This is a genomic window from Sphingopyxis sp. JAI128, from assembly GCF_014207235.1.
Lineage (GTDB): Bacteria > Pseudomonadota > Alphaproteobacteria > Sphingomonadales > Sphingomonadaceae > Sphingopyxis.
On record NZ_JACHDA010000001.1, the window covers coordinates 567,342 to 622,701 of the forward strand.

Here is a 55,360-nt window from a genome sequence, read left to right on the forward strand (position 1 = left end):
TGGTTCGGTAACGACCCCCGACAGGATTACCCCATGCTGCAGAAATTCGGTCTTATCGCTGGTGCGGCGACGTGCGCGCTGGCGCTTTCCGCGTGCCAGGATCAGGCGTCTTCGGGCGGCGGCGCGCGCGATTATATCAGCGCGGTCGGCTCCTCCACCGTCTATCCCTTTGCCACCGCGGTCGGCGAAAAGTTTGCCGAAGCGACGGGCAACAAGACGCCGAAGATCGACAGCACGGGAACCGGCGGCGGCTTCGAACGCTTTTGCGCCGGCGTCGGCGGCGACACCCCCGACATCGCGAACGCATCGCGCCGCATCAAGAAAAAGGAATTCGACACCTGCGCCGCGAACGGCGTCAAGGACATCGTCGAAATCCAGGTCGGCATCGACGGCATCGCACTCGGCGAAGCGCAGCGCGGCCCGGGCTTCAAGCTTAGCGAAGAAGATGTCTATAAGGCTCTGGCTGCCAATCCCTATGGCAAGCCCAACACCGCCAAAACGTGGAAGGACGTGAACCCCGCCCTCCCCGCGGTCGCGATCTCGGTCTTTGGCCCGCCATCGACCAGCGGCACGTACGATGCGTTCAAGGAACTGATCCTCGGCCGCGGCTGCGACGCCAATCCCGAGATGAAGGCGCTGAAGGACAGCGACAAGGACAAGCATGAGGCGGTGTGCACGACGCTGCGCGGTTCGCCCTATTATGTCGAGCAGGGCGAGAATGATAACCTCATCATCTCGAAGCTCGACAAGAACCCGACCAGCCTCGGCATCTTCGGCTTCAGCTATCTCGACGCCAACAAGGACAAGATCAAGGCGGTGCCGGTGCAGGGCGTCGCGCCGACCTATGCGGCGATCGCCGACGGCAGCTACCCCGGCTCGCGCCCGCTGTTCATCTATGTGAAGAAGGCGCATGTCGGCGTCGTCCCCGGGCTCGCCGAATATGTCGCCGAGTTCCTGAAGGGCGCGGCCGACGGCGGTTATCTGAACACCAAGGGTCTGATCGTTTCGCCGAAGGCGATCGCCGACACCGCGGCGGCGAACGGCAAGAATATGACCGCGCTGAACGGCGCCGAGCTGAAATAGGTTTCCTCCCGCTAGCGGCCGGGGCGGGTTCGCCCGGTCCGGCCGCGGCTTATTGCTCTTTCTTTCCCTCCTCCCCGTTCGGGACCATCCAATCCCGCTCGATGCGAGCGGAGATGAGAGGGAAGAATATGACGCCGAGTCATAAATTTGCCACGCCGGTCGGCTTTGGACCGGACGCGACGATCGCGATGCGACGAACGGGGACAAAGTGACTTTCAACGCCGCCGCCCTTTTGCTTTTGATCGCCGGCCTGGCGCTGATCGGCTGGCTCGCCGGCCGTGCGCGGTCGAACCTGCTCGCCGGGCGTGCGGGGACAAAGCTCCATTCGCGCCCGCAATATCACGGCTGGTACGTCGCGCTGTGGCTGTTCGCGCCCGCGGCGATCTTTCTCGCCGTCTGGTCGTCGGTCTCGCCCGCGCTGATCACCAACCAGGTGCTGACGAGCGAGGCGGCGCAATCGCTCCCCGCCTTCGGCTTCGAACGCGGGGCGATATTGTCCGACGCGCGGAGCGTCGCGCAGGGCGATCAGGCCGCAGTGCGGCTGCCCGCCGCGGCGCCGCTGGTGAAGCCCTATGCCGACGCGAGCCACAAATATGCGTGGATCGGCATCGCGGCGATGCTCGCGCTGGCGCTCGCGGGCGGGCTCTATGCCTTCACGCGCATTCGCCCCGATTTCCGCGCACGCAGCCGCGTCGAGAAGATCGTGATGCTGGTGCTGTTGCTCGCGTCGCTCGTCGCGATCCTGACGACCTTCGGCATCGTGCTGTCGCTGCTGTTCGAATCGATCCGCTTCTTCCGCCTCGTCTCGCCTGCCGAGCTGCTGTTCGGCACGACATGGGCGCCGACGAGCGGCGCGCCGCAGCCCGATACCTTCGGCGGTATCCCGCTGTTCTGGGGCACGGTGCTGATCGGCGCGATCATCGCGATGATCGTCGCGATCCCCACGGGCATGATGACCGCGGTCTACCTCACCCAATATGCCGCGCCCGCGGTGCGCAAATGGGTGAAACCGATCCTTGAGATCCTCGCGGGCGTGCCGACGGTCGTCTACGGCTATTTCGCCGCGCTGACGGTGGCGCCGGCGCTGCGCGAATTCGCGGTAATGATCGGCATTCCCAACGCATCGACCGAGAGCGCGCTCGCCGCGGGCATCGTGATGGGGGTGATGATCATCCCCTTCGTCTCCTCGATGGCCGACGACAGCATCAATGCGGTGCCGCAGGCGATGCGCGACGGATCGCTGGCTTTGGGCGCGACGCCGAACGAGACGATCCGCCAGGTGCTGATCCCCGCCGCGCTGCCCGGCGTGATGGGCGGCATCCTGCTCGCGGTCAGCCGCGCGATCGGCGAGACGATGATCGTCGTCATGGCGGCGGGCCTCTCGGCCAACATGACCGCCAACCCCTTTGCCAGCGTCACCACGGTGACCGCGCAGATCGTGAAACTGCTCACCGGCGACCAGGAGTTCGACAGCGCCAAGACGCTCGCCGCCTTCGCGCTCGGCCTCGTCCTCTTCGTCGTCACGCTGCTGCTCAACATCGTCGCGCTGCGCATCGTCAAAAAATATCGGGAAGCATATGAATAGGGACACCGCCCCGACCGACTGGAAGGGCGCGACGATGCAAAAGCGCATCGCGGGCCGCTACGCCGCCGAGCGCCGGTTCAAGCTGATGGGGCTGGGCGCGGTGTTGCTGTCGGGCGCCTTCCTCGCCTTCCTGCTGTTCGTGATGGTCGGCAACGGCGCGCGCGGCTTCACCTATACGCATGTCGCGGTTCCGGTCGATTTCAAGGCGACGCCGCTGACCGTCGATAGGGCGCGGCTGGGCGATGCCGACGCCGACCAGGTGATTGCGAATGCGGGGCTCGCCGACATCGTCGCCTTTGCCGCCGACGAGGCGCTGGGCGACGGCGGATCGGCGCTGATCAGCGAAAATGCGTGGAAGGAAGTGCGCAGCGCGATCAAGGCCGACCCCGAATTGCTGGACGGCAAGACCGTGTTCGAACTGCCCGCCGCGTCCGCAGTCGACATCATGGCAAAGGAAGGCGCGCGCGGCGAACTGGGCGCGCGGGTCGATGCGCTGGAGCGTGACGGCAGGCTGTCGACCGGCATCCACTGGCCTTTCTTCAAGAACGCCGACGCCACCGACCCTGCGGTCGCCGGCATCTGGGGTGCGCTCAAGGGGTCGGTGCTGACGATCTTCATCGCCTTCCTGATCGCATTTCCGACCGGCGTGCTCGCGGCGCTCTATCTTGAAGAATATGCGCCGAAAAATCGCTGGACCGACCTCATCGAAGTGTCGATCAACAATCTCGCCGCGGTGCCCTCGATCATCTTCGGCCTGCTCGCGCTCGCGGTATTCATCAACTGGTTCGGCCTGTGCCAGGCGAGCCCCCTCGTCGGCGGCTTGACCCTCGCACTGATGACGATGCCGGTGATCGTGATCGCCAGCCGCAACGCGATCAAGTCAGTCCCGCCGTCGATCCGCGACGCCGCGCTGGGCGTTGGCGCGAGCCCGGTGCAGGTGGTTTTCCACCATGTCCTGCCGCTCGCGCTGCCCGGCATCCTCACCGGCACGATCATCGGCATGGCGCGTGCGCTGGGCGAGACCGCGCCTCTGCTCCTCGTCGGGATGCGCGCCTTTATCGGCGACGTACCGGGCGGCATCTGTTCGCCCTCGACCGTGCTGCCGATGCAGATCTTCCTCTGGTCCGACGAAGTCGACCGGGGCTTTGTCGAGAAAACCTCCGCCGCGATCATCGTGCTGCTTATCGTGCTGCTGTCGATGAACGCCTTTGCGATCTATCTTCGCAACAAATTCGAAAAACGCTGGTGATCATGACCCAAGAAGACCTGACCATTACCGACCCGAAGATGAAGGCGCACGGCGTCAACGTCTTCTATGGCGAGAAACAGGCGATCAAGGATGTGTCGATCGACGTCGGCACCGACCTTGTCACCGCCTTCATCGGCCCGTCGGGCTGCGGCAAATCGACCTTCCTGCGTTCACTCAATCGCATGAACGACACGGTCGCGAGCGCGCGCGTCACCGGCCAGATCGAACTCGACGGAGAGGATATCTATGCGCCGTCGATGGACGTCGTGCAGCTGCGCGCGCGCGTCGGCATGGTGTTCCAGAAACCGAACCCCTTCCCCAAGTCGATCTATGACAATGTCGGTTACGGCCCGCGCATCCACGGGCTTGCGCCGTCGAAAGCCGACCTCGACGTCATCGTGGAGCGTGCGCTGGTGCGCGCCGGACTGTGGGACGAGGTCAAGGACCGGCTGGGCGAGAGCGGCACCGCCTTGTCGGGCGGCCAGCAACAGCGCCTGTGCATCGCGCGCGCGATCGCGGTCGACCCCGAAGTCATTCTGATGGACGAGCCTTGCTCGGCGCTCGACCCGATCGCGACGGCGAAGATCGAGGAACTGATCCACGAGCTGCGCGGCAAATATGCGATCGTGATCGTCACGCACAATATGCAGCAGGCGGCCCGCGTGTCGCAGCGCACCGCCTTTTTCCACCTCGGGACGCTGGTCGAATATGGCAAGACCACCGACATCTTCACCAACCCGAAGCAGGAACGCACCAAGGATTATATCACCGGCCGCTATGGGTGATCCGTAGCCGCGAAAGGACAGGATGATGGCATTAACGAACGACCATACGGTCAAGGCCTTCGATGAGGACCTCAACCGCCTGCGCGGGCTGATCAGCGAGATGGGCGGCCGCGCCGAACAGGCGCTGCTCCAGGCGATGACCGCACTTAAGCAGGGCGACCTCGACCTCGCGGCGCAGGTCGTGCGCGACGACAAGAAGATCGACGCGCTGGAGGCCGAGGTCGAACAACTCACGGTGCAGACCATCGCGCTGCGTGCGCCGATGGCCGACGATCTGCGCGAAATGATCGCGGCGCTGAAAATCGTCTCGGTGGTCGAGCGCATCGGCGATTATGCGAAGAATATCGCCAAACGCGTCGCGCTGATGGACCAGACGCGTTCGATCGAAGCGATCCCCGTGCTGATGTCGATGTCGAACATCGTCGTCGAGCTGGTCCATGACGCGCTCGACAGCTTTGCCGCGCGCGACGCCGAACTCGCGGTGCGGGTCACGGTGCGCGACAAGAATGTCGACGATTTCTACAACAGCATCTTTCGCACGCTCGTCACCTTCATGATGGAAAACCCGAAATATATCTCGGAAAGCGCGCACTTGCTGTTCGTCGCCAAGAACCTCGAGCGCATGGGCGACCATGCGACGAACATCGCCGAGATGGTCTATTATGTCGTCACCGGCGAGCGGATGGAGGAGCGCGAGCGCGGCGAGACACCCGAAGAAAGCGCCGCGGCGGAGAAGGAGCAAGGCTGATGCCCCAGCCCGATCTGCTGCTGATCGAAGATGACGAGGCAATCGCCGAACTCATCGTCTGGCACTTCGCGCGCGAAGGTTTCTCGGTCCGCCAGACCCCCGACGGCGAACAGGCGCTCGTCCTGGTCGAGGAACGCGTGCCCGATATCGTCCTGCTCGACTGGATGATCGAGAGCTTGCCGGGCATCGAGGTCTGCCGGCGCCTCCGCCGCAATCCCAAGTCGGCGAACGTCCCGATCATCATGCTCACCGCGCGCGGCGAGGAAGAGGACCGCATCCGCGGGCTCGAGACCGGCGCCGATGATTATGTCACCAAGCCGTTCAGTCCGCGCGAACTGGTTGCGCGCGTGTCGGCGGTGCTCCGCCGCCTGCGCCCCGCGCTCGCCGGCGAGATGCTGACCTATGCCGACATCGAACTCGATTCGGTGGCGCACAAGGTCGTTCGGAACGGCCAGATCGTTGCGATGGGTCCGACCGAGTTCCGCCTGCTGCGCCATTTCATGGAACATCCCGGCCGCGTCTTTTCGCGCGGGCAATTGCTCGACAGCGTGTGGGGCCAGGACAGCGACATCGAGCTGAGGACGGTCGATGTCCATATCCGCCGCCTGCGCAAGGCGATCAACCTGCCGGGCACCGCAGACATCATCCGCACCGTACGCTCGGCCGGCTATGCGCTCGACGCGGGGAAGAGCATCTGACGGCGGGCGGGGTCGGGACCCCCAGCTAAAAAGGCGGGGCGGGCCACCGGCCCTCCCCGCCATTCCTTGTCCGGCGTGTCCGGATTAGATGCCGTCGACGGCCTTGCTGACCAGAATATTCACCGCAACGCGGCGATTCATCGCCTTGCCTTCGGGGGTGCTGTTGTCCGCCGCCGGGTCGGCTTCGGCCATGCCGGTCGGCGTCAGCATGCGATAGGGTTTCCACCCGCATGCCTGCTGAAGGTGGTTGACCACCCGGCTGGCGCGCTTTTCGCTGAGCGTCTGGTTGAATTCCTGGCTGCCGGTCGAATCGGTGTAGCCGACGACAAGAAGCAGAGCATTCTCGGTGCTGTTGGCCTGGTTTGCCGCTGCGCACAGATCGGCCTTGGCCTGTTCGGACAGCACGGCCTTGCCCGTGTCGAAATTGACGTTGGTCGTCGCCTTGACATTATATTGGTCGATGTCGCCGACGCGACCGCGCAGCGCCTCGGTGGCGGCGGTCTGTTCGGCAAAGCGCTGGTCGGTGCCGGTGCGGATCATCGACGCGGTGCGAAGATCCTTGGTCTTCAGCGCGACCTCGTTGGCGACCAATCCGCCGTCCCACTGCAGGGTTTCGACCGTCACCGGCAGACCGTTGAGCAGCGCGTCAGCCGCAAGCTTGTTCTTGCTGAGCCCGAGGAAGCCGCCGCTTCCCTTGATCTTGGTGTAATCGGCGATCGCGATGGTCTGATTGCTTCCGTCGGCCGTCGTGACCTGCATCCGGCCGTCGCGGCGCGCCGAGATGATGCCTTCGACCTTGGGGCCCTCTGTCATCTGGTCGGGCGTCGGAAGCGTGCCATAGACCGTCGTCATGACATCATCCGACGCCTGTTCCGGCTGCGCGTCCTGCTGCGCGGCGAAGCTACCCGTCGCCGGCGCGGCCATCATGGCCATCAGCAACAAGGCTCCCGAAGTCTTGGAAACGGCACCCATAAACATCTCCTTCATTTTGAACCCGGCGGGCCCGTGCATTCGCGTGACCCTTTCTGGCACATGAATACTCGCGGAACGGGCCAAAGTTGCGCGGCTCATCGGGCGCAATGCACGGCCAGCCGCCTCGGTCAGATGGCAAAAATGCGCGGATTTTTGAGGGTCAGGATCAAAATCGACAGTCATTGCATCGACTTGGGCCGGACGTGTCCAGCCGATCGCCACGGGCCTCCCATATCGGACAAAAACACCCGTCGAGGCCGCACCGATGAGGCTCGCCATCGCGCTAGCAATAATCGTTCGCTATAATTTCCAGCCATGCGCTCGACCTCGAGATCGTGCCGCTGGCCGCGGGCGGAGCCAATTTTGCCGTCCTGTCGCAAGGCACGCCGGTTCCCGGCGCCAAGCTGACGATCATCGACCCCGATCGCTGGGCCAAAATCTGCGCCGACGCGGAGGGCAGGATCACGGTGCCGGCCCGCGGCGAGGAGCGCCATCTGTTATCGACGTCGCACGAGGTCAAGGGCGACCGCATGCTGGCGGGCAAGAGCGTCGCGAGCACCATCCATGTCTGGACCCCGACCTAACGTCGCACCCTAAGGCGCGCCGGCGGCCGTCAGAAAACGATCTGCGCGCGCGCGCCGACGCTATCGACGCCATAGTCGCGGTCGCCGTCCGCGGGGATGACCGCGTCGCGATATTGCAGCCGCGCATAATTGACCATGAATCGCACATAATCGATCGGCGTCCAGATCAGCGACGCCATATAGCCGTCCTGCTTGCCGCCGACGATGCCCGCATCGTTGAGGTCTAGATGGTCGTAGCGCAGGTTGATCTGCCAGGCGCCGATGCCGCCGCTGCCGACCGGGTTCTTGACGTGGATTTCCTTGAAGATGCCGTCCTTATACGCGCGGCTGTCGTCGGTCAGGAACAGGCCCATCTCCACCGAACCACCAAAGAATTGGGGATCGGCGAACCCCGGCCGATCGACCGATTGCCAAAAGGCCTCCGCCGCGCCGTGCAGGCGGCCGCGGATGAAGGCGGCCTCGGCGCCGAAACCAGTCTCCGCCTCGGCCTCGATGGTCGGGGTCGCAACGAAGCGAATATCGGCGCTGTGAACGAGCGGACGCTGGCGGTAACGCACGGTGGGGACGGTATCGCCAAGCTTGCGCCAGTGCGCCGAGCCGCCGAAGTGCAACTGGGTATTGCCTGCCTTGGGCGCATAGACGACCCGGCCGTCGAAACTGTAACCGTCGTTCCCGCTGTCGAGCGCGGCAAAATTGTCGGTGAACACCCCGCCCTGCAACAGGAGCGCCCCGGTCGAATATTCGGCCGAGATGCCCGCGCGACGGATGAAGTTGAAGGCATCGGTGAAGGCGGCACGCTCGATGAAGCTGGTGTCGTTGCTGCTCGACAATTCCTCGAGCCCCTGGAAGGTGTTGTGCTGGCCGACGGTCAGTTTCAGCGGCCCGTCGTGATAGGTCATGAACGCATCGAGCAGCACGACGTCGCTTTCAGCGAAATCGGCCTCCACCTTATATCCGAAACCCCCGGGCATCGTCCCGCCGAAGCCCATGCGGACGCGGCGCAGTTCGTTGGAAAAGCCGAGCGCGGAGTCGGTGATCGCGCCCGGCGCGCCGACATGGGCGGCGTCGACCTGGATTCGGCCGCGCGGCTTGAAACTCCAGCCGTCGGCAGTCTTGATCTCGGGCGCACCCTTCCATTTGATCTGCGTCGCCGGGGCTTCCGGCGCGCGCGCCGGAACGGGAGCGGGAGTCGCAACGACAGGCGGCGGCACCTGATCGAGGCGGGCTTCCAATGTTTCGACCTTGGCGCGAAGCGCCGCGAGTTCGGCGCGCAGCGCGGCCGCCTCTTCGGCGCTCATCGCCTGGGCATGCGCCGTTGCGGGCAGGCTGAACATCGACGTCGCCAAAAGGGCGGCTGCCAGGGAGTGGCGCATGAACGAAAGCTCCGGTGCGAAAGGGTGACTGTCCGATGGCGCTATTATTGCTGTTTTGTGACAATCTGGCGTCACAGAAATGACAATTTGGTTGCAATGATGTTTTTTCATCTCCCCTTGCCTGCCCGCGATGAACGGCTAAGGACGGTCGCGTTTTCATTGGCAACTTTTCAGCCTTTTGCGGGAGACCATCATGACGATCAAATTTGACGGCCGCGTTGCTATTGTCACCGGCGCCGGCGGCGGTCTGGGCCGCGCCTATGCGCTGGAACTCGCGCGGCGCGGCGCGAAGGTCGTCGTCAACGACCTCGGCGGCGCGCGCGACGGCACCGGCCATTCGGACGCGGCGTTGCAGGTCGTCGAGGAAATTCGCGCCGCGGGCGGCACCGCCATGTCCAACGGCGGCAGCGTTACCGAATATGACCAAATGGTCGAAATGGTCGCCAAGGCAAAGGAAGAATGGGGCGGCGTCCACGTCCTGATCAACAATGCCGGCATCCTGCGCGACAAGAGCTTCGCCAAGATGGAACCCGCCGATTTCGACCTCGTGCTGAAGGTCCATGTGTCGGGCAGCGCCAACGTCACCAAGGCCTGCTGGGAAACGATGCGCGAACAGGCCTATGGCCGCATCCTGATGACCGCCTCGTCGACCGGGCTCTACGGCAATTTCGGCCAGGCCAATTATGGCGCGGCGAAGCTCGGTCTCGCGGGGCTGACCAAGACGCTGCACCTCGAGGGCGCGAAATATAATATCCGCTGCAACACGATCGCGCCGGTCGCGGGCACGCGCATGACCGAGGATATCTTCCCTGCCGAACTGTTCGAGAAGTTCACGCCCGAAAATGTCGCCCCGGCCGCGCTCTACCTTGTCAGCGAAGACGCACCGACGAACATGATCGTCGGCGCTGGCGCGGGCGCGTTCCACGCCGCCTATGTCACGATGACCCCCGGCGTCGCGCTGCCCGAAGGCGAACGCACCCCAGAAGGTGTGGCCGCCGCGTGGGAAAAGATCATCGACCGCAATGGCGAGACCGTCCCGCAATCGGGCAGCGAACAGTCGATGAACGTCATGAAAGCATTGATGGCGCTGGGCTGAGCTTGACGATCCTCCCTGTCGCACAGCGATGGGGGAGGTGGGAGCGCCAAGCGCTAACGGAGGGGCTAAGATGCTGCCGCCGCGGCCCCTCCACCACAGCTTCGCCGCAGCGCGGGTTCGGGTCAGAGCTTACCCGCTTCACTGTATTGACACAGCAATACACGAATGCGATAAGGACTGCGGGGCAAGGGGATCGGACAGAAGGACGACCCCGATGTATAGTGAAAGCGACCTGCAAGCTGCGGTCGATGCAAAGATATTGACGCCGGAGGCCGCATTGGCTTTCCGCTCGCATATCGCATCGGTACGCGCCGCGCCCGGAGCGGACGAGGAATCATTCCGCCTTATCACGGGTTTCAACGATATTTTCGTCAGCATCGCGGCGGTGATCCTGCTCGTCGCGGTCGGCTGGATCGGCGCGTCGATCCATCCCGCGCTCGGCGGCGCGTTTGTTGCGGCCTCGGCATGGTTCCTTGCCGAATATTTCACCCGCAAACGACGCATGGCGCTGCCCAGCATCGTCCTGGTCCTTGCCTTCTCGGGCGGCGTTTTCGCGACGATGGTCGGCTTCCTCGTCAAGCATGGCGAAGATATCTTCGGGCGCGATCTGGGTGAAACCACCGGCGCGATCCTGATCGGGTCGATGGCGCTGGTCACCGCCGCCGCGACCTGGTTCCACTGGAAACGCTTCATGGTGCCGATTACCGTCGCCGCCGGAACGGCCGCGCTGGCCGCCACCGCCGTTGCGCTCGTGCTCGCGATCACCGGAATGCCGAGCCCCGACGGCACGCTGCCGATGGCGCTCGTACTGATCGCCGGGCTGGGCGTCTTCACCCTCGCGATGTGGTGGGACCGCAGCGACCGCGTGCGCCAGACGCGTCGCAGCGACGTCGCCTTCTGGCTCCACCTGCTCGCCGCGCCGATGATCGCGCACCCGGTCTTCCACCTGCTCGGCGTGACCGACGGCGGCGACATCGGCAGCGGCGCCGCCGTCATGGTCGTCGGCATCTATGTCGTCTTCGGGTTGATCGCGCTGGCCATCGACCGCCGCGCGCTGCTCGTCTCAGCCCTTGCCTATGTGCTCTTCGCGCTGACCCAGTTGTTCCGCGAATTCGGCGCGGTCGAACTCAATGTCGCGATGACTGCGTTCGTGATCGGCTCGGCGCTGCTGCTGCTGTCCGCCTTCTGGCAGAATGCCCGCGCGGTGGTGGTCGGCTTTCTGCCCGACAATCTCGCGAACCAGCTGCCGGCGACGACCCGTACGGTCAGTCTCCAACCAGCTTCATAAGCTTGCGTTCGACGGGGGCGAGTATATTCGAAAGCTCGTCCCCGCGTTTCAAAATCGCCCCGGCTTCGGAGACAAGGGCCCACATGCCCTGCCGGCTCCGCAAGGCGGGGCGTTTTTCTATCCGATATTCGGGGCGCTCGGCGGCGCGGCGAAACGCCGAGAAGATCGCGGCGTCGCGGTGGAAATCCATCGCATAGTCGCGCCAATGACCCGCTGCGACCATGCGGCCGTAAAGGTCGAGGATCCGGGTCAGTTCAGCGCGGTCGAAACCCGTCTGGAGCGGCTTTGCCCTGTTCGCGAACGGCAGCGGCGTGACGGTTCCCATCAGGCGCTTTTCCGGCTCCCTTTGCGCCGCGGCGCTTCGCTATCCGCCGCCGCATCGCGTTCGGCGATCAGCGCGGCGAGTTGTTTCTGCATCAGTTCCAGCTGGCATTGCAGCAATTCGACCTTTTGCGTCGCCGGGTCGAAGGTTTCGTTGCAGGTGCCGTAAGGCACGAACTCGCGCGCATATTCGGCGGCATCGACCAGCGTCGAGCGTGCCGGAATGCCGACCATCACCGCACCTTCGGGCACATCCTTGGTCACCACGGCATTGGCGCCGACGCGCGCGCGCGCGTTGACCGTGATCGGCCCCAAAATCTGCGCACCCGACCCGACGATGACATCGTCGGCCAGCGTCGGGTGGCGCTTACCCGCGATGCCGTTGGCGGGATCGGTCCCGCCCAGCGTCACGCATTGATAGATAGTGACATTGTCGCCGATCTCGGCGGTTTCCCCGATGACGGTAAAGCCATGGTCGATAAACAGGTGCCGGCCGATCTTCGCGCCGGGATGGATATCGATCGCGGTCATCCAGCGCGACAGATGATTGACGAAGCGCGCGAGGAAGAACAATCGCGCCTCGAACAGCCAGTGCGCGACGCGGTGCATACCGACCGCGACAAGCCCGGGATAAAGAAGGATCTCCCAACGCGACCGCGGCGCAGGGTCGCGCGCCTTGATCGAATCGAGATAGGCGATCAGCCCGTTGAACATAAACGTCCCCTGCGACCCTATTTCTGTACCGGGCAAGATAGATGTTCGCCGGCGGCATTTCCACCCCCGGCGCGATTTTATCGTCAGCGACCGAAAAGCCCGATACGAAGCAGCAGCAATCCCTCGCTTCCGAGGTGCCGTTCGCCATCGCGTGCGGCAATCGCCGCCGCCCAGCGATCGAGCATCAGCAGCGCGCGGTTTCCGCCGAAATCGCCGCGCGCGGGCGCGGCGGCGTTTTTGGTATCGGCCAGAAGGCGGCGCGCCGTATCCTCCGCCTCGACGACCCCAACGCCCCACAGCAGACCCCAGCGTTTCCCGGCCGCGGCTCCGCCGCCCGACAGCGCGAAAAGGCGCGAGCCAAAGCTTTCAGCCGCGGCCTGCCGCTCGACATCGCTCTCGGCCAGCAGCATGGCTTCGGCACCGTCGACCAGCACGTCGAGCCCGCTCTGCCCGGCCCAGCTTGCGGCAAGGTCGGCGAGCAGCGGTTCACCCTTGGGGAGCGCAGCAGGATCGCTCGCAAGCATCGCCATCATGTCGCGCCACCAGGCAAGCTTGATCTGCCCGATCAGCGGCTCGCGCGCGTCGACCAGCAGCTTGGTCAAGCGCGCCGACAATCCCCACAGCGCCGCCATAGCCGCGCGCCGCGATCGCGGCACGGCGACCATGACGCGCGGATCGCGCATGTCGGGATAGAAAACCGCCTCCGGATCGTCAGGCGCGATTGAGAACCGCCTTCACCGCCTTCACCACCCGCGGCGTGTCGACGAGCGCCGCCTTTTCGAGATTGTTGGCATAGGGCAGCGGCACATCCTCGTTGCACACGCGCATGACGGGCGCGTCGAGATCGTCGAAGCCCTGCTCCATCGCGACCATCGCGAGTTCGCTGGCGATCGAGCAGACCGGCCAGCCTTCCTCGACGACGACGAGATGGTTCGTCTTCTTGAGGCTGGCGAGCACGGTCTCGGTATCGAGCGGGCGCAGCGTGCGCAGGTCGATCACCTCGGCGTCGATCCCCTCGCCCGCCAGCTGGTCGGCGGCTTCGAGAGCGAGCCCGACCCCGATCGAATAGCTGACGATGGTGACGTCGCTGCCCGACCGCATGATCCGCGCCTTGCCGATCGGCAGGACAAAATCCTCGACGTCGGGAACCTCGAAACTGCGGCCGTAGAGCAGCTCGTTTTCGAGGAATACGACCGGGTCCTCGGTGCGGATCGCCGCCTTCATCAGCCCCTTGGCATCGGCGGCGTCATAGGGCGCGATGACGATCAGGCCGGGAACGCTGGCATACCAGGGCCCGTAATTCTGGCTGTGCTGCGCGCCGACGCGCGCCGCGGCGCCGTTGGGACCGCGGAAGACGATCGGGCAGCGCATCTGGCCGCCCGACATATAGTTGGTCTTCGCCGCCGAGTTGATGATGTGGTCGATCGCCTGCATCGCGAAGTTGAAAGTCATGAATTCGATGATCGGCTTCAAACCGCCCATCGCCGCGCCCGCGCCGAGGCCCGCGAAGCCATATTCGGTGATCGGGGTATCGACGACGCGGCTCGCGCCGAATTCCTGAAGCAGACCCTGCGTAACCTTGTACGCGCCCTGATATTCGGCGACTTCTTCGCCCATCACGAAGACGCGGTCGTCGGCACGCATTTCCTCGGCCATCGCATCGCGCAGCGCTTCGCGGACGGTGAGCTTGACCATCGCGGTGCCTTCGGGGATCGCCGGGTCGGCGGCGCGCTCGGTCACAGCGGGCTTCTCTGCGGCGGGAGCGGGGGCTGTGGCCGGCGCGGGTTCGGCTGCCTTGGCTTCCTCGGCAGGAGCAGGCGCGGGCGCCGGAGCAGCCGCCTCTTCGCCTTCGCCGGCAATCGTCGCGATCACTGTGCCGACCTTCACATTGTCGGTACCCTCGGCGACCAGAATCTGGCCGATCGTGCCCTCATCAATGGCTTCGAATTCCATCGTCGCCTTGTCGGTTTCGATCTCGGCAAGGATGTCGCCCGACTTCACCGTGTCGCCTTCCTTGACGAGCCACTTGGCGAGCGTGCCTTCTTCCATCGTCGGCGACAGCGCCGGCATCTTCAATTCGATGGCCATCTCAATATTGCTCCACCAGCACGTCGGTATAAAGTTCGGACAGTTCGGGCTCGGGTGCGCTCTCGGCGAAATCGGCTGATTCCGCAACGACCTGGCGGATTTCCTTGTCGATATCCTTGATCTTGTCCTCGCCGATGCCGGCGTCGATCATCAGTTTCTTCAAATGTTCGATCGCATCGCTCTTGTCCCGCACCGCCTGCACTTCCTCGCGGCTGCGATATTTGGCGGGATCGGACATCGAGTGGCCGCGATAGCGATAGGTTTTGAGTTCCATCAGCACCGGACCCTTGCCCGCGCGCACCCATTCGAGCGCCGCTTCGGCCGCGCCGCGCACCGCGAGCACGTCCATGCCGTCGACCTGCATACCCGGAATGCGGAAACTTTCGCCGCGACGATAAAGCTGGTCCTCGGCCGACGCGCGGTTGACCGACGTGCCCATCGCATATTGGTTGTTCTCGATCACGAAGATGATCGGCAGCTTCCACAGCTCGGCCATGTTGAAGCTCTCGTACACCTGGCCTTGGTTCGCGGCGCCGTCGCCGAAATAGGCCATCGCCACGCCGCCGTCACCGCGATATTTGTGCGCGAAGGCCAGCCCGGTGCCCAGCGACACCTGGGCGCCGACGATGCCGTGGCCGCCATAAAATTTATGCTCGACACTGAACATGTGCATCGAGCCACCCTTGCCCTTCGAGATGCCGGCCTGGCGCCCCGTGAGTTCGGCCATGATGACCTTGGGGTCGATACCATAGGCGAGCATGTGGCCATGGTCGCGGTAGCCGGTGATGACGCTGTCCTTGTCGCCGTCGAGCGCGGATTGCAGGCCGACCGCGACGGCTTCCTGGCCGATATAAAGGTGGCAGAAACCGCCGATCAGGCCGAGGCCGTAAAGCTGCCCCGCCTTTTCCTCGAAGCGGCGGATCAGCAGCATTTCGCGATAGAATTTTTCCAGCTCTTGCGGAGTCGCGTCATAGGGAACGGGATCGCGCGGTTGCTCGCGATTGGTCGCGGCGGCCGGGGTGGATGCAGTCTTTTTTGGCGCGGCAGGTTTGCGCGCGGGAGCTTTGGCCAAGGGAGGTTTCCTTTGCATTTAGCCGTTACGGCAAGGCTCCCTATAGGAGAGCCGCGCCGCACTTGGCAACGCCCACCATGGACGGGAGCCGCCCCGCCTTACGTATGCAGCAAACCGCAGCAAATGCCGTCAGGGCTTTTGCGCGGGCTCCATCGGGATGATCACCTCATCGGGGTGATAGGCGCCGAGTTTCTCGCGGACATATTCCTCCGCAAGGTCGGGGTCGACGCGCCTCCGGTCGAGCAGGTTGACGCGATTTTGAAGCTCCTTCTGCTTCTTCGTCAGCTCGCTTAAAATGACGCGCTTCTTCTCGACCGACTGGCCGTAATCGCCCCAGGCGTAAAGCCCGGTCGGGCCGAAAATGATGTAGCCGATCATCGCCAGCACCACGATCACCGCGATCGCGGGACCGACCGCCCGGTTCATCGATTTGCGGAATTTGTGGCGCTGCGTCATTCCGGTCCTTGAATCAGAGTTGATTCGCGGCGTCAAGGCGCCACTGCGGGCTTTTCCACCGACTTCGTCTCGCCGGCCAGGCGCCGGGTTGCATCGGGGTCAGGCTTTTGCACGTGATCGGCCGGCCGCGGTTCGCCGCGACATCGGACGCGCGCCCCTCTTTGCCGGTTCGACTTGACCGGCCGCGTCGCCCCAAAATCAGAATAACGTCCGCCCTCTTTCCATCCAAATCCGACAAACGACCGATTGGAACGACAATATCTTTGTCGAATTGGGGTCCAACTTCCATTTGATATTTGCCCTTTTCACCTTCAGGCTGGCTAATTGAAGGTTCGATTCGGGGGGATTGACATATGCCACAGCCAAAATTGGCACTTATCTGCTTCATGGCTCTTGCTGTTAGCGGCTGCGCCACGATCGCTTTCAAACCGCCTCCCTATTCCTACAGCGCACCCAACACAGCTGCAGTAGCGCTCGATTCGACGAATTCGGTGCATGTGCTGAGCTATTTGCGCGGCGTGACCGACACGTTCGACACGATGCTCGAAAATGCGGAGAAGCTGAAATATGCGACCGAGTTGCCGATCATCGCGGCAGGGATTTTCGCTCCGACGGCGCTGGCGCTGGGCGACAACCCCGATCACGCCATCTACGCGGCGGGCGTGGGCGCTGCGGGCGGTGCGCTTTCCAGCTATTTCGGCGTGCGGACACGTCAGGCCCAAGTGGCTCAGGCGCGCGGCGCGATAACCTGCGTCAACCAACAATATGTCGATCAGTTCGCGCGCGTCCGCAACCTCGCCTATTCGACCCTGCGATCGCGGACCGCGACGGCGAACCTGGCGCAGACAATGATCGACGCTGAGGCCAAACAGGCGATGTCCCAGAACTCCACCCTTGAACTGTTGGCTGCGATGCCCGCGGAGGCAAGCGCGGTCTCCGGCGACGTAGCTTCGGCAGGCGCGATGGCGATCGCCGCAGCTGATGAAGTGATATCGAGGCTGAAGATCAAGCTCGCCAGCGTTGGCACCGCGCCCGACTATGCCGCGATCCTGAAGGACTTGCAGGACAAGCAGGCGCTAGCCGCAGCGAAAAAGGAGGCTTCGGCGGCCAAGGCGATCACCAATGCCGCGGACAAGGCGATCGTCGACGCACTGGCCGACTATCAGGTCAAAATAGCGGAGTGTCTCGCCAAATTCCCTGCCTGACCAACCCGCAAGAAAGGAGTCAGCTCAGCTTCCACAACTGCGGCGCGGATTTGCTGAGCGAGCCGACCATGGTTGGCCCTTCCCACAATTCCATGTCGCAATCACCGGCATGGCCCTGGGCGATGACGAGCGCATAATCGGGCGTTTCCGCCCGAAAATCGATGCGGATCGGTTCACCCTCGCTCTCTTCCCTGAGCAATATGTGAAAGGCACGCATGGGGGGCTCCATCCTCGGCGCGAGTCGGTGCGATCCCGACTCACGGCAAAGGTTCGAATCGGCCGCCATGCAACGACGGGGACTACGGGAAGGAGCCGTATCATAAAGGCCGATCAGATGGTGAAACCGTAGTCGTCGCAGACGGCTTAGCAGACCTCGGTGTGCTCACCTAAGCAAATCGGCTATCACCTAACCTATGTTATGAGAAAATCGCCATTCCCGGATAGCGCGCCATGTCTCCCAATTCTTCTTCGATGCGGATCAACTGGTTATATTTGGCGAGCCGGTCGGAGCGCGCGAGGCTGCCCGTCTTGATCTGGCCGCAATTGGTCGCGACCGCAAGGTCGGCGATCGTCGAATCCTCGGTCTCGCCCGAGCGGTGCGACATCACCGCAGTGTAGCGCGCGCGGTGCGCCATATCGACCGCGTCGAGCGTTTCCGACAGCGTGCCGATCTGGTTGACCTTGACGAGCAGCGAGTTGGCGAGGCCGTCCTCGATCCCCTGCGACAGGCGCGCGGGGTTGGTGACGAACAGGTCGTCGCCGACGAGCTGGCATTTGTCGCCAACGAGATCGGTGAGCGCCTTCCAACCCGTAAAATCGTCTTCGCTCATCCCGTCTTCGATAGACTTGATCGGATAGTCGGCGACGAGCGCGGCGAGATATTCGGCCATCTGTTCGGGACTGAGCGAAAGCCCCTCGCCGCTGATCTCATATTTGCCATTCTTGAAAAATTCGGTCGCGGCGCAATCGAGCGCAAGCACGACGTCGGTGCCCAGCTTGAAGCCCGCCTGGTCGACCGAGGCGGCGATGAAGTCCAATGCGGCGCGCGTCGAGGCAAGGTTCGGCGCGAAGCCGCCCTCGTCGCCGACCGCGGTCGCGAGCCCCTTCGCCGACAGACCCTTCTTGAGCGTGTGGAAAATCTCGCTGCCCCAGCGGACAGCCTCGGCGATGCTGTCTGCGCCGACCGGCATGATCATGAATTCCTGCACGTCGATCGGATTGTCGGCATGTTCGCCGCCGTTGATGATATTCATCATCGGCACTGGCAAAGTGCGCGCCGAGACGCCACCGACGTAGCGATAGAGCGGCAGGCCGCGCGCGTCGGCGGCGGCCTTCGCGGCGGCGAGACTGACGCCGAGGATCGCATTGGCGCCAAGGCGGCTCTTGTTCGCGGTGCCGTCGAGGTCGATCATCGCCATGTCGATTTCGCGCTGGTCCTCGGCATCGAGGCCGATCAGCGCGTCGGCGATCTCGCCATTCACCGCCGCGACCGCCTTGGTCACGCCCTTGCCAAGATAACGCGCCTTGTCGCCGTCGCGCAGTTCGACGGCCTCGTGCGCGCCGGTCGATGCGCCCGAGGGAACCGCTGCGCGGCCAAAGCTGCCGTCCTCCAGCAACACATCGACTTCGACGGTCGGGTTGCCGCGGCTGTCCAGAATTTCGCGGCCGTGGATGTCGATGATGGCGGTCATGGGTGTCGTCCTGCTGGGGCGCCCCGAGTGGAGCAGGTTGGGAAAGCGCCCGCCTGTTATCGGCGGCATGCCGCTAGTGCAACTACGCATAGGAATTTTGCGGAGGGATGGAACCATTCGGCCCGCCTTGCTATATATTCTTGCAGGACCAAAAAAAGGATGCCCGCTCGCGCGGCGCCCGACACAAGAGAAGAGGACTAAACGATGGCCAAAGCCGCCACTCCCGCGACGAAAAAAGCCGCTGCTCCCCGTCCCAAGGCTCCCGCGAAGGCCGCCGCCACCAAGGCCGCGCCCGCCCGCAAGCCAGCCACTGTGAAGGCCGCCAAGGACCATCCGATCCGCGATCAGATCGCCGCGACGCGCGACACCATCAAGTCCGAAGCATCGAAGAAGGCCGCATCGCTGAAGGAAGAAGCAACCGCACTGAAAAATCAGGCGTCGACCAAGGCGCGCGACGCGGCGACCAAGGGCAAGGGCAAGGCCGCCGAAGCCGTGGGCAGCCTCGCCAAGCTGCTCGAGGACAGCGCCGGCACCGTCGACAGCAAGTTCGGCAAGCAATATGGCGATTATGCCCGCTCCGCGGCATCGACCGTCGCCGGGCTCGCGACGACGCTCGACAAGAAGGATCTCGACGAACTCGCCGCCTCGACCCGCGACATGGTGAAAAAGAACCCCGCGATCGCCGTCGGCGCCGCGACGGTGATCGGTTTCGTGCTCGCCCGCATGCTCAAGGGCAGCTCCAACGATTGACAAGGTCGTGGTTGCTCCCGATCCGAACATCCTGCCGCCGTCCGACGAGCGTGGTTTCGACCGCGTAAGCCACGGCTATGCGCCCGACGGGCGCCCCACGGCTCCGCCGCCCGTTCCGCTCGAAAAGATTGTCGGCGACGTCGTCGACAATCTCTCGGCAACGGCGAAAGCGGAAATTGCGTTACTCGAAGCACGCACCGAGTTGGCGCTGCACGGCGCGTCGTGGACGGCGGGTTGGGGTGCGGTGGCCGCTTCGGCTTTGGGCATCGCGATGCTGGCGCTCGCCTTCGGCGCGATCCTCGCGCTCGCGCCGCATGTGGGGCCGTCGGTCGCGACCTTGATCGTCGTCGCAATATTGCTTGCCGTCGCCGGCTTTGCCGGATGGCGCGCGCAGAAAAGCTACGGCGACATCCGTACCGCGCTTCGCCGCGACCTGACCGATGAAGGGATCGACGATGCCGCGGACGCGTAATCGCCTGATCGCCGCCGCGCGCCGGTCGATGCTCCAGCGCGCCGAACTGCACCGGCGGCTTCATACCGCACGCGCGGCGCTCAAACCCGGGGCGTTGCTCGATCGCGGCAAATATCGCGTCGGCGAGAAGGTCGACGATGCCGTACATGCGGTTCAGGAACAGTTCCGCACCAACAAGCTGCCGATCGCCCTCGCTGCGGCGGCGGGCATCGCATGGCTGCTGCGCGAACCGATCAAGCAACATGCGCCAAAGCTGGCGCGCAGGATTCAGGATTTGGCGGCCGATGTCGCCGATCATTTTCGCGCCCCCAACGCGGCGGCGGACGAAGATGGAATCGAACCTCTGGAGGAAGAAGATGATGAAGCCGTTCGGTGAAACCGCCCGCGAAACGCGTGCGAAAGCGAGTGAACTTGCAGAGAAAACCGCCGAAAATGCCCGACTGACCGCCGAAGCGGCCAAGGCACGCATCCAGGACGGCTATGGCCGCGCCCGCGCCGCGACCAATGACCTTGCCGCAAAGGCGAGCGAGCAAGCGGGCGTCGCACGCGAAGCGGCCGGCGAAGCCTATCAAAAGGGCAAGGCGCAGGCGAAGCGCGCAAACAGCAAGCTGAAGGACGCCGCCGAGAAGCAGCCGCTGGCGCTCGTCGCGGGCGCCGTCGCGATCGGCGCACTGCTCGGTTCGCTCATTCCGAAGGGCCGCAAACCCGAGGAGTGAGCTGACTTGCCGTAACGGCGAAGCGCTGCTAGGGGCGCGCATCCTCCCCTTCCCGTGCTAAGCCGCAAGGAAAGCAGCCATGAGCAAATTGCATCTCGTGTTCGGTGGACGCGTCGCCGACCCGCAGGGTCTCGACTTCGTCGATCTCGCCAATCTCGACGTCGTCGGCCTGTATCCCGACTATAAATCGGCCGAAAAGGCCTGGCGCAGCGCCGCGCAGCGCACGGTCGACGACGCTGAAATGAAATATGTCGTCGTCCACCTGCACAAGTTGCTGCAGCCCGACGCGCAATGATGAAGCCCTTCGCGGGGCGACCTTTGGAAACTACCTGAAATTGTCGGCGTAGGCCTGGATCTTCAGGCGGCGTTCGGGGGTCGGCATGATCTCGACGTCGATGCCGTTGCGTTCGGCATAGGCGACCGCCTCTTCGCGGCTCGCAAAACCCAGCCGCAGCTGGCGCTGCGTGTCGCCGCTGCCCGCCCAGCCCATCAGCGGATCGGCTTTGCGCGCTTCGGCGGGGGCGAATTCGAGCATCCAGCGCTGCGTTCCGGCGCGCCCCGACTGCATCGCATTCTTGGGCTTCTGGAAAATACGCGCTTTCATCGGGGTCGTCCTGTTCAACCGGGGCCTGAGCCGCCGCCTTAGCGCCAAGCAAGCCCCACGAAAAGAGGCCTATTGCGCATCCCGGCGCGCCTGCGCGGCTTTTGTCATCAGGGTCGGCCGCGCATTCGCCGGATCGTCGGGCCAGCTATGCTTGGGATAGCGCCCGCGCATCTCGCGCGCGACATCGTGCCAGCTGCCGCTCCAGAAGGAGACCAGATCGCGCGTCGTCTGGATCGGCCGGTGTGCGGGCGACGTCAGCGCGAGGATCAGCGGCACCGGCGGATCGCCGACCACCGGATGCCGCGCGAGCCCGAACAATTCCTGCACCCGCACGCTGACCGTCGGCCCGCCGTCGGCGCCATAGTCGATCGGATGGCGGCTGCCCACGGGCGCAAGATAATCCGCAGGCGCATATTTTTCGAGCAACTGCCGCGCCGGCCAGTCGAGCATCGCCATCAGCGCGTCGGCGAGCTTGCGATCGCCGATATCGCGCAGCCCGCGACAGCCCGAAAGCAAGGGTTCGAGCCAGATTTCGAGGCTGTCGCCGAGCGCGTTCGTCGACAGCGCATCGAGCCCGGCAAAGGAGGCGCGCTGGCGCAGCGCCTGCGACACCGGACCCCAGCCGATGAGGCCCAGCCCCTTGTCGCGCACTGCAGCCATACGCACCGCGACATCGTCCTCGGCATTCTCGCGCCGCGCGCCCTGTCCGCTCGCCAATGCAATCGCGCCGAGCCGCCGTTCGCGGCGGTGGTCGACGCGGTCGTTGGCGCTGTCATAGCTGCTTGCGGAATGCGCGACGATGCGATTGGCGAACAGCAGCTCCACCTCGGCCTGATCGATCGAAGCGGCGGCCAGAATGCGCACTCCGGCGGCATGGCCCTGCGCGTCGGCGATCGCGAGCCATTCGTGCCCGGCGAGCGGATCGACCGGGTCGATGCGATAGGCGCGGCCGCCGACGCTCAGATATTCGCCGCGCTGTCCCGCGCGCGCGCGCGCGACGCGATCGGGCCAGGCGGTCGCGATCCACCCGCCGATCGACCGCGACGGCACGGCGTCGGTCTGCGCCGCCAGCTTCTCGCCGACCTTCGCCAGCCGCTGCGCGAGCCTCCCGGCGCCCTCCGAGCGTTCATTACGCTGGCCGCGCCAACGCGCCAGCCGCGCCTCGACATCGACCCCGCGCCCCCCGAGCCCCGGTTCTGTCAATAGCGCCGCGAGCCGTCCCGCCATCTCGGCCTCGCCCGCGCGGGCGGCATCGAGCAGCATGTGCGCGAGCGGTACCGGCAGCGGGATCGCCGCCAGCGCCTTGCCGTGCGGCGTGATGCGGCCATCGTCATTCAGCGCGCCGATCGCCTGCAAGCGCGATTTGGCTTCCGAAATCGCGGCAGGCGATGGCGGGTCGAGCCAGCCCAGCTGGCGCGGATCGACAATACCCCAGCTCGCGCAGTCGAGCACGACGGGCATCAGGTCGTTTTCGTGGATCTCGGGCGGGTCGAAGGGCGGCATGCCCGCGGTCGCGGCGGCTTCCCACAAGCGGTAAGCCACACCCGGCCCCTGCCGCGCCGCGCGGCCCGCGCGCTGCGTCGCGGAGGCCTGGCTCGCGCGTTCGGTGACGAGCCGCGCGATCCCCGCCGCTCGGTCGAAACGCGGGCGGCGCGACAGGCCGGCGTCGATCACGATGCGGACGCCGTCGATCGTCAGGCTGGTTTCGGCGATGCTCGTCGCGAGGATCAGCTTGCGCCGCCCCTCCGCGTCGCGAACGAGCGCCTTGCGCTGCAGCGCCGGGTCGATCTGGCCGTGCAAGCGGTGGACGGCGAGCGGGAGCCGCGCATCCTCGACCGCCGTCGCCGCCCGCTCGATGTCGGCGGCGCCGGGCAGGAAAGCGAGCATGTCTCCCTCCGCTTCGTCGGCTAGTGCCTGCCGAACCGCCGCGAGCACCGACGCTTCGAGCCGGTCCTCGGCGCGGCGGCCAACATGGCGCAGTTCGAGTGGCCAGATCTTGCCCTCGCTCCGAACCACTGGGGCGTTGCCGAGAAGCGCGCCGAAACGCGCGCCGTCGAGCGTCGCCGACATCGCGACAAGGCGGATGTCGTCGCGCAGTCCCTGCTGCGCATCGATCGCGAGCGCCAGCGCGAAATCGCCGTCGAGGCTGCGTTCATGGACCTCGTCGAACAGCACCGCCGACACGCCCGCAAGTTCGGGATCGCCAAGGATGCGGTTGCGAAACAGGCCCGGTGTCATCACCAGCAGCCGCGTCGCCGCCGACTGCTTGCTATCGAGCCGCGTCGCATAGCCGACGCGCCCGCCGACCGTTTCGCCCATTTCCTCTGCGATGCGTTCCGCCGCTGCGCGGGCGGCAAGCCGGCGCGGCGACAGCAGCCAGACCGCGCCCGTACACCAAGGCTGGTCGAGCAGCGCGGGCGCGACGCGCGTCGTCTTGCCGGCGCCCGGCGGCGCGACGACGACGGCGTTGGGTTTGAGCACCAGCGCCGCCATGATATCGGGCAGCGTGGCATCGATAGGCAGCGAAACGGTCATCGGATCGCTTCTGTCCCCGGGACGCTCAATAGGCGCGCGCGACGGCGAAGGCGACTGCTTCGGTCAGCGCCGATTTCGCCTGGCTTGCAGGAAAGCCGCCGATCGCATCGACCGCGCGCTGCCCATAATGACGCGCACGCGCCAGCGTGTCGTCGATCGTGTCATGCTTGCGAAGCAGCGATGTCGCATAGACCAGATCCTCGTCGGAGGTCTTGTGCCCGGTGATCGCCAGCTTCCAGAACTCGCGCTCGTCGGCGTTGCCGCGCGCATAGGCAAGGATCACCGGCAGCGTGACCTTGCCGTCGCGAAAATCGTCGCCGACGCCCTTGCCCATGGTTTCGGCGTCGGACACATAATCGATCGCATCGTCGACGAGCTGGAAGGCGATGCCCAGATTGCGGCCATAGGCGTCGAGCGCGGCTTCGGTCGCGTCGTCGCGCTCGGCAACGACCGCCGCGATCTTGCACGCCGCGGCGAACAGTTCGGCGGTCTTGGCGTTGATGATCGTCAGATACTGGTCTTCGCTCGTTTCGATACGGCGCTGCGCAGAAAGCTGGTTGACCTCACCCTCTGCAATCACCGCCGATGCGCGCGACAGGATCTTGAGCACTTTCAGCGAACCATCCTCGACCATCACCTCGAACGCGCGGCTGAACAGGAAATCGCCGACCAGTACGGAGGCGCTGTTGCCCCAGATGACGTTCGCGGTCTTGCGGCCGCGGCGGAGGCCCGATTTGTCGACGACATCGTCATGAAGCAGCGTCGCGGTGTGGATGAACTCGACCGCCGCGGCGAGCTTGCAATGGCGGCGGCCCGGATAATCGAGCAGCTTGCCACAGGCGAGCGTGAGCATCGGTCGCATCCGCTTGCCGCCCCCCGCGATCAGATGCCCAGCAAGTTCGGGGATCAGCGGCACTTCGGATTGCATGCGGTCGAGGATGACCGAATTCACCTCGTTCATATCGGCGGCGACGAGCGCCATCATCGGGTCGAGCGAGGGCGGCCGATCGCCGTGGAGCAGGTGGATTTCCGCAGTCATAACGCGGCGACCCTTGGCGCCGCGGTCACGATTTTGCAACGACTTTCGGCTTGCCAGCAGACCCCCGGCGGTGCCAAGCGTGCCGGGCATAAGAGGAGCCGCGCACCCATGGACGACCAGCTGAGCCGTTACCGCCAAAGCATCGACAATATCGACGCGGCGCTCGTCTATATGCTCGCCGAACGGTTCAAGGTGACCAAGGCGGTCGGCGAACTCAAGGCGCGCGAGGGCCTGCCCCCCGCCGATCCCGGCCGCGAGGAGCGCCAGATCGAGCGGCTGCGCAGCCTGGCCCGCGACGCCGATCTCGATCCCGATTTCACCGAGAAATTCCTGCGCTTCATCATCGAGGAAGTGATCCGCCATCACCAGCAGGCCAAGCGGGAGCAGGACGCATGACCCCCGACCATCCGATTTTCGCTCGCTGGCCGGCGCAGCACCCCGACCGCATCCAGCTTTTTTCGGCGCCGACGCCGAATGGAGTGAAAGCGGGTATCATGCTCGAGGAAACCGGGCTTGCCTACGAACCGCATCGGATCGACATCATGGCAAACGAAAGCCATGACCCGGCCTTCCTCGCGCTCAACCCCAATGGCAAGATTCCAGCGATCTACGACCCGGCAGGGCCGAACGGAACGCCGCTTGCGCTCTTCGAATCGGGCGCGATCCTGATCTATCTTGCCGACAAGAGCGGGCGGTTCCTTTCGACCGATCCGAACCTGCGGCACGAGACGATCCAGTGGGTAATGTGGCAGATGGCCGGCGTCGGCCCGATGTTCGGCCAGCTCGGCTTCTTCCACAAATTTTCCGGGCGCGACTATGAGGACAAGCGCCCGCGCGACCGATACGCGGCCGAGTCCGCGCGGCTGCTCGGCGTGCTCGACGCGCGGCTGGAGAGCCGCGAATGGGTGATGGGTACCGACTACAGCATCGCCGACATTTCGCTGCTCGGCTGGGTCCGCAATCTGATCGGCTTCTACGACGCGGCGGAAATTGTCGGCTTCGACCGGTTCGGCCATGTGCAGGCCTGGCTGGAGCGCGGGCTGGCGAGGCCCGGCGTGCAGCGCGGGTTGGAAGTAACTGCGGCGTGATCCCGAGCGCAGCCGGTTTCGACCGATTGCAGTCCTTAATCCTCCCTGTAGCGAAGCCATCGGAAGGTGGCCGCGCGAAGCGCTGACGGAGGGGCCATGGGGCGACGTTACGGCCCCTCCACCCCGCCCTTCGGGCGGGCGCCCCCTTCCCCATCGCTTCGCGACAGCGAGGACGTTCGTTCCTCGTCACCCCGGACTTGATCCGGGGTCCATGACCGCCAGCGCTGCAGTGGATCCCGGATCAAGTCCGGGATGACGAATGTCTGGAATCCACCCCAATGCGGGCGCCTGCAAAATGCCCTTTCCTACAATATCCGGCTATGCCAGCCTTCATCCCGGTTCTTTCATACGGTAGATAAAAGCGGTTTCTCGCTCGTTTGCGCAGGGGATCGCGGCCGGGCGCGTCCCGCATCCCTACGGCGTCAAACCGGGCGGCGCACAAGGCTGACTTTTACTGACCTTTGGACAATGTCACAGGCGGCGACGGCTCTGCACGCCAAAGCCGACCGCGCGCTATCCCGTCGGCAACCTCAGCCGCACCAGCAACCCGCCCAGATCCTCGCTCTCTTCGAGCGTGACGCTGCCACCGTAAATCTCTGCCACGTCGCGTACGATCGCAAGGCCGAGGCCGGTTCCCGGCTTGCCGCTGTCGAGCCGGACGCCGCGGTCGATCACGCGGCCGCGGTCGGCGGGCAAGATGCCGGGGCCGTCGTCCTCGACGACGATCTCGGCCATTGCGTCGCTCTCCTGAACAGTGACGAAGACGCTGCCGCCGCCATATTTGGCGGCATTTTCGAGCAAATTGCCGATCAACTCGTCAAGGTCCTGCCGCTCGACCCGCGCGACGAGCGTCTTGTCGCCGTCGGCGTCGAGCCGGACGTTCGGATAGAGCGCGGCCACCGCGCGCGACACGCTGCCGACGCTGTCCCACACGACTGCGCGCGCCTGCGCCGCGCCGCGCCGCCCGACGGCGCGCGCGCGGGCGAGATGGTGGTCGACCTGCCGCTGCATCGTCGCCGCCTCGCGCCGCACGGTTTCGGCGAGGTCGGAGTCGGAGCTCGTCGCGCTGTTGACGAGCACGGTAAGCGGCGTCTTCAGCGCATGCGCCAGATTGCCGGCATGGAGCCGCGCCTCTTCCGCCTGTTTCTCGTTATGCGCTAGCAGCGCGTTGAGTTCGTCGACCATCGGCTGCACCTCGAGCGGCAGCGGCGCATCGACGCGGCGGTTCTGTCCCCCGCGCATCGCCGCGATCGCGCGGCGGATATGGCGCAGCGGCCAAAGGCCGTAAAAGGTCTGGAGCGCGGCGAGGATGATAAGGCCGAGGCCAAGCAGGGCAAGGCTGGGGACTAGCGTCGAGCGGACCGCCCCGACCTGGATATCCAGCGCCTCACGCGACTGCGCGATCTGATACCGCCAGTTAGTCTTGCTGCCGGGCAGGATGACGTTGCGTTCGAGCACGCGCAATTCCTCGTCGGGAAACTGGGTGCTGTCATAGGTGTGGATCTGATTGTCGATATGCGGCGCCGGCGCCTTCAGCGTGCGTTCCCACAGCGAACGCGAGCGATAGGGTTCCTGATTCCCGCCGCTGATTTGCCAATAGAGGCCGCTATAGGGTTCGAGGAAACGCTGGTCGCCGAGCGGTTCGATCAACCGCACCTCGCCGTCGGGGCCAATTTCGGACGAGCGGATCATGGCGATCAACACATATTCGAGGCTCGAATCGAAGTTACGCGTGATCGCGCCCGTCAGCACCCGGTCGAGCGCGAAGCCGCCGCCGATCAGCAGCACAGAGATCCACAGCGCCGCAATCGCGATCATGCGGCGCGCAAGCGAACCGGTGATGCGGCTGGTCGGCGCCGCCGGTTTTTCCGCCGCATCCGGGCCCGCAACGACCGCCGGGGCGACGTCGGCTTCGGCCATCTTATCCCTGCGGATCGTCGAGCTGGTAGCCGAGCCCGCGGATCGTGGTGATAATGTCGGCGCCCAGCTTCTTGCGGATGCGCGTCACAAACACTTCGATCGTGTTCGAATCGCGATCGAAATCCTGATCGTAGATATGTTCGATCAATTCGGTGCGCGACACGACCTTGCCCTTGTGATGGAGCAGATAGGACAGCAGCTTATATTCTTGCGCAGTCAGCTTGACCGGCGAACCGGCCAGCGTCACCCGGCCCGAACGCGTGTCGAGCCGGACATCGCCCGCGACCAGCTCGCTCGACGCATTGCCCGCGGCGCGACGGATCAGCGCGCGAAGCCGTGCGATCAGTTCCTCGGTCTGGAACGGCTTGGCAAGATAGTCGTCGGCGCCGGCATCGAGCCCCGCCACCTTGTCCGACCAGCTATCGCGCGCAGTGAGGACGAGTACCGGAAAATTGCGCTTTTCGCGGCGCCAGCGGTCGAGCACCGTCAGCCCGTCGATTTCGGGCAGCCCCAAGTCGAGGATCGCGGCATCGTAATTTTCGGTCGAACCCAGGAAATGGCCGTCCTCGCCATCGGTCGCAAGGTCCACGGCATAGCCGGCACCTTCGAGCGTGGCCTTGAGCTGCGGACCCAGCGTGGGTTCGTCTTCGACAATCAAAATCCGCATTCAGGCGCCTTTCCGTCGCGCGCCGGGCAGCCCGGCCGCATGTTTAGACTGTGTATCAAGTCCGGACGATCATCGCAAAAGCTCGTTGCGACGAACCGCCGGCGACCAATATGTCAGGGTTTACGTCCGAGAATCCGGCCGGTGCGGGCATCGACATAGACGACGACGACCTGGCTGCCATCCATGAATTTGAACGCATAGATCATCCGGCCGGCGTCGAACTGCGGCCCGCCCAAATAGGTCATGCCGCTATAGGGTGCGCGCGATTTGACGTCGGCGATCAGCTTGTTCAGCGGGATCACCTGCCCCTGCGCCGCCGCTTCGCGCAGATGGTTCTGGTCGCGGTCTCCGCGCGCGACCGCAGGCGCGCCGGCGGAAAGCATCAGCGCGGAAACGAGGGAAAGGGTCAGCGTTCGGATCATGGCCGTTTCTTTAATGCGAAGGCATTGAATAGGCGATGAATGACCGGGTCAGCCCCGGTACTGGTTGCGGACATGGCCCGGAAGCCATGGTGGGCGCGACAGGGATTGAACCTGTGACCCCACCCGTGTGAAGGGTGTGCTCTACCGCTGAGCTACGCGCCCGTCCGGTCAGCGGGCGAAAGCCCGTTGTCCGGAAGCCGGACGTCCATAACCGCTGGCGCGGCGAATGCAACGCCCATTTGCCCGAAAATTCGCCTATCAGAGGCCGCTTGACGGACTCCAACGCAAATCGGGCCGCAGCTTGCGCCACGGCCCGAAATGTTTTTACCAAAAGGCGCGGGCCAACTTAGTTGACGGCGTCCTTGAGGGCCTTGCCGGCCTTGAACTTCGGCTGGTTCGACGCCGCGATGGTCATCGTTTCGCCGGTGCGCGGGTTGCGACCGGTCGACGCCTTGCGCTTGCTGACCGCGAACGTCCCGAAGCCGACGAGACGGACTTCGCCGCCCTTCTTCAGCGAACCGGTGATCGCGTCGAACACGGCCTCGACGGCCTTGCTCGCGTCACCCTTGGTCAGGCCGCTCGAGTCAGCGACGGCGGCGATCAGGTCTTGTTTGTTCATGCCTAAGGAACCCCTGCATTATGGTTGGTTAAAATGATTCTCATGGCCCGAAGCCATGGCGCGCCACTAACGATGTTTAACCCCGGCTTGTCAAAGCAAAAAAGGGCGCAAAACGCCCCGAAACGTCGATTTTGCGACGAATTTGGGGCGAATTACCGTCCAACTGCCCCAACTCAGTGCCGAATCGCCGTCTCGGAATCGCTGGCCGACGCGATCGGCGGCGACGCGGCAAGCTCGTCGGCCTCGGTCCATTCGATCGGCTCTACCGGCGACACGAGCGCTTCGGCCAGCACCTGGTCGACGTGGCTGACCGGGATGATCTTCAGTCCGCTCGTGATATTTGCCGGGATTTCAACGAGGTCCTTTTCATTTTCCTCCGGGATCAGCACCGTCTTGATGCCGCCGCGCAGCGCCGCAAGCAGCTTTTCCTTGAGGCCGCCGATAGCCAGCACGCGCCCGCGCAGCGTGACTTCGCCCGTCATCGCAACATCGCGGCGCACCGCGATGCCGGTCAGCGTCGAGATCATCGCGGTGACCATGCCGACACCCGCCGACGGGCCGTCCTTAGGCACCGCGCCTTCGGGCAAGTGGATGTGGATATCCTTGCGTGCGAACAGGCTGGGCTTGATACCATAAGCCGGTGCGCGCGCCTTCACGAACGATAGCGCCGCCTGAACCGACTCAGTCATCACTTCGCCAAGCTTGCCGGTGGTGCGCACCTGCCCCTTGCCCGATGCGGTGACCGCCTCGATCGTCAGCAATTCGCCCCCCACCTCGGTCCACGCCAGCCCGGTGACCGCGCCGACCTGGTCTTCGAGGTCGCCCATGCCGTGACGATATTTGCGCACACCCGCAAATTCGGAGAGGTTTTCGGGCGTCACGGTGACGCTCGTCGCCTTGCCTTCGAGGATGCGGCGCAGCGCCTTGCGGGCGAGGCGCGCGATCTCGCGTTCGAGCGTGCGGACACCGGCCTCGCGGGTGTAGTAACGGATGAGGTCGCGCAGCCCCTCTTCGGTCAGCTCGAATTCGCCGGCTTTCAGGCCGTGCGCCTCAACCTGCTTGGCGATCAGGTGGAGCTTGGCGATCTCGACCTTTTCGTCCTCTGTATAGCCTTCGAGCCGGATGATCTCCATGCGATCGAGCAAGGGCTGCGGCAGGTTCAGCGAGTTGGCGGTGGTCACGAACATCACGTCGCTGAGGTCGACGTCAACCTCCAGATAATGGTCCTGGAACTTGCCATTCTGTTCGGGGTCGAGAACCTCGAGCAAAGCCGACGCCGGATCGCCGCGAAAATCCTGACCGAGCTTGTCGATCTCGTCGAGCAGGAAAAGCGGGTTCATCGTGCCGGCCTTTTTCAGGTTGGTCACGATCTTGCCCGGCAGCGAGCCGATATAGGTGCGGCGGTGGCCGCGAATTTCGGCCTCATCGCGCACACCGCCCAGCGACTGGCGCACGAATTCGCGGCCGGTGGCCTTGGCTATGCTGCGGCCGAGCGACGTCTTGCCGACGCCCGGAGGGCCGACGAGACAGAGGATCGGGCCCTTCAGCTTGTTGGTACGCGCCTGCACCGCCAGATATTCGACGATCCGGTCCTTGACCTTTTCGAGCGCATAATGGTCGTCGTCGAGGATCGCCTGTGCCTTCGCGATGTCCTTCTTGAGCTTCGACTTCTTGCCCCACGGCAGGCCGATCAGCGTGTCTAGATAGTTGCGCACGACGGTCGCCTCGGCCGACATCGGCGCCATCGCGCGGAGCTTCTTCAATTCGGCGTTTGCCTTCGCCTTGGCTTCTTTCGACATTTTCAGGGTGTCGATCTTGAGCTGCAGTTCGGCAAGGTCGTCGCCGCCCTCGCCATTATCGTTGCCGAGCTCGCGCTGGATCGCCTTCAACTGCTCGTTCAGATAATATTCGCGCTGGCTCTTTTCCATCTGGCGCTTCACGCGGCCGCGGATCTTCTTTTCGACCTGCAGCACGCCGAGTTCGCCTTCCATGAAGGCGAACACCATTTCGAGCCGCTTCGACGGCGCATCCTCAACGAGCAAAGCCTGCTTGTCCGAGACCTTGATGTTGAGATTGCCGGCCACCGAATCGGCTAGGCGCGAGGCGTCTTCGATCTGCGACAGCTGCACCGCGGTTTCGGCGGGCATCTTCTTGTTGAGCTTGGCGTAATTTTCGAACTGGTCGACGACCGATCGCATCAGCGCCGCGGTATCGACGCTGTCGTCGACGGTATCGGCGACCGGCTTCACATTCGCCATGACCGCCTTGTCTTCGCTCGTCAGTCCAAGCAGTTTCGCGCGTTCCTTGCCTTCGACGAGCACGCGGACCGTCCCGTCGGGCAGCTTCAACAGCTGGAGCACGGTGGCGATCACGCCCACGTCATAAAGGTCGTCGCGCTGCGGATCATCCTCACCGGGGTCGAGCTGCGCTACGAGGAAGATTTCCTTGTCGCTTTCCATCGCGGCTTCGAGCGCGGCGACCGAGCGGTCGCGGCCGACGAACAGCGGCACGATCATGTGCGGGAAAACGACTATGTCACGCAGCGGAAGAAGGGGATAAGATTGCGTCATTACGGCTCCTGGACGGGCCCGCGACCGGGCGCACCGCCCTTCTTATAGGTGGTTCAATGCTAATATGGCGTAACTTGCGTCACGTTCAATGTAGGAGTGCTGAACGGACGACGCTCCGCCCTGTCGCAAAGCAAGGGAGCGGATTTTCAATCAGAACGGCAGCTTGAAGCCGGGAGGGAGCGGCAGGCCGCTCGTCATCTTGCCCATTTCCTCGTTGCTTGCCGCATCGGCCTTTTCGCGCGCGTCGTTGAACGCGGCTGCGAGCAAATCCTCGAGCATCTGCTTGTCGGCAGGGACAATCAGGCTGTCGTCGATGTGGATCGCCTTGATCCGGCCCTTGGCAGTCGCGGTAATCTTGACCAGGCCGCCGCCCGAGACGCCCTCGACCTCGACACTGTCGAGCTTCGCTTGCGCCTCCTGCATCTGGGCCTGCACGGTGGCGGCGGCTTCCTGCGCCGCCTTCATCATTTCTTCGATCGATTTCATGGGTTCGACCTATGGCGATTGTCGTCGTCTTCGACAAGCCTCGCGTCGGGAAAAGCGGCCAGAGCGGCTTTTACGACGGGCAATTCGCGGATCCGCGCATCATTGTCGTCAAGCTTTGCCTGCCGAACCTGCCCCAGGCTAGGCCGCGCCTCGCCCTCACCCACCCGCACCTGCCAGCGGCTGCCGGTCTGGCTCAGCAGCGCCTCGCCGAGACGTCGCGAAAAATCGCCGTCGAGCGCAGGAACCGGCGCATAGACGAGCAACCCCGGTTCGAGCTGGACCAGCTTGATATCGTCGTAAACTTGCCGCGCAAGCTGATGATTTCCGGAAGTTTCGAGAAGCTGGTGAATCTGCGCGATCGTCAACGCCGACGCCTGCGCCTCGGCAGCCGGCGTCTCCGCGGCCGCCTCCGCGGGCGACGCCAGCGCGGCATTGCCCTGTGCCAGGGAGGCCGCCGGCGCCGCAAGGGGCGCCGTTGGCAGGCCGCCCTTTTCGATCAGCTTCGCGAGTTCGCCCGGATCCGGCATCGATGCCGCATAGATCACGCGCAGCAGCAGCATTTCGAGATGTTCGAGCGGATTGTTCGCGCGCAGCACCTCGTCCTGCCCCTTGAGCAGGAGCTGCCACAGGCGGTTGAGCGGCGCGAAACCCAGCTTTTGCGCCCAGTCGCCGATGCGTTCGCGGTCCGACGCGGCAAGCGCCGGGTCGTCGTGGCGCGAAACCTTGGCAAGCGTGATCGCGTGCGTGAGGTCCATCAATCCGCGCACCATCGCGACGGGTTCGATCCCGAGCGCATATTGCGTGCGGGCAAGGTCGATCGCGCCGCCCGCGTCGCCGCCCAGGATCGTTGCCATCAATTGGGCGATCGAAGTCCGGTCGGACAGCCCGAGCATGGTGCGGACCTGGTCGGCGCTGATCTTGCCGCCGTCCCCCGCTCCTCCGGCTTCGAGATCGGCATGCGCGATCGCCTGGTCGAGGATCGAGAGGCCGTCGCGGACCGATCCCTCTGCGGCGCCCGCGATCAGCCAGATCGCCGGCGCTTCGGCGTCAACGCCCTCCTTTTGCAGGATCGCACTGAAATGGGCGAACAGCATGTCGGGCGTGATGCGGCGAAGGTCGAAACGCTGGCAGCGCGACAATACCGTCACCGGCACCTTGTTGACCTCGGTCGTCGCGAACAGGAATTTGACGTGCGGTGGCGGCTCTTCGAGCGTTTTCAGGAGCGCATTGAAGGCGTTGCGCGACAACATATGCACTTCGTCGATGATATAGATCTTGTAGCGCGCCGAAACGGCGGCATAGCGCACCGCCTCGATGATCTCGCGCACATCGTCGACGCCGGTGTTCGAGGCGGCGTCCATCTCGATTACATCGATATGGCGCCCCTCGGTGATCGCACGGCACGGCTCGCACACGCCGCACGGGTCGATTGTCGGGCCGCCCTGCCCGTCGGGACCGATGCAGTTCAATGCCTTGGCAATCAGGCGCGCGGTCGAGGTCTTGCCGACCCCGCGCACGCCGGTCATCAGAAACGCATGCGCCAGCCGGTCACGCGCGATCGCATTGCCGAGCGTTTTAACCATCGCGTCCTGGCCGATCAGTTCGGCAAAGGTCTGAGGGCGATATTTGCGCGCAAGGACCCGATAGGGCCCCGATGATGCCGGGGGCGCCGGCGCCTCGGGCAAATCCATTCCCAGCATGGGGGTGTCGTCGTCGGCGGAATCGTCCATGGCCCCGTCTTAGGGGGCGGCGCCGGTCTTGTCGAAGGGGGAAATGGGTGGGAGCCGGAACGACCCGCAGCGAATTCGTTGCGGCTGCTTCCTTCCGGACCTGACCGGGTTGGCGAAGACTGCGTCCGCCCGACTCCCGCGGCGCATATGGCGGCAGACGCGCTCAAATGCAAGATCGGCTAGGTCGACGGGGGTTATGTCGGCTTTGGGGTGATGAGCTGCGCCCTCGTGAACCCCGGCGAAAGGTGTCCGGCGGCACGTGACTCCGTCACGGCCCAGTGCGGCAACCTGTTGCGTTCGTATCGGAATTCTGCGCCCCGGTTTTCGCCGGGGTGCACAATCTCTATCGGCACCCTCCGCTCGCTTCCTGCCATTGGCCGATCACGCCCTATTCCCGCGCTGCGGCGCTGGCGTCGCGGATCGCCTTGAACTCGCTGCCGGGTTTCCATTCGGGCCAGCGGGCCGAGCGCGCGAGTTCGTCGCCGAGGCGATAGAACAGGTCGATATCCTGCACCGCGCCGTCCAGGTTCCAGCTTTCGTCCCACGCGTCGCACGCCTGATGATAGCATTTGCCCGTATAGGCATCGACCCACGCCTGTCCCGCGGGCTTGCCCCCTTCGACAAGGTCGGAGGCGCCCGCGATGCCCATCATCAGGAGGACGGGAACGCCGCGCTTGGCGAGGCTAAAATGATCGGCGCGGAAGAAGAGGCCGCGTTCGGGGAGGCTTTCGACGCTGACGGTGCGCCCCTGTGCCCTGGCGACGCGCACAAGGTCGTCTTCGAGCGTGCCCTGCCCCTTGCCGACCAGGACGACATCCTTGGCACGGCCGGCGGTCTGGAGAATGTCGAGACCGAAGTTGGCGACGGTCTTTTCGGCAGGGAAGATGGGGTTCGCCGCATAGGCTTCGGAGCCCAACAGCCCGCGCTCCTCAGCGGTCCAGAAGGCAAAGGCAATCGTACGGTCGGGCGCGGGCGCGGCCTTGAACAGCCGCGCGATCTCGAACAATCCGGCGACGCCGAGCGCGTCGTCGTTGGCGCCGGCGCGGTAGATGCGCCCCTTTTCATCCGGCGCGCCCTCGCCATAGGCATCCCAGTGCGCGCCATATATCACCGCCTCGTCGGGGCGTTTGGCGCCGGGGATTTTGGCAAGCACATTCTGGCTCTGCACGACGTCGTGCGTCACTGGGATCGCAGCGCTGAAGCTTGTGCCGAGGTCGATGGGCCGGAAATCCTCGCGCCGCGCAGCGACGCGCAGCTTTGCCAGATCCTGTCCGGCGTTCGCGAACAGGCGGGTCGCGGTTTCACCGGAAATCCAGCCCTGCAGCGCCAGGCTCGTCACCTGCTCGGGCGGTTTGACGAGGCCGTAGTTTTCGCCGGCAGGGCTGTTGACCACGTTCCAGCCATAGCCGACCCCGTCGGCGTCATGGACGATCAGCGCGCCCACCGCGCCGCGGCGCGCGGCTTCCTCGAACTTGTAGGTCCAGCGGCCATAATAGGTCATCGTCCGGCCGCCGAACTTGCCGAACGCGTCCTCGCCGCGTGCCGCTAGGAAATCGGGATCGTTGATCAGGAAGACCGCGACCTTGCCCTTCAAATCCTGTCCCTTGAAATCGTCCCAGCCGCGTTCGGGCGCTGTGACGCCGTAGCCGACGAAGACCAGCGGCGCCTTGTCGATCACCGCGCGGTCCTTTGGCTGAAGCGTCGAGACATAGATGTCGGTGCCTAACGCGAGCGGGGTCGCGCTGCCCCCGCGGTCGAACGCGAGCATCGTCGGCGTACCGACGCGCGTGCGGAGCAAGGGCACGGGCTGAGTCCAGCCGCCGTCGATGCCCGCGGGTTCGAGCCCGAGCGCCTGAAGCCGGCCGATCAGATAGCCGATCGTGCGATCCTCGCCGGCGGTCCCCGGCGCGCGGCCCTGAAACTGGTCCGATGCAAGGGTGCGGACGGTTTGTTCGAGATTGGCGGCATCGATAGCCGGTTGCGCCGCGACAGGCGCGACAGCAGTGGCGGCGAACAGGAGGGTGGCGGCGAGATGGCGGGACATGGGGGACTTTCCGTTGATCGGCGGCGGGGGCCGCGTTCGGGGCAGGCGCGGACGCCGCGGAGAGGAAAAGCATAACGTCGCGGGTGTTTGATCGCAAGAAACGGGGCGCGCCAGACAGGAGGGAATGGCAGGGCCGGTGCCATGATCGCGACGGAAACGACAATCGATATGCGCCTTGCCGCGCCGGACTGGGATGCGGTTGCGGCGGCGCTCGACCGCGAAGGATGGGCGGTGCTGCCGCACCTGCTCAGCGGCGGCGAATGCGATGCGCTCGCCGCGCTTTATGCCGAAGAGGCTGGATTTCGCAGCCATGTCCATATGGCGCGACACGGATTCGGGCGCGGCGAATATCGTTATTTCGCCTATCCGCTCCCGCCGCTCGTGGCCGCGCTGCGCGGCGCATTATATCCGCGGCTCGCGCCGGTCGCGAACCGCTGGCACGAACGGATGGGGATGGCGGGGCGCTTTCCGCCGGACCATGCCGAATTTCTGGCGCGTTGCCATGGTGCGGGACAGCGGCGGCCCACGCCGTTGCTGCTGCAATATGGGCCGGGCGATTATAATTGCCTGCATCAGGACCTGTATGGCGAGCATGTCTTTCCGGTGCAGGCGGCGGTGCTGCTGTCGACGCCGGGCGCCGATTTTACGGGCGGCGAGTTTGTGCTGACCGAGCAGCGGCCCCGCATGCAATCGAGAGCCGTCGTTGTGCGGCTGGCCAAGGGCGATGCTGTGCTTTTTGCCGTGAGTGCCAGGCCGGTGCGCGGCGGACGCGGCGATTACCGGGTGGCGATGCGGCACGGGGTCAGCGAAGTGCGCTCGGGGCGGCGCCACACTTTGGGGGTAATCTTCCACGACGCGGCGTGACCCCGCGCGGCGGGGCGTCCGACCCGGCGCGACGTTCAAGCGGCGCCGGGTAGAGACAGATCAGGCGAGGTTGAGTTCGACGTCGATATTGCCTTCGACCGCCTTCGAATAGGGGCAGATCTTGTGCGCGAGGTCGACAAGTTCGCGCGCCGTGTCGCGATCGACGCCGGGAACCGAAATGTCGAGGCGCGCGCGCAGGACGAGGCCGTCGGCGCCGCGGTTCAAAAGGTCGATCGTCGTATCGGCCTCGGGGCTGGCGGGCAGCGCCACTTTTTTCTGCGACGCGGCGAGTTCGAGCGCCCCGATAAAGCAGGTCGACCAGGCGGCGGCGAAAAGATTTTCGGCGGCCGGGTGCGGCTGGGGCAGCGCGATGTCGAGCACGCCGTTAGAGCTGCGGGCGTAGCCATGCTTGCCGCCTTTGACGTGAGTGGTACCGGAGAAGAGAATTTTGTCGGCCATCGTCGGGATCCTTTTCGGGTTATGATCGCATCCGTATTAATCGGATGCGATTTAATTAAGCGAGTCGCAGCGCAAGATCAAGCGTGCACGCTTAAATCGCACGCGAATTATATACAAAGCATTGATATGAAACGAGTAAAATTTCTGTGGTCGCCCCAGGGAGGAATATGATGTGCGCGAGCCCCTTCACCCATGCCGTCACGTCTTGCGGCTGCCCGCCCGCAGGATTACTCCGCATGGCATGAGCGACGCCAAAATCTTCATCAGCGCGAACGATCTGCTCGCCGATTCCTTCCGCCTCGGCATGCAGGTCCTGGACAGCGGGTTCAAACCGACGCATCTCGTCGGCATCTGGCGCGGCGGCGCGCCGGTCGGCATCGCGGTGCAGGAACTGCTCGATTACCACGGTCACCACTGCGACCATATCGCGATCCGTACCTCGTCCTACCACGGCATCGACAAGCAGGACGCGCACGTCAAAGTCTTCGCGTTGGGTTATCTGATCGACACGCTGAACCCCGAAGACCGTCTGCTGATCATCGACGATGTTTTCGATTCGGGGCGCAGCATTCGTGCCTTCGTCGCCGAACTCAAGGCGCGCTGCCGCCACAATATGCCGCACGACGTCCGCATCGCGACCGTCTGGTTCAAACCCGACCGCAACGTTACCGATCTTCGTCCCGATTTCTTCGTCCACGAAACCGACCGGTGGCTGATCTTCCCGCACGAGGTCGACGGGCTGACGATCGACGAAATCCGGCAACACAAGCCCGAAGCGGCGATCATCCTGCGCGAAGAGGAAGCGTCCCATGGCTGAAGCATTTTTATCGTCCGAAGAGCGCGCCGCCTTCATCGGCGGCCTGCCCAAGGCCGAACTCCATCTGCATATCGAAGGTTCGCTCGAACCCGAACTGATGTTCGAACTGGCGCAGCGCAACAATGTCGCCATCCCTTTCGCCAGCGTCGACGAGGTGCGCGCCGCTTACGCCTTCTCGAACCTTCAGGATTTCCTCGACATCTATTATCAGGGGATGGGCGTCCTTCACACCGAACAGGATTTCCACGATCTCACCGCCGCCTATCTGGCGCGCGCGCATGCCGACGCCGTCCGCCACGTCGAAATCTTCTTCGACCCGCAAGGGCATACCGACCGCGGCATTGCTTTCGAAACCGTCGTCTCCGGCATCACCCGCGCGCTCGACGACGCGCGGGTGCGCTATGGAATGACCTCGAAACTCATCATGTGCTTCCTCCGCCACCTCAGCGAAGCCGAGGCCGAAAAGACGCTCGACGAAGCCTTGCCACATCTCGACCGCATCGACGGCGTCGGCCTCGATTCGTCCGAAGTCGGCCATCCGCCGGCCAAATTCCGACATGTTTTCGCGCGCGCCCGCACCCTCGGGCTCAAGCTCGTCGCGCATGCGGGCGAAGAAGGCCCGCCCGCTTATGTCCGCGAAGCGCTCGATCTTTTGAAGGTCGACCGCATCGATCATGGCAACCGCAGCCTCGAAGACCCGGCGCTCGTCGCCCGCCTCGCCAGCGAAGGCATGACGCTCACCGTCTGCCCGCTATCGAACCTCAAGCTCTGCGTGGTCGAGGACATCGCTGCCCACCCGCTACGCACGATGCTCGACGCCGGGCTCCGCGCGACGGTGAACAGCGACGACCCCAGTTATTTCGGCGGCTATGTGAACGCCAATTACCTTGCCGTCGCCGACGCGCTCGACCTGTCGAAAAACGATCTCATCACGCTCGCGCGCAACAGTTTCACCGGCTCGTTCCTGGACGACATCGACAAGGCGAAACACCTCGCCGCGATGGACGCCTACGCCTGAAGCCGATCCCGGCTAGGTCCGCAAACGACCGGAATCGGACCTTTTGACCTATCCTGATCCGTTCGCATCGAGCGAAGTCGAGATGCCCCTCGGGCAAGGCGCCGCGCCGATGGGTGTCTCGATTTCGCTCGACACGAACGCACAGAGAGGAACACCGAACCGCCACCCCAAATCCGTCGCCTGCAAAAAGGGTCTTTCCTACATTATCCGGCTATGCCAGCCTTCATCCCGGCTCTTTCACCCGGTAGAAAAAAGCGATGGTCGGGCGGTTTTTGCACGCGATCGCGGTCGGTCGCGTCCCGCATCCCTGCAGCGTCAAATCGGGCAGCGTACAAGGCTGACCTTTACTGAACTTTGGACAGGGGCACAGGCGAGCGCTGCGACTCACCCCCGAGCCAACGCCTGCTGCCAATCTGATCAAGCGGCAAGCAATACGCCGTGATAGGCGCGATCCTCGAACGCCAGCCCCGCCCCCATCGCGACGCAGATCAGCGCGTCTTCGGCGACCTGGACATGAAGCCCCGTCGCCTCGGAGATTGCGACGTCCATCCGCCGCAGCAGCGCGCCGCCGCCCGTCAGCATGATACCGTAATCGATGATGTCGGCGGACAATTCGGGGGGCGTCTGCTCGAGTGCCGCGCGCACGGCGGCGACGATCTGTCCGACGGGTTCGGCCAGCGCGTCGGCGACCTCGGCTTCGGACACGCGAACTTCGGACGGACGCCCGTTGACGAGGTCGCGCCCCTTCACCCCCATCACAATGCCTTCGCCGTCGGGCGGTGTCGCGCACCCGATCGCCAGCTTGACCCGCTCCGCCGTCATCTCGCCGATCATCAGATTGTGCTTGCGGCGGATATAGGAGGATATCATGTCGTCCATCTTGTCGCCGCCGACGCGCACCGAATTGCTGTAGGCGATACCGCCCAGCGACAGGATCGCGACTTCGGTCGTGCCGCCGCCGATATCGACGACCATCGCCCCCGTCGGCTGCGTCACCTGCAACCCCGCCCCGATCGCCGCCGCGAGCGATTCCTCGATCAACTGGACCGATACGGCGCCCGCATTCGACGCGGCATCGCGGATCGCGCGGCGTTCGACCATCGTCGATCCCGACGGCACGCACACGACGACATTGCTGCGTTGGCGCAGGCGGCTGGGCCCGCCCAGCGCCTTGTCGATGAAATGCTTGATCATCTGTTCGGCAACATCGATGTCGGCGATCACCCCGTCGCGCAGCGGGCGGATCGCCTGGATGTTGTTCGGCGTCTTGCCCATCATCGGCTTGGCTTCGTTGCCGACGACCTTGACCCGTCGCACGCCGTCGCGCGTCTCAAGGGCGACGACCGAGGGTTCGTTAAGGACGATGCCCCTGTCGCGCACGTAAACAACAGTGTTCACGGTTCCCAGGTCGATGGCCATGTCATAGGCGGCCGATGTGAACCGATTGAAGAATTTCATAGGGGATAGAGGCTTTCGGTCAGGGGGAGGCGGGCGCGCCTGCGGCTGAGCGCGCAACGCCCGTGCCATTCGCTTGTGATCAAGCTTCGGGGGCGTCAACCGGTGGCGGTGCAGACCGTTGGTTTCTCAGGTCCGGACGAAGTTGACCCACGGACCGGCGCCATTGTCGCACGGCTCACCGACGGGCTCCCCCTTTGAAGGGTTCAGCGGGTCGGAACGATGAACTTCAACCCATGCAGCCGGACGACCCGGTCCTCGACGCATAGCGGCGCCGCGATCAGGCGCATCCACCGTCGCGCCGCCAACGCAGGCCGGATTTCGACGTCGATCGTAAACCCACGCTGGTGGCGGATCGCATAGGCGCGCAATTTCTCCATCGCCGCGCGCGATTCCTCGGCATAGAGCGCGACCGCTTCGTCGCGGGTCACCGCGCTCCCTCTCGGGATGCCGAAGAGGTCATAAACCTCGTCGGACCATGTCAGGCTGTTATCCGACAGATCGCATTCCCAGACGCCGGGCTGCGTCGCTTTCTCTGCCGCGACCGCAGTTCCGGGAACCCAATCGAGCGTGTCATAGCCATGGACCTGACCCAGTGCGAAATGGCGCTCGCGCTCATAAAGCGCCCAGCTGTGATGGACGGGCAAGGGATGGGTCGGCTTCAACGTGCTGGTCTTCCGTCGTGTCATCCAGGGGATAAGCGACCCGCGCTTAACCAGTGATGATCCCGCTTTACAACCCGCCGGGGCTATTTCTTTTCAGGAGCGGCCCGCGCCAGCGCAATCCCGGCCAGATTTTGCGTCCGCTTGATGTGACGGATGCGGGGCGCCGGCCCCTCGCCCGCCAGTTCGCGGAACGTCCTCAGGTGCTGCACAGCGGTTCCGCGCGGCCGTGCCGCGCCATTCGCCTGGCGCACCACCGCCGCCGCATCGCCCAGCAACACGAAGTCGGCCAGCCCCCGCCTCCGCGCCAGCCGCAGCGCCGCGATCAGCCCCAGCCATTCGGCGTCCATGCTGCTTCCCGAACCGACGTCGCGGTCGATCTCGACGACCCCGCCCGCAACCACCGCGATTTCCATCGCGCCCGGATTGGGGCGGCAGCCGCCGTCGAAATAGATTTTGATCCGGCGCCCACGCATCGGACCGCCTTAGCTTGTCAAAACTTGCCGCGCACCGAAAAGGAGAAGATCGGGCCGATCAGCCGGTCGCGTTCCTCGACGAAGCTGACGGGGCTTTCGCCGCGGACGCCGGTGTAGACGGTGCGGTCGCGTTTCGACCGGGCATTGGCGATGTTGCGGATCGACGCGCGGACGGTCATCCCCATCACATTCTTGTGCTCGACGAAAACCGATGCCCACACCGGCCCTTCCCACACCTTGTCGACCTGGTTGCGGCGATAATTTGGCTGGTAGTGCGCATATTCGGCATCGCCGCCCCACGCCCAGTTGCTGCCCGGGATATCGTGGCGCAGCCCAAGGCTGATTACTGTGTCCGTAAAGCCGTTCCACTGCCTTTTCTCGCCGGTGAAGGGGTCGCGCAGCGAACTCTTCTGAAGCAATACCCTCGGTTCGAGCCTCATCCCCTTGATCCCCGCCGGATCGAGGTTGATTGTCGAAGTCCAGTCGATCGCCCCTGCTTTCGCTTTCGAGATATTGCCCACCGCTTCGCCGTTGTCGCCAATCGGGATGACGTCTACGCGGTCCTCGACATCGCGATAGATAAAGATCAGCTTGGTCGATCCCCATGCGCCGAACGCCTTGTTGATCTCGCCCTCATAAGTCCAGTCCTGCTGCGGCCGAAGGTCGTTGTTGCCCTCGTTCTGGTTGCCGTCGTTGAGGAAGGCGCGCGCAAGGAAGTCATAAAAGGACAGTTGCAGTACCCGCCGCCGGAGCTTCACCGACACGTCGAAATCGGACGAGGGCGTCCAGGCGAGCGAGATCGAGCCCTTGGGCCGGAAAAAGCTGCGCGTCAGGCCGTTGGCGCCGGTCTGGGTGATCGTCGAATGCTCGGCACCCCCGATGATCTGAACGTTCAGCTTGCCCGTCAGTTGGCGCCCGAAACTCAGCAAGCCTTCGTACCGGTCCTCGCTGACCCCGCCCGTACCCCCCTCGAACATCTGATCGACAAAGCGCCCGTCGGGGCCCAGCACCGCGATCGACGCGACATTGTCGAGCGTGTTGAACGCGCCCTCGCCGGACAATTGCCAGTCGCCACCCAGCATCTTCCATTGATATTCGCCGCGCGCGATCGTCTCGCCGATATCGCCGGTCTGCGCAAAGCGGTCGCCCGTCGCCGGCGTTCCGTCGTCGGGCATTGTGACGATTTCCTGAGCATAGGGTTCATGGCTGAACCGGCGGAGTCCGATCAACTTGAGCTTCCCCGGCCCCAGCCCCAACTGGTAATCGCCGCTGACCTCGTAATTCCAGCTGTCGGCATTTTCGCGCACCGTGCGCAGCCGGTCGGGCAACCCGGGACCGACGCGCGTGCCATCCTCGTAATAACGGTCGTACTTACGCTGATAATGGCCGCCAAGGTTTGCCACCGTATCGCCCGCGGGATCCCAGGTGATCCGCCCTGACAGCTTGGGCGTATCGTAATGCGTGTTCCAGATATCGCGGCGCCGTTCGATGACATTGCCCGCACCGTCATGGATCAATGTGGGGCCGCCCGCGCCGCTGCGCGCCGAATCGTCGTTGCTCAGCGCCGCTTCATATTCGATATCGCCGCTCCGCCCGCGCACCGACACGTCGGCACGGGTCAGCAGCGGGTCAGTGTAATGCGCGCGAAATTCGGGCTTCCACGAAAATTGTCCTGAAAAGGCATCGGCGCGATAGACGATATTGGCGACCTGCCCCGACAGACCGGGGATATCGAGCGTCGCGCCGTCGACGATCTCGATCCGTTCGACATTGCCCGCGGGAATCCGCGACAATTGCGTGTACATGTCGTCGGCCTTGTTCGACGGCCGTTCGCCGTTGAACAACACATTGCCGGTAGCCTGACCTAGCCCGCGCAATTGCTCATTGTCGCGGATCTGGAATCCGGGGACCTGGGTCAGCATGTCGTAAGCGTTGCGCGGGGCGTAGCGCGCAAAGTCAGCGGGTGCATAGACCTGCCGCGCAGCGGTGCTCGGCCCACCTGCCGGAACCTCGGTCGCCACGGGCGGCGAGGTGTCGCCCGATGGAGGCGCTCCCTGCGCCGCCACCGGAGTGGACGAAAGCGCCACCGACAAGACGGCAAGACTGATCCGGCGCATCAGTTCGCATTCCCCCCGACCGCGCGGTTCATCGCCTGCGCATAATCTCCCGTGACGCCCATTGCCTTCATTGCGACAACCTCATCGGCGTTCAGCTTTCGATATCCCGCCGCTGCGAGCCCGCGCATATAGGCGCCATCGACCCCCAGCGCCTTGCACGCGATCGCGTCTTCGATGTCGGTCAGCACGATCGCTTCGGACTTGATCTCGCGGACATAGTCGCCCGTTACGCCGAGCGCCGCCGCGGCGATCAGGTCGTCCGCCTCTTTGGGCCGCACCCCCTCGGCAATCAGCCCGTCCGCCAGCGCAACCGTCGCATCGACGATCGCCATGCTCAACTGCTCGGCCGTCGATTGGAGCGCCAGCCCGCGTTCGGCGAGCGCGCGCGTGAATGCGGTGTTGGGGGCAAAGCGGCACCGCCCCTTGCCTTCGAAAGCGCGCACGGCTTCGCCGCTGCAATCGAGCGTCCCCGCCGCATGCCGGACGGTGAAGCGCACCGGCCCGCCCTCGCCCAGCGCGTCGCGCACAGGGGCGAACTCGGGCCGCCGCGCGCCAAGCCCTGCGTCGAGCGACATGTCGCCGTTCGACAATTTGTGACGCAATTGCAGCCGCAGCTGTCCTTTGTCGCCGCCATCGGGCCTGACCTCCCAGCCGATGTCCTGCATGTGCCCGGCCTCGTCGGAACCGGGCGCGATCGCCGGCTGCATCGGCGCGGCGCCGCCCAGTGCGGACAAAAGAGCCAGGCTCGAGGCGGCGATAATGATTTTCATGGCGACATTCCTCCCTTCGCGCGCCGGGCGAGCGCCATCGCTCGCCGCGACCGCGGCAATTCCCAACGATTATTCGATTAACGGAACGCAGCTTTGGCCCGATGGCCCGCGTCAGTTCCCGGGCGGCGCCGGCGGTGCCGGCGGCTCGGGCAATTCGACCCGCGCGACCCGGCCATCGGCGCCGCGCGCCTCGATCACGCCTCCGGGACCAAAGCTGATAGTCGCGCTCTTCGGCCCCTTTGCGCCCTTACCGCCCTGGGTCGCCATCCACCCCCCCGTCGCGCGCAGCTCGATCGCATCGTCGGCGCTGCGTATCTTTACCCCGGACTTCTTCATCTCGGTGACGAAGTCGGAGTCGACCCCCATCGCCCGCAGCGCGACGACATCGTCGATATCGAGGTCGGGGAAATGGCGCTTCATGTCGCGGGCAAAGCCGGGTTCGATATGGAGCGCCGATGCACCTACCAGTTCGTCGATATCGACGCCCGGAAAGATTCCGCGCATCGTCTTGATATAAGCCGGGTCGACCCCCGCCGCCTTGGCTCCGATGATCTCGTCGGCGGTCATCGATGCGCCGCCATGTTCGCGCATCTGTGCGACATAGTCGGGGGTCACGCCAACCGCGCGCATGCTCACAAGGTCCTCGGCGCTCAGCGGTTTCGGCGGGGCGGCAGTCACCGCCGTGCTTTCGGCGGTCGTCGCGGCCACCGACCGCGATGTCGCGACCGCGATCCGTCCGGCCGACGGTGCGACCGCGGGCGCCTCCACATCGGAGAGCGGCTTGGCCGTCGCTGAAAAGGCGGCCAAAGGCGCGGTAATGCCCGCGACGATGACCAAGCTCGTCAGGACCCAACTCGCCGACGCGGGACCGCGCTTCAGGCTGCCGTCGAGGACGCGGGCGATGCGGCGCTTCAGGCTGCTCTTGCCGGGAGCGACGCCATGCGCCGCAAGCAACACCGCCTGATTGTCATGCCGCGCGGCGCCGACCAGCAGCGTCGCGTAATCGGGACCGTCGATGTCGGCCAGCAGCACCGCATCGTCGGCTGCCTCCTCGCGCAGTTGGTGGCTCTCGCGCGCCAGCATCCATACGAGCGGGTTGAACCAGAACAGCGCGCAAGCGACCCGCGACGCGAGCAGCTTCGCCCAGTCGAGCCGCGCGACATGCGCCAGTTCGTGCGCGATGATCGCTTCGGCTTCGCCCACCGCCTGAACAGCCTTCGGGCTCAGCACGATCGTCGGGCGCAGGACGCCCCAGCTGATCGGCGATCGCAGCTCGTCGCTGACCAGCAGCGCGGTGCCATGTTTGAACCCCATGCGGCGCTGCGCTTCGGCCAGCGCCGACAGCCACGATCCCTCGACCAGAACCTCGGCCCGCCCTCGCATGGCGAACAAGCGCACCACCGCCAGCAGCATCACTCCGAACAACAGCGCAAGGGGGAGTGCGTAAACAAGGAGGGCGACGTCGGAAACCGCGGGAAACATGGCCGGGACCGATCCCGCAGCCTCCGTCGGTTTGGAAACGCCCGCGTCGGCACCGGCCGCTCGCGTCGGCGTGGCGGCCCTATGATCCGCGATCGCGCCGGCACTTCTCGCCGGCGCTGCCTCGGCGGCCCAGCTCGCGGGCAGCGGCTGCCATTGCGGCAAGGCAAGGCTGGCGACGGGCAGCGCCAGCAGCGCCAGCAGCCCGATATGCGCGACCAGCGACCGCTCGCCCGCCGACCGTTTGCGCACAAGGCGCAGCAGCCCCAGCGTCAGTCCGGCGATCAGCACCGACTTCCAGGCCAGCCCGATCAGGACCGCCGTCGTCATCATCGTCCCGCCCATCACTGGTTCCTCCCCTCGCGCGCCTGTTCGATCAGCTTTTCAAGCTCGTCGAGTTCGGCACCCGTCATCTCGTCCTGCATGCCGAGCAGCGCGGCGGCGGCGCTCGTCGCCGATCCGTTGAAAAAGACGCGCACGACCTGGCTCAGCGCCGACTTGCGCGCGGTCTTGTCCGACACGCTCGGCGCGTAGACGAAACCGCGTTCGGATGCTTCGCGCGCGACAAAGCCCTTGGCCTCGAGCCGCTTCAGCATTGCGCGGATCGCGGACCCCGAGAGCGCGTCGGACAGTGACTCGCCGATCTCGGTCACCGTCGAGGCTCCACGTTCATAAAGGATATCGACGATTTCGCGTTCCCGCGGCGGTAAACTGGACAGCATCGAATCACCTCATGCGCTACATTTGTAGCGTGCTACATTTGTAGCGCCCTCTTGGCAAGCGGTTTATTCAGCTATGACGGGTAGGCGGTGCGGTTCATGTGGAGCGGGCTTGCGGCCTGCCCCGCTTTTCCAACCGTGAGAACGCCGATTGTCCGGCAAAACGAAGAAGGGCCCCGCCTCGCGGCAGGACCCTCCAACCCTCTTGAATATGGCTACGCAAGAGGAAGCCCTTCGCCTCCCCGGGTCGCGAGGTCGGCATCGGTAAGGACGGTTAGGCGACGGCAATATGATGCGCCCTAACATGGATCAATTTTCATATGCCGTTGCAGACTGTCTCTGCAACGCTAGTCTTCTTGCATGACCCATTCGACCGTGATCGTGAACGACCGCATGCAGCGAGATTATCACTATACGCGCCTCGCCCCGATGGGACAGGCGTTCGATCCGGATTTTACGCCCGAACTGACCCCTGCAGAAATGCTTCGGCTTGGGGTCTTCTGCGGCAAATATATGACCGATTGCACAGACGAATTTCCCGCAAGCTGGTTCGAGAACGCCCGGTTGGCGCCGGACCGCCCCGACTGCAGCCTCAACTATTTCGGTGTGCGTGCCGGCGTCCTGTTGCGCGTCTGGATCGAAAAGGGATGGATATATCCCGACGACCCGCGCGGATGGTTCCAATGGTATTGCCGCTATTATTCGGGACGGCGGATGCCTGACGAGGATCGCCGCCAGATCGCGCGGTGGCGCGCGTTCCGCCGCCATGCTGCGCAGATTCGCAAGCATTGCGAACCCGGCGATCCCTTTTGCCGGCCGAAACAGCGCCAGGCGCTGCTGCAATGGGCCTATGACAGCCGGCATATCTGACGCCGGGCGCAAGGGAGATTTCCCTTCGACCCGCCGCGCATTATATCGGGGGTGCTCAGCAAGGGAGTTTCCACCGCATGCCGATCATCGCCGCCCGCGTTTATCATGACGGCAAGCTCGTCCGCGATTTAGGGCCCGACGAGGCGATCCCGGAAGATTGCGACGAGGGCGATTTTTTCTGGCTTGGCCTGTACGAACCGACACCCGAGGAACTCGCCGGCATCGCCAGACGCTTCGGTCTCCATCCGCTCGCGGTCGAGGATGCGCTGAAAGCGAACCAGCTGCCCAAGATCGAAGTCTATGGCGACCAGCTGTTCGTCATCGCGCGCACCGCCAATCTCGACGCCGACACGATCCAGCCGGGCGAGACAGCCTTCTTCCTTGGTCCGCATTTCTTCGTCAGCGTCCGCCACGGGTCGGCGCGCGCGCATACTGAGATCAGGGCGCGGCTCGAAACCTTGCCCACCAAGCTTGCGCACGGGCCCGACTATGTCCTCTATGCCGTGCTCGACTTCATCGTCGACGGCTACTTCCCCGTGATCGACGCGATCGAGGACCGGATGCTGGCAGTTGAGGACAGCGTGATGGATACCCCGCTCGACGCCTGGCAAATCCGCCACCTTTACAAGCAACGGCACGAGATCATCCGGTTCCAGCGGTTCGTGGGGATGATGAAGGAGGTCGCGGGACGGCTCGCGGCCGACGACGACCTGCCGCATATCGATCCGGTGGTGCGCCCGTTTTTCCGCGACGTGTGGGACCATGTACAGCGCGCCGAATTCCGGCTATCGGGACTTCGCGACGTCGCCGCGTCGGTGATCGAAACCAACGGGATGCTCGAACAACAGCGCCAAGGCGTCATCACCCGCCAGCTGGCTGCCTGGGCCGCGATCCTTGCCGTCCCCACCGCGATCGCCGGGATTTACGGCATGAATTTCCGCTTCATGCCCGAACTCGACTGGCGGCTGGGCTATCCGTTCGCGCTCGCGCTGATCTTCGGCGGATCGGGTCTCGTCTTCTGGCGCTTCAAGCATATCGGCTGGCTCTGAGCCTTGCCGCAGCGCCGCCTATATCCTAAATAGGATTTCACCGCTTTCTAACGGAGTACGCAGGATCATGGATCGCAACTGAACGCAGCCTAACCAGCCTTGCCTTCAGGAAAGCCTTGTCCATGCCCGCCATTACCGTTTCAGACCTTCACTGGTTCACGCCCGACGGCCGCGCCGTCCTTTCCGGCCTCGACCTCCAGTTCCAGCCCGAACGCACCGGCATCATCGGTCGCAATGGCGTCGGCAAATCAACACTGCTGCGACTGCTGACCGGCGAACTCGCGCCCGCGTCGGGTCATATCTTTATCGACGGCAGCGTCGCGATGCTGCGCCAGACGGTGCAGGTCCGCGCCGACGAGCACGTCGTCGACCTGTTCGCCGCCCGCGCCGCGCTCGGCCTGCTGCGTAGGGCTGAAGCGGGCGAAGCGACCATCGACGAAATCGCCGACGCCGACTGGACGCTCGAAGCGCGCCTCGACGAAGCGCTCGCCGATGTCGGCCTGTTGGTGCCCGTCGACACGCCGCTTGCCGAACTGTCGGGCGGGCAACGCACCCGCGCCGCGCTCGCGGGCGCGATGTTTGCCGCACCCGATTTCCTGCTGCTCGACGAACCGACCAACAATCTCGACGGCGAAGGGCGGCGGGCGGTACGCGACCTGCTCGCGCGCTGGCGCGGCGGCGCGATCGTCGTCAGCCACGACCGCGAGCTGCTCGAAGAAATGCACGCAATCGTCGAGCTGACCGGTCTGGGTGCCGCGCGCTACGGCGGCGGCTGGAGCGCCTATCGCGCACGCAAGGACGTCGAACAAGCGGCAGCCGAAGCCGAACTGGCCGGGGCCGAGAAGGAACTCGGCCGCGTCCGGCGGCAGGCCCAGATCGCGACCGAGAAACAGGACCGCCGCGACTCGCGCGGACGCGCCAAGGCCGCGCGTGGTGACATGCCCAAGATCCTGGTAGGCGGACTCAAGCGCCGGGCCGAGGAGACGCGCGCTGCCGGCAGCCGCATCGCCGAACGCCAGCGCCGAGGCGCCGAAGAGCAATTCTCCGGCGCGCGCGCAAGGATCGAGATCTTCGATCCGCTTTCGGTCGGCCTTGCCTCGACCGGCCTGCCCGCGTCGCGCACCGTCGTCAGGCTCGACCATGTCACGACGGGTTATGTAACGGACCGACCAGTCATTCGCGACCTATCGCTCACCATCGCCGGTCCCGAACGCGTCGCGATCACCGGCCCCAATGGCTCGGGCAAATCAACGCTGCTCGCGCTTGTCGCCGGAACGCTCCTCCCATGGAAGGGTCACGTGCGCGTGCCCGTCGGCTTCGCGCTCTTCGATCAGCGCGTCGGCCTGCTCGATCCGGCGCTATCGATCGCCAACAATTTCCTTGCCCGCAATCCCGGGACCACGAACAACCAGTGCCGCGCCGCGCTCGCGCGGTTCCGCTTTCGCGCCGATGCCGCCGACCGCATCGTCGGGAAATTGAGCGGGGGGCAGATGCTGCGCGCCGGGCTCGCCTGCGTCCTCGGCGCGCCGGTGCCGCCGCAACTGCTGATCCTCGACGAGCCCGCCAACCATCTCGACATCGACTCGCTGACCGCGGTCGAAACCGGCCTCGCCGCCTATGACGGCGCCCTGCTCGTCGTCAGCCACGACACAGCCTTTCTGGAGGCGATCGGAATCACGCGCGAAATCGTGCTCGGCGACCCTCAATAAGCCAGCGCACAGCCGTCGGCGCGCATCTCGCTCGCCGCGGCATAGACGCGGCGGTCGCCGTCGACGCGATGTTCGACGCATTGATAGCGTCCGAACCCGCCGTCGGATTCGCCCAGCGTCCAGCCGATATCGGCCAGCTGACGCTTGGTCGCATCGGGCACGCCGGTCTCGAGCCGCAGCACGCCATTGGTCCCCAGATCGGGCGAATCCTCACCCATCGTCTCCGACGATCCTTCATGATGCCAGCGCGGCGAATCGCCCGCGGCCTGGATCTCCAGCCCGTAATCGATACGATTGATCATGATCTGCGCTTGCCCCTGCGGCTGCATGTCGCCGCCCATCACGCCAAAGCTCATCCACGGCACGTCGCCCCGCGCGGCAAATCCCGGGATAATCGTCTGGAACGGCCTTTTACCCGGCGCATAGATGTTCGGATGCTCGTCAGCCAAGCTGAACAGCTGCCCGCGGTCCTGGAACATGAAGCCCAACCCGTCAGCAACCAGCCCCGACCCCATGCCGCGGAAATTCGACTGGATCATCGACACCATCATGCCGTCCTTGTCGGCGCAACTGAAATAGGTGGTGTCCCCGCGGCTCGGCGCCTGCCCCGGATGGACCGGGGTGAGCAGCCGGTCGGGACGGATCAGCTTGGCCCGCTCGGCGGCATAATCCTTCGACACGAGCCACTCGACCGGCACCTTGGCGAAATGCGGATCGGCATAATAGCGCGCGCGATCCTCATAGGCGAGGCGCTTGGCTTCGGCCTGCAAATGGATCGATAGCGCCGACTGGAAGCCCGCGCCCTTCAGGTCGAAATGCTCGAGGATGTTGAGCATCTGCAGCGTCGCAATGCCCTGCGTATTGGCGCCGAGCGCATAGACGTCGGTGCCGCGATAGCCGGTCTTGTGCGGTTCGATCCACTCGCTTCGGTGCGCCGCCATATCCTCATAGCGCAGCCAGCCGCCGATCCGCTTGAAATAGGCGTCGATCGTCCGCGCGATCTCGCCCTCGTAAAAGGCGTCGCGCCCGCCGTCGGCGATCAGGCGGAAGGTGCGCGCAAGGTCGGGGTTGCGGAACACCTGCCCTGCCGCCGGCCCCTTGCCGTCATTGACGCCATAGGTCCGCATCGCGTTGTCGATTTCCTCGATCCCGCGCCCCGGCTGGCGAAAGCCGGCAAGGCTGCGGCGGATATAATAAGCGATCATGTCGGGAACCGGCGCACCTGCCTCGGCATGCGCGATCACCGGCTCGAACAATTCCTTCCACGGCAATTTCCCGTAGCGCTGGTGCATCGTCCACCAGCCGTCGACCGCGCCCGGCACCGATACGCTGATCGCGCCATATGCGGGCAGCGTCCCGCCCTTCGCGCGCGACCGCACCGTGGCGAGGTCGAGCCCGAGCGGGCTCTTGCCCGATCCGGCTAGCCCCGCGAGCTTCTTTGTTTTCGGGTCCCAGATCATCGCATAGACATCGCCGCCGATGCCGTTCGCGGTGGGTTCGAGCAGCCCGAGGCACGCATTGATCGCGATCGCGGCGTCGATCGCCGAGCCGCCGCGCTTCAATATATCGATCCCCGCCTGCGTCGCGAGCGGATGCGCGGTTCCCGCCGCGCCACTCAGGCCATAGGCTGCGGTGCGCGAGGCGAAGCTCGCGCCGACGGGCCTGTCGCCGCCCTGAACATCGGGGCGCACGAAGCGATCTGCCCCCGCTTCCCAGACGGCCGGCGACGCGCCTGCCGCGCCCGGCTTGGGGGCGACCTTCGGTTTGTTGTCCTGCGCCAGCCCGACGGCGGGCAACAAGGCGGTGGCCGGCACGGCGGTCAGCAGGGTGCGACGATCCATCGATTTCTTTCCCCGTAAAAGAAACTGTTTTCGCGGCAGGCGCGGATCAGGGCAAGGCCGGATTCACTTATGATCCTGCGAAGGTCGGCCATCGTTGGCCCGACGGCTCACCGCCGCCGCGCCGTCCACGCCCGCACCGCAGCCATCGTCTTTTCGATATGCGCCTGCGGCTTGCTGTCGGTGTAGCTGAGCAGGATCGTCCCATTCGGCGCGATTACATAGGATGTGCGGTTCGACAGCGGTTTGCCGTCGGGCCCCTGCATCGTGGCGCCATATTGCGCCGCCACCTTCGCGCCGGGATCGGCGGCGACAGCGAATTTGTCGCGGCATTCCGACCGCGAAAATTCCGCGACGCGGTGGATGTTCCCCGCGGTCACGCCGACAACGCGCGCGCCGAGCTGGTTGAACCGCCCATTGGCTTCGGCGAACAGATGCGCTTCCATTGTACAGCCGGGGGTGAAGGCGGCGGGAAAGAAATAGAGTACGACCGGTCCGTTCCGCAGCGTTTGCTTCAGCGAGAGACTGAATTCCTTGCCAGCCTGCGCCGCGGTCAGCGTGAAGTCGGGCGCTTTCGCGCCTTGCTGGAGCGCCGCGAAGCTTTGCGCGGGCAGGACCGTCATCGGCAGGCAAAGGCCAAACGACGCTGCAATTTTCATCATCCAATTCATCTGGATTCCTTCGCCTTGAACACCGGACAGTTCGTGATAACGGAATGATAAAAACGGACGGTCGCGTCCATATCGATCATGCGCGCGCTCAATGCGGCACTGCACCGATCTCCACGCCGGTTTTGTCGTGCAGCGCAAATTTGTCGATGATGTCGGCGCTGGCACGGTTATAGCCTACAACCTCGACGCTGCGCCCCTCGCGCCGTAGCTTCGCGACAATCTTGTCGAGTGCGCCAACGCCCGAGATGTCCCAAAAATGCGCTGCCGAAACGTCGATCAGCACCGCATCGGCCCGGTCCTCGATTTGGAACGCGCGAGTAAAGCGATCGACCGAAGCAAAAAATATCTGCCCGCTGACGCGGTAGGTCGCGGTCATTCCATCGGGCGAAATGTCGCGCTCGACTGAAAACATTCGCTGCACCTTGCCTGCAAAAAACACTCCCGACAACAAGACGCCCGCCAAGACGCCGAGCGACAGGTCGTGCGTCGCCACCACCACGACCACCGTCGTCAGCATGACGATCGACGACGTGGGGGGATGCCGGCGCAGATTCGCAATCGAGTTCCAGCTGAACGTCCCGATCGAAACCATGATCATCACCGCGACCAGCGCCGGCATCGGCACCTGCCCGACGTACGGGCCGAGGACTGCCAGCAGGAACAACAGGAACGCCCCGGCGGTAAAGGTCGATAGCCGCCCGCGTCCGCCCGACGTCACGTTGATTACCGACTGGCCGATCATCGCACAGCCGCCCATGCCGCCAAAGAAGGCCGCGACGATATTTGCGCCGCCTTGCCCCGCGCATTCGCGCCGCTTGTCGCTGTCGGTATCGGTCATGTCATCAACGATCTGCGCAGTAAGCAGGCTTTCGAGCAGCCCGACCGCCGCCATGGTGAGCGAATAAGGCAGGATGACCCGGAGCGTTTCCCACGTCAGCGGTACATCGGGAAGCGCCAGGCTTGGCAGCCCTTCGGGCAGCTTGCCCATGTCGCCCACCGTATTGACCGGAAGGCCAAAACCGATGCTGATCGCCGACAGTACGAGGATCGCGATCAGCGGCGACGGCACTGCTTTTGTCAGGCGCGGTACCAGATAAATAATCGCCAGCCCGCCCGCTACCATGGCATAGGTTTCCCAGTCGACATTTGTCAGCTGCGGCACCTGCGCCATGAAGATAAGGATCGCCAGCGCGTTGACGAATCCCGTGATCACCGATCGCGACACGAACTGCATTAACAGGTCGAGCCGCAACAGGCCTGCTACGATCTGGACGAGCCCCATCAGGATCGTCGCCGCGAACAGATATTCGACGCCATGCTCGCGCACCAGCGGGATCACCAGCACCGCCACCGCTGCGGTCGCGGCGGAAATCATCCCCGTCCGCCCGCCAGTAAAGGCGACGACCATCGCGATCGCAACCGATGCATAAAGTCCGACGCGTGGATCGACGCCAGCGATAATGGAAAAGCCGATCGCTTCCGGGATCAGCGCCAGCGCAACAACGATACCGGCAAGGACTTCACGGCGAAAGGAAGCGCCGTCCGTGAACCACTCGCGGCGATAGGAATGGAAGGACGCGGGCATTATATTTCCACAACAAGGCACATGGCGCCGGGATCGGCACAGAAACAATGTGTGATGTCGTCCGGCGGATCGGCGGCCGGAATAGCCACCCGGAATTGCACCGGGTCCATGCGAGTGCGCGCCTCCTAGCTT

55 protein-coding genes, 1 tRNA gene, 1 other RNA gene and 1 other annotated feature are annotated in these 55,360 nt (G+C 64.7%); of the genes, 23 read left to right on the forward strand and 34 right to left on the reverse strand.

The window, feature by feature from the left end; all coding sequences use genetic code 11:
* The first annotated feature begins 33 nt into the window (after positions 1-33).
* From HDC35_RS02710 to phoB, 6 genes are all read left to right on the forward strand, one after another.
* A complete protein-coding gene (locus tag HDC35_RS02710) occupies positions 34-1,083 on the forward strand; it encodes a substrate-binding domain-containing protein (protein WP_184643385.1) in 1,050 nt (349 codons plus the stop codon).
* A 208-nt stretch (positions 1,084-1,291) separates the two neighbouring features.
* Entirely contained in the window at positions 1,292-2,668 is a 1,377-nt protein-coding gene (gene pstC / locus HDC35_RS02715; protein ID WP_184643387.1) for a phosphate ABC transporter permease subunit PstC, read from the forward strand.
* A complete protein-coding gene (gene pstA, locus HDC35_RS02720) occupies positions 2,661-3,917 on the forward strand; it encodes a phosphate ABC transporter permease PstA (protein ID WP_184643388.1) in 1,257 nt (418 codons plus the stop codon). Before pstC ends, pstA begins: the two co-directional genes overlap by 8 nt.
* 2 nt (positions 3,918-3,919) lie before the next feature.
* The gene (gene pstB, locus HDC35_RS02725; RefSeq protein WP_184643390.1) at positions 3,920-4,702 is read left to right on the forward strand and encodes a phosphate ABC transporter ATP-binding protein PstB; all 783 of its coding nucleotides are present in this window, start codon (positions 3,920-3,922) and stop codon (positions 4,700-4,702) included.
* 25 nt (positions 4,703-4,727) lie between these two features.
* Positions 4,728-5,450 (forward strand): phosphate signaling complex protein PhoU, encoded by a 723-nt coding sequence (phoU, locus tag HDC35_RS02730; RefSeq protein ID WP_184643972.1) that lies wholly within the window; start codon positions 4,728-4,730, stop codon positions 5,448-5,450.
* Positions 5,450-6,148: a phosphate regulon transcriptional regulator PhoB gene (phoB, locus tag HDC35_RS02735; protein WP_184643392.1), complete on the forward strand. Its 699-nt coding sequence runs from the start codon at positions 5,450-5,452 to the stop codon at positions 6,146-6,148. The genes phoU and phoB overlap by 1 nt, the downstream gene beginning before the upstream one ends.
* An 84-nt stretch (positions 6,149-6,232) precedes the next feature.
* Here phoB and HDC35_RS02740 read toward each other — a convergent pair whose 3' ends face one another.
* On the reverse strand, positions 6,233-7,120 hold the full coding sequence (locus HDC35_RS02740) for an OmpA family protein (protein ID WP_184643394.1): 888 nt from the start codon (positions 7,118-7,120) through the stop codon (positions 6,233-6,235).
* Between the two features lie 335 nt (positions 7,121-7,455).
* Here HDC35_RS02740 and HDC35_RS02745 point away from each other — a divergent pair, with 335 nt between their 5' ends.
* Entirely contained in the window at positions 7,456-7,704 is a 249-nt protein-coding gene (locus HDC35_RS02745; RefSeq protein ID WP_184643396.1) for a hypothetical protein, read from the forward strand.
* Positions 7,705-7,733: 29 nt separating this feature from the next.
* Here the strand turns inward: HDC35_RS02745 and HDC35_RS02750 are convergent, their stop codons facing one another.
* Entirely contained in the window at positions 7,734-9,038 is a 1,305-nt protein-coding gene (locus tag HDC35_RS02750) for an OprO/OprP family phosphate-selective porin (RefSeq protein WP_260397461.1), read from the reverse strand.
* Positions 9,039-9,270: 232 nt separating this feature from the next.
* Between HDC35_RS02750 and HDC35_RS02755 the strand changes: the two genes are divergently transcribed.
* Both HDC35_RS02755 and HDC35_RS02760 read left to right on the forward strand, forming a co-directional pair.
* On the forward strand, positions 9,271-10,173 hold the full coding sequence (locus tag HDC35_RS02755; protein ID WP_184643400.1) for an SDR family oxidoreductase: 903 nt from the start codon (positions 9,271-9,273) through the stop codon (positions 10,171-10,173).
* Positions 10,174-10,387: 214 nt separating this feature from the next.
* Complete coding sequence (locus HDC35_RS02760; RefSeq protein ID WP_184643402.1) at positions 10,388-11,461, forward strand: hypothetical protein; 1,074 nt, start codon at positions 10,388-10,390, stop codon at positions 11,459-11,461.
* On the opposite strand, the gene HDC35_RS02765 is transcribed toward HDC35_RS02760, so the two are convergent.
* The 6 genes from HDC35_RS02765 to HDC35_RS02790 form a co-directional block, all read right to left on the reverse strand.
* Complete coding sequence (locus HDC35_RS02765; protein ID WP_184643404.1) at positions 11,439-11,786, reverse strand: DUF2794 domain-containing protein; 348 nt, start codon at positions 11,784-11,786, stop codon at positions 11,439-11,441. The two genes, HDC35_RS02760 and HDC35_RS02765, sit on opposite strands and share 23 nt — an antisense overlap.
* The gene (gene epsC / locus HDC35_RS02770) at positions 11,786-12,496 is read right to left on the reverse strand and encodes a serine O-acetyltransferase EpsC (RefSeq protein ID WP_184643406.1); all 711 of its coding nucleotides are present in this window, start codon (positions 12,494-12,496) and stop codon (positions 11,786-11,788) included. The genes HDC35_RS02765 and epsC overlap by 1 nt, the downstream gene beginning before the upstream one ends.
* Before the next feature lie 83 nt (positions 12,497-12,579).
* The gene (locus HDC35_RS02775) at positions 12,580-13,179 is read right to left on the reverse strand and encodes a hypothetical protein (protein WP_260397462.1); all 600 of its coding nucleotides are present in this window, start codon (positions 13,177-13,179) and stop codon (positions 12,580-12,582) included.
* Between the two features lie 28 nt (positions 13,180-13,207).
* Positions 13,208-14,584: a pyruvate dehydrogenase complex E1 component subunit beta gene (locus HDC35_RS02780; RefSeq protein WP_184643408.1), complete on the reverse strand. Its 1,377-nt coding sequence runs from the start codon at positions 14,582-14,584 to the stop codon at positions 13,208-13,210.
* A 1-nt stretch (position 14,585) separates the two neighbouring features.
* Entirely contained in the window at positions 14,586-15,656 is a 1,071-nt protein-coding gene (gene pdhA, locus HDC35_RS02785; RefSeq protein WP_184643410.1) for a pyruvate dehydrogenase (acetyl-transferring) E1 component subunit alpha, read from the reverse strand.
* Positions 15,657-15,785: 129 nt separating this feature from the next.
* Positions 15,786-16,112, reverse strand: a complete 327-nt coding sequence (locus tag HDC35_RS02790; protein ID WP_184643412.1) for a septum formation initiator family protein — start codon at positions 16,110-16,112, stop codon at positions 15,786-15,788.
* Positions 16,113-16,498: 386 nt separating this feature from the next.
* On the opposite strand from HDC35_RS02790, the gene HDC35_RS02795 reads away from it, so the two are divergent.
* On the forward strand, positions 16,499-17,317 hold the full coding sequence (locus HDC35_RS02795) for a hypothetical protein (RefSeq protein WP_184643414.1): 819 nt from the start codon (positions 16,499-16,501) through the stop codon (positions 17,315-17,317).
* Between the two features lie 19 nt (positions 17,318-17,336).
* Here HDC35_RS02795 and HDC35_RS02800 read toward each other — a convergent pair whose 3' ends face one another.
* Positions 17,337-17,534 (reverse strand): hypothetical protein, encoded by a 198-nt coding sequence (locus HDC35_RS02800; protein WP_184643416.1) that lies wholly within the window; start codon positions 17,532-17,534, stop codon positions 17,337-17,339.
* A 199-nt stretch (positions 17,535-17,733) separates the two neighbouring features.
* Complete coding sequence (gene eno / locus HDC35_RS02805; protein ID WP_184643418.1) at positions 17,734-19,008, reverse strand: phosphopyruvate hydratase; 1,275 nt, start codon at positions 19,006-19,008, stop codon at positions 17,734-17,736.
* Positions 19,009-19,212: 204 nt separating this feature from the next.
* Between eno and HDC35_RS02810 the strand changes: the two genes are divergently transcribed.
* From HDC35_RS02810 to HDC35_RS02830, 5 genes are all read left to right on the forward strand, one after another.
* Positions 19,213-19,758 carry a hypothetical protein gene (locus HDC35_RS02810; protein ID WP_184643420.1) on the forward strand — a complete coding sequence of 182 codons (546 nt, stop codon included), beginning with the start codon at positions 19,213-19,215 and terminating at the stop codon, positions 19,756-19,758.
* 7 nt (positions 19,759-19,765) lie between these two features.
* The gene (locus tag HDC35_RS02815; protein WP_311770704.1) at positions 19,766-20,230 is read left to right on the forward strand and encodes a phage holin family protein; all 465 of its coding nucleotides are present in this window, start codon (positions 19,766-19,768) and stop codon (positions 20,228-20,230) included.
* Positions 20,214-20,606 (forward strand): hypothetical protein, encoded by a 393-nt coding sequence (locus HDC35_RS02820; RefSeq protein ID WP_184643422.1) that lies wholly within the window; start codon positions 20,214-20,216, stop codon positions 20,604-20,606. Before HDC35_RS02815 ends, HDC35_RS02820 begins: the two co-directional genes overlap by 17 nt.
* Positions 20,587-20,946: a hypothetical protein gene (locus tag HDC35_RS02825; protein WP_260397465.1), complete on the forward strand. Its 360-nt coding sequence runs from the start codon at positions 20,587-20,589 to the stop codon at positions 20,944-20,946. Before HDC35_RS02820 ends, HDC35_RS02825 begins: the two co-directional genes overlap by 20 nt.
* A 79-nt stretch (positions 20,947-21,025) precedes the next feature.
* The gene (locus tag HDC35_RS02830) at positions 21,026-21,241 is read left to right on the forward strand and encodes a DUF4170 domain-containing protein (protein WP_184643424.1); all 216 of its coding nucleotides are present in this window, start codon (positions 21,026-21,028) and stop codon (positions 21,239-21,241) included.
* Between the two features lie 30 nt (positions 21,242-21,271).
* On the opposite strand, the gene HDC35_RS02835 is transcribed toward HDC35_RS02830, so the two are convergent.
* From HDC35_RS02835 to HDC35_RS02845, 3 genes are all read right to left on the reverse strand, one after another.
* On the reverse strand, positions 21,272-21,550 hold the full coding sequence (locus HDC35_RS02835; protein ID WP_184643426.1) for an ETC complex I subunit: 279 nt from the start codon (positions 21,548-21,550) through the stop codon (positions 21,272-21,274).
* Between the two features lie 69 nt (positions 21,551-21,619).
* The gene (gene hrpB, locus HDC35_RS02840) at positions 21,620-24,085 is read right to left on the reverse strand and encodes an ATP-dependent helicase HrpB (RefSeq protein ID WP_184643428.1); all 2,466 of its coding nucleotides are present in this window, start codon (positions 24,083-24,085) and stop codon (positions 21,620-21,622) included.
* 25 nt (positions 24,086-24,110) lie between these two features.
* Positions 24,111-25,124 carry a polyprenyl synthetase family protein gene (locus HDC35_RS02845; RefSeq protein ID WP_184643430.1) on the reverse strand — a complete coding sequence of 338 codons (1,014 nt, stop codon included), beginning with the start codon at positions 25,122-25,124 and terminating at the stop codon, positions 24,111-24,113.
* Positions 25,125-25,232: 108 nt separating this feature from the next.
* Between HDC35_RS02845 and HDC35_RS02850 the strand changes: the two genes are divergently transcribed.
* Both HDC35_RS02850 and HDC35_RS02855 read left to right on the forward strand, forming a co-directional pair.
* Complete coding sequence (locus tag HDC35_RS02850; RefSeq protein ID WP_184643432.1) at positions 25,233-25,520, forward strand: chorismate mutase; 288 nt, start codon at positions 25,233-25,235, stop codon at positions 25,518-25,520.
* The gene (locus HDC35_RS02855; protein ID WP_184643434.1) at positions 25,517-26,212 is read left to right on the forward strand and encodes a glutathione S-transferase N-terminal domain-containing protein; all 696 of its coding nucleotides are present in this window, start codon (positions 25,517-25,519) and stop codon (positions 26,210-26,212) included. The genes HDC35_RS02850 and HDC35_RS02855 overlap by 4 nt, the downstream gene beginning before the upstream one ends.
* A gap of 513 nt (positions 26,213-26,725) precedes the next feature.
* Here the strand turns inward: HDC35_RS02855 and HDC35_RS02860 are convergent.
* From HDC35_RS02860 to HDC35_RS02905, 10 genes are all read right to left on the reverse strand, one after another.
* Positions 26,726-28,030 (reverse strand): sensor histidine kinase, encoded by a 1,305-nt coding sequence (locus tag HDC35_RS02860; RefSeq protein WP_184643980.1) that lies wholly within the window; start codon positions 28,028-28,030, stop codon positions 26,726-26,728.
* A 103-nt stretch (positions 28,031-28,133) separates the two neighbouring features.
* Positions 28,134-28,799, reverse strand: a complete 666-nt coding sequence (locus HDC35_RS02865; protein WP_184643436.1) for a response regulator transcription factor — start codon at positions 28,797-28,799, stop codon at positions 28,134-28,136.
* Positions 28,800-28,912: 113 nt separating this feature from the next.
* The gene (locus HDC35_RS02870; RefSeq protein WP_184643438.1) at positions 28,913-29,221 is read right to left on the reverse strand and encodes a PepSY domain-containing protein; all 309 of its coding nucleotides are present in this window, start codon (positions 29,219-29,221) and stop codon (positions 28,913-28,915) included.
* An 87-nt stretch (positions 29,222-29,308) separates the two neighbouring features.
* Positions 29,309-29,383 (reverse strand) — tRNA-Val (locus tag HDC35_RS02875).
* Positions 29,384-29,567: 184 nt separating this feature from the next.
* Positions 29,568-29,840: an HU family DNA-binding protein gene (locus HDC35_RS02880; protein WP_037510426.1), complete on the reverse strand. Its 273-nt coding sequence runs from the start codon at positions 29,838-29,840 to the stop codon at positions 29,568-29,570.
* A 173-nt stretch (positions 29,841-30,013) separates the two neighbouring features.
* A complete protein-coding gene (gene lon, locus HDC35_RS02885; protein WP_184643440.1) occupies positions 30,014-32,410 on the reverse strand; it encodes an endopeptidase La in 2,397 nt (798 codons plus the stop codon).
* A gap of 150 nt (positions 32,411-32,560) precedes the next feature.
* Positions 32,561-32,896 carry a YbaB/EbfC family nucleoid-associated protein gene (locus HDC35_RS02890; RefSeq protein ID WP_058803723.1) on the reverse strand — a complete coding sequence of 112 codons (336 nt, stop codon included), beginning with the start codon at positions 32,894-32,896 and terminating at the stop codon, positions 32,561-32,563.
* Positions 32,893-34,626 (reverse strand): DNA polymerase III subunit gamma/tau, encoded by a 1,734-nt coding sequence (locus HDC35_RS02895; RefSeq protein WP_184643442.1) that lies wholly within the window; start codon positions 34,624-34,626, stop codon positions 32,893-32,895. The genes HDC35_RS02890 and HDC35_RS02895 overlap by 4 nt, the downstream gene beginning before the upstream one ends.
* A gap of 43 nt (positions 34,627-34,669) precedes the next feature.
* An RNA gene (gene ffs / locus HDC35_RS02900) (signal recognition particle sRNA small type) lies at positions 34,670-34,767 on the reverse strand.
* A gap of 247 nt (positions 34,768-35,014) precedes the next feature.
* Positions 35,015-36,670, reverse strand: a complete 1,656-nt coding sequence (locus HDC35_RS02905; protein WP_184643444.1) for a M20/M25/M40 family metallo-hydrolase — start codon at positions 36,668-36,670, stop codon at positions 35,015-35,017.
* 168 nt (positions 36,671-36,838) lie between these two features.
* On the opposite strand from HDC35_RS02905, the gene HDC35_RS02910 reads away from it, so the two are divergent.
* Positions 36,839-37,534, forward strand: a complete 696-nt coding sequence (locus HDC35_RS02910) for a 2OG-Fe(II) oxygenase (protein ID WP_184643982.1) — start codon at positions 36,839-36,841, stop codon at positions 37,532-37,534.
* A gap of 60 nt (positions 37,535-37,594) precedes the next feature.
* On the opposite strand, the gene HDC35_RS02915 is transcribed toward HDC35_RS02910, so the two are convergent.
* Positions 37,595-37,993 (reverse strand): Ohr family peroxiredoxin, encoded by a 399-nt coding sequence (locus tag HDC35_RS02915; protein WP_184643446.1) that lies wholly within the window; start codon positions 37,991-37,993, stop codon positions 37,595-37,597.
* A gap of 241 nt (positions 37,994-38,234) precedes the next feature.
* Here HDC35_RS02915 and HDC35_RS02920 point away from each other — a divergent pair, with 241 nt between their 5' ends.
* Entirely contained in the window at positions 38,235-38,810 is a 576-nt protein-coding gene (locus HDC35_RS02920; protein WP_184643448.1) for a phosphoribosyltransferase, read from the forward strand.
* Positions 38,803-39,828, forward strand: coding sequence for an adenosine deaminase (locus HDC35_RS02925; RefSeq protein ID WP_184643450.1), 1,026 nt, complete (start codon positions 38,803-38,805; stop codon positions 39,826-39,828). Before HDC35_RS02920 ends, HDC35_RS02925 begins: the two co-directional genes overlap by 8 nt.
* Before the next feature lie 417 nt (positions 39,829-40,245).
* Here the strand turns inward: HDC35_RS02925 and HDC35_RS02930 are convergent, their stop codons facing one another.
* The 7 genes from HDC35_RS02930 to HDC35_RS02960 form a co-directional block, all read right to left on the reverse strand.
* Positions 40,246-41,286: a rod shape-determining protein gene (locus tag HDC35_RS02930; RefSeq protein WP_184643452.1), complete on the reverse strand. Its 1,041-nt coding sequence runs from the start codon at positions 41,284-41,286 to the stop codon at positions 40,246-40,248.
* A gap of 203 nt (positions 41,287-41,489) precedes the next feature.
* Entirely contained in the window at positions 41,490-41,948 is a 459-nt protein-coding gene (locus HDC35_RS02935) for a hypothetical protein (RefSeq protein ID WP_184643454.1), read from the reverse strand.
* Positions 41,949-42,031: 83 nt separating this feature from the next.
* Positions 42,032-42,421, reverse strand: coding sequence for a ribonuclease HI (locus HDC35_RS02940; RefSeq protein WP_184643456.1), 390 nt, complete (start codon positions 42,419-42,421; stop codon positions 42,032-42,034).
* Positions 42,422-42,438: 17 nt separating this feature from the next.
* On the reverse strand, positions 42,439-44,538 hold the full coding sequence (locus tag HDC35_RS02945; protein ID WP_184643458.1) for a TonB-dependent siderophore receptor: 2,100 nt from the start codon (positions 44,536-44,538) through the stop codon (positions 42,439-42,441).
* Entirely contained in the window at positions 44,538-45,308 is a 771-nt protein-coding gene (locus HDC35_RS02950; protein WP_184643460.1) for a hypothetical protein, read from the reverse strand. Before HDC35_RS02950 ends, HDC35_RS02945 begins: the two co-directional genes overlap by 1 nt.
* A gap of 111 nt (positions 45,309-45,419) precedes the next feature.
* Positions 45,420-47,132: a M56 family metallopeptidase gene (locus HDC35_RS02955; RefSeq protein ID WP_184643462.1), complete on the reverse strand. Its 1,713-nt coding sequence runs from the start codon at positions 47,130-47,132 to the stop codon at positions 45,420-45,422.
* Positions 47,132-47,509: a BlaI/MecI/CopY family transcriptional regulator gene (locus HDC35_RS02960; RefSeq protein WP_184643464.1), complete on the reverse strand. Its 378-nt coding sequence runs from the start codon at positions 47,507-47,509 to the stop codon at positions 47,132-47,134. Before HDC35_RS02960 ends, HDC35_RS02955 begins: the two co-directional genes overlap by 1 nt.
* Positions 47,510-47,866: 357 nt before the next feature.
* Between HDC35_RS02960 and HDC35_RS02965 the strand changes: the two genes are divergently transcribed.
* The 3 genes from HDC35_RS02965 (at position 47,867) to HDC35_RS02975 (ending at position 51,134) form a co-directional block, all read left to right on the forward strand.
* The gene (locus HDC35_RS02965) at positions 47,867-48,376 is read left to right on the forward strand and encodes a hypothetical protein (protein ID WP_184643466.1); all 510 of its coding nucleotides are present in this window, start codon (positions 47,867-47,869) and stop codon (positions 48,374-48,376) included.
* A gap of 77 nt (positions 48,377-48,453) precedes the next feature.
* Positions 48,454-49,425: a magnesium and cobalt transport protein CorA gene (locus HDC35_RS02970; protein WP_184643468.1), complete on the forward strand. Its 972-nt coding sequence runs from the start codon at positions 48,454-48,456 to the stop codon at positions 49,423-49,425.
* A gap of 122 nt (positions 49,426-49,547) precedes the next feature.
* Positions 49,548-51,134, forward strand: coding sequence for an ABC-F family ATP-binding cassette domain-containing protein (locus HDC35_RS02975; protein WP_184643470.1), 1,587 nt, complete (start codon positions 49,548-49,550; stop codon positions 51,132-51,134).
* Here HDC35_RS02975 and HDC35_RS02980 read toward each other — a convergent pair.
* The 3 genes from HDC35_RS02980 to HDC35_RS02990 all read right to left on the reverse strand — a co-directional run bounded on the left by HDC35_RS02980 (position 51,128) and on the right by HDC35_RS02990 (position 55,228).
* Entirely contained in the window at positions 51,128-52,975 is a 1,848-nt protein-coding gene (locus tag HDC35_RS02980) for a gamma-glutamyltransferase family protein (protein WP_184643472.1), read from the reverse strand. The two genes, HDC35_RS02975 and HDC35_RS02980, sit on opposite strands and share 7 nt — an antisense overlap.
* A gap of 107 nt (positions 52,976-53,082) precedes the next feature.
* Positions 53,083-53,643 carry a peroxiredoxin gene (locus HDC35_RS02985; protein ID WP_311770705.1) on the reverse strand — a complete coding sequence of 187 codons (561 nt, stop codon included), beginning with the start codon at positions 53,641-53,643 and terminating at the stop codon, positions 53,083-53,085.
* 88 nt (positions 53,644-53,731) lie between these two features.
* The gene (locus HDC35_RS02990; RefSeq protein WP_184643474.1) at positions 53,732-55,228 is read right to left on the reverse strand and encodes a SulP family inorganic anion transporter; all 1,497 of its coding nucleotides are present in this window, start codon (positions 55,226-55,228) and stop codon (positions 53,732-53,734) included.
* 55 nt (positions 55,229-55,283) lie between these two features.
* Positions 55,284-55,339 (reverse strand) — a sequence feature (sul1 is cis-regulatory element that is thought to sense ions involved in sulfur or methionine metabolism; They are found in Alphaproteobacteria).
* Positions 55,340-55,360 lie beyond the last annotated feature (21 nt).

What these genes read in the sequence shown, in the direction of transcription:
- HDC35_RS02980 (WP_184643472.1), bottom strand. Translation starts at nt 52,975, where the DNA reads ATGGATCGTCGCACCCTGCTGACCGCCGTGCCGGCCACCGCCTTGTTG.
- HDC35_RS02710 (WP_184643385.1), top strand. Translation starts at nt 34, where the DNA reads ATGCTGCAGAAATTCGGTCTTATCGCTGGTGCGGCGACGTGCGCGCTG.
- HDC35_RS02905 (WP_184643444.1), bottom strand. Translation starts at nt 36,670, where the DNA reads ATGTCCCGCCATCTCGCCGCCACCCTCCTGTTCGCCGCCACTGCTGTC.
- HDC35_RS02925 (WP_184643450.1), top strand. Translation starts at nt 38,803, where the DNA reads ATGGCTGAAGCATTTTTATCGTCCGAAGAGCGCGCCGCCTTCATCGGC.
- HDC35_RS02915 (WP_184643446.1), bottom strand. Translation starts at nt 37,993, where the DNA reads ATGGCCGACAAAATTCTCTTCTCCGGTACCACTCACGTCAAAGGCGGC.
- HDC35_RS02870 (WP_184643438.1), bottom strand. Translation starts at nt 29,221, where the DNA reads ATGATCCGAACGCTGACCCTTTCCCTCGTTTCCGCGCTGATGCTTTCC.
- HDC35_RS02845 (WP_184643430.1), bottom strand. Translation starts at nt 25,124, where the DNA reads ATGACTGCGGAAATCCACCTGCTCCACGGCGATCGGCCGCCCTCGCTC.
- HDC35_RS02810 (WP_184643420.1), top strand. Translation starts at nt 19,213, where the DNA reads ATGGCCAAAGCCGCCACTCCCGCGACGAAAAAAGCCGCTGCTCCCCGT.
- HDC35_RS02920 (WP_184643448.1), top strand. Translation starts at nt 38,235, where the DNA reads ATGAGCGACGCCAAAATCTTCATCAGCGCGAACGATCTGCTCGCCGAT.
- HDC35_RS02820 (WP_184643422.1), top strand. Translation starts at nt 20,214, where the DNA reads ATGCCGCGGACGCGTAATCGCCTGATCGCCGCCGCGCGCCGGTCGATG.
- HDC35_RS02930 (WP_184643452.1), bottom strand. Translation starts at nt 41,286, where the DNA reads ATGAAATTCTTCAATCGGTTCACATCGGCCGCCTATGACATGGCCATC.
- HDC35_RS02750 (WP_260397461.1), bottom strand. Translation starts at nt 9,038, where the DNA reads ATGTTCAGCCTGCCCGCAACGGCGCATGCCCAGGCGATGAGCGCCGAA.
- HDC35_RS02890 (WP_058803723.1), bottom strand. Translation starts at nt 32,896, where the DNA reads ATGAAATCGATCGAAGAAATGATGAAGGCGGCGCAGGAAGCCGCCGCC.
- HDC35_RS02850 (WP_184643432.1), top strand. Translation starts at nt 25,233, where the DNA reads ATGGACGACCAGCTGAGCCGTTACCGCCAAAGCATCGACAATATCGAC.
- HDC35_RS02740 (WP_184643394.1), bottom strand. Translation starts at nt 7,120, where the DNA reads ATGGGTGCCGTTTCCAAGACTTCGGGAGCCTTGTTGCTGATGGCCATG.
- HDC35_RS02865 (WP_184643436.1), bottom strand. Translation starts at nt 28,799, where the DNA reads ATGCGGATTTTGATTGTCGAAGACGAACCCACGCTGGGTCCGCAGCTC.
- epsC (WP_184643406.1), bottom strand. Translation starts at nt 12,496, where the DNA reads ATGTTCAACGGGCTGATCGCCTATCTCGATTCGATCAAGGCGCGCGAC.
- HDC35_RS02775 (WP_260397462.1), bottom strand. Translation starts at nt 13,179, where the DNA reads ATGCGCGATCCGCGCGTCATGGTCGCCGTGCCGCGATCGCGGCGCGCG.
- HDC35_RS02945 (WP_184643458.1), bottom strand. Translation starts at nt 44,538, where the DNA reads ATGCGCCGGATCAGTCTTGCCGTCTTGTCGGTGGCGCTTTCGTCCACT.
- HDC35_RS02800 (WP_184643416.1), bottom strand. Translation starts at nt 17,534, where the DNA reads ATGCGTGCCTTTCACATATTGCTCAGGGAAGAGAGCGAGGGTGAACCG.
- pstA (WP_184643388.1), top strand. Translation starts at nt 2,661, where the DNA reads ATGAATAGGGACACCGCCCCGACCGACTGGAAGGGCGCGACGATGCAA.
- HDC35_RS02985 (WP_311770705.1), bottom strand. Translation starts at nt 53,643, where the DNA reads ATGAATTGGATGATGAAAATTGCAGCGTCGTTTGGCCTTTGCCTGCCG.
- HDC35_RS02760 (WP_184643402.1), top strand. Translation starts at nt 10,388, where the DNA reads ATGTATAGTGAAAGCGACCTGCAAGCTGCGGTCGATGCAAAGATATTG.
- HDC35_RS02855 (WP_184643434.1), top strand. Translation starts at nt 25,517, where the DNA reads ATGACCCCCGACCATCCGATTTTCGCTCGCTGGCCGGCGCAGCACCCC.
- HDC35_RS02975 (WP_184643470.1), top strand. Translation starts at nt 49,548, where the DNA reads ATGCCCGCCATTACCGTTTCAGACCTTCACTGGTTCACGCCCGACGGC.
- HDC35_RS02965 (WP_184643466.1), top strand. Translation starts at nt 47,867, where the DNA reads ATGACCCATTCGACCGTGATCGTGAACGACCGCATGCAGCGAGATTAT.
- HDC35_RS02755 (WP_184643400.1), top strand. Translation starts at nt 9,271, where the DNA reads ATGACGATCAAATTTGACGGCCGCGTTGCTATTGTCACCGGCGCCGGC.
- HDC35_RS02940 (WP_184643456.1), bottom strand. Translation starts at nt 42,421, where the DNA reads ATGCGTGGGCGCCGGATCAAAATCTATTTCGACGGCGGCTGCCGCCCC.
- HDC35_RS02795 (WP_184643414.1), top strand. Translation starts at nt 16,499, where the DNA reads ATGGCTCTTGCTGTTAGCGGCTGCGCCACGATCGCTTTCAAACCGCCT.
- HDC35_RS02895 (WP_184643442.1), bottom strand. Translation starts at nt 34,626, where the DNA reads ATGGACGATTCCGCCGACGACGACACCCCCATGCTGGGAATGGATTTG.
- HDC35_RS02860 (WP_184643980.1), bottom strand. Translation starts at nt 28,030, where the DNA reads ATGATCGCGATTGCGGCGCTGTGGATCTCTGTGCTGCTGATCGGCGGC.
- HDC35_RS02955 (WP_184643462.1), bottom strand. Translation starts at nt 47,132, where the DNA reads ATGGGCGGGACGATGATGACGACGGCGGTCCTGATCGGGCTGGCCTGG.
- HDC35_RS02825 (WP_260397465.1), top strand. Translation starts at nt 20,587, where the DNA reads ATGATGAAGCCGTTCGGTGAAACCGCCCGCGAAACGCGTGCGAAAGCG.
- hrpB (WP_184643428.1), bottom strand. Translation starts at nt 24,085, where the DNA reads ATGACCGTTTCGCTGCCTATCGATGCCACGCTGCCCGATATCATGGCG.
- eno (WP_184643418.1), bottom strand. Translation starts at nt 19,008, where the DNA reads ATGACCGCCATCATCGACATCCACGGCCGCGAAATTCTGGACAGCCGC.
- phoU (WP_184643972.1), top strand. Translation starts at nt 4,728, where the DNA reads ATGGCATTAACGAACGACCATACGGTCAAGGCCTTCGATGAGGACCTC.
- HDC35_RS02835 (WP_184643426.1), bottom strand. Translation starts at nt 21,550, where the DNA reads ATGAAAGCGCGTATTTTCCAGAAGCCCAAGAATGCGATGCAGTCGGGG.
- HDC35_RS02990 (WP_184643474.1), bottom strand. Translation starts at nt 55,228, where the DNA reads ATGCCCGCGTCCTTCCATTCCTATCGCCGCGAGTGGTTCACGGACGGC.
- HDC35_RS02970 (WP_184643468.1), top strand. Translation starts at nt 48,454, where the DNA reads ATGCCGATCATCGCCGCCCGCGTTTATCATGACGGCAAGCTCGTCCGC.
- HDC35_RS02780 (WP_184643408.1), bottom strand. Translation starts at nt 14,584, where the DNA reads ATGGCCATCGAATTGAAGATGCCGGCGCTGTCGCCGACGATGGAAGAA.
- pstB (WP_184643390.1), top strand. Translation starts at nt 3,920, where the DNA reads ATGACCCAAGAAGACCTGACCATTACCGACCCGAAGATGAAGGCGCAC.
- HDC35_RS02960 (WP_184643464.1), bottom strand. Translation starts at nt 47,509, where the DNA reads ATGCTGTCCAGTTTACCGCCGCGGGAACGCGAAATCGTCGATATCCTT.
- lon (WP_184643440.1), bottom strand. Translation starts at nt 32,410, where the DNA reads ATGACGCAATCTTATCCCCTTCTTCCGCTGCGTGACATAGTCGTTTTC.
- HDC35_RS02790 (WP_184643412.1), bottom strand. Translation starts at nt 16,112, where the DNA reads ATGACGCAGCGCCACAAATTCCGCAAATCGATGAACCGGGCGGTCGGT.
- HDC35_RS02950 (WP_184643460.1), bottom strand. Translation starts at nt 45,308, where the DNA reads ATGAAAATCATTATCGCCGCCTCGAGCCTGGCTCTTTTGTCCGCACTG.
- HDC35_RS02830 (WP_184643424.1), top strand. Translation starts at nt 21,026, where the DNA reads ATGAGCAAATTGCATCTCGTGTTCGGTGGACGCGTCGCCGACCCGCAG.
- HDC35_RS02765 (WP_184643404.1), bottom strand. Translation starts at nt 11,786, where the DNA reads ATGGGAACCGTCACGCCGCTGCCGTTCGCGAACAGGGCAAAGCCGCTC.
- phoB (WP_184643392.1), top strand. Translation starts at nt 5,450, where the DNA reads ATGCCCCAGCCCGATCTGCTGCTGATCGAAGATGACGAGGCAATCGCC.
- HDC35_RS02880 (WP_037510426.1), bottom strand. Translation starts at nt 29,840, where the DNA reads ATGAACAAACAAGACCTGATCGCCGCCGTCGCTGACTCGAGCGGCCTG.
- HDC35_RS02910 (WP_184643982.1), top strand. Translation starts at nt 36,839, where the DNA reads ATGCGCCTTGCCGCGCCGGACTGGGATGCGGTTGCGGCGGCGCTCGAC.